Origin of the sequence: Bradyrhizobium sp. USDA 4541 (genome assembly GCF_024171085.1) — a bacterium.
Classification (GTDB): Bacteria; Pseudomonadota; Alphaproteobacteria; order Rhizobiales; family Xanthobacteraceae; genus Bradyrhizobium; species Bradyrhizobium australafricanum.
This window is the reverse complement of record NZ_JALJZF010000001.1, coordinates 680,701-735,304: the sequence shown is the minus strand read 5'-3', so window position 1 is coordinate 735,304 and position 54,604 is coordinate 680,701. Positions and strand designations below refer to the sequence as shown.

Sequence of the window (54,604 nt, the reverse complement as noted above, 5' to 3'; positions counted from 1 at the left end):
CGAACGATTTGAACAGCTCGCGCCATTGCGCGCGCAGCCGCGAGCGGGCGACTGTCGCCTGTACCCAGTCGCGGTGGCTGAGCGCGATGCCGCGCAGCCGTTCGGCCTGCAGGCTGTTGTCGCCGGCGGGCAGCGCGGCCGCTGCCGCGCAGGCGCCGGCATAGACCTCCGGCGGGAAGGTCGCGGCGAGGAACGACAGCAACATCCGCATATAGAGCCGCGAGGACGCCGCGAAATCCGGCAGCAGCGGGCTCGACCGCGATATCTTGGCGCCGGCCTTGTCGAGGTGGCTCGCGAGCTTGTCGATGCTGCCGCGAACCGCCTTGTCGGTCGGCAACACCGAATCGGTGTCGATCACGAGGATCCGGAAATCCTTCAGGCTGGCGTGGCGCGCCGCCGGCAGGTCGAGGCGATAGGCCTTGCCGGCATCGAGCGGATCGGGAGCGGCCATCACGTCGAGCAGCAGCGACAGGTCGGCCGCGCCGCGCGCCATCGGGCCGGTTACCGCAAGGTCGCGCTCATAGATGATGGGCGGTGCCGGCGGCGCGGTGTGGCCGCGCGACGGCAGCAGCGCGAAGGTCGGCTTGTGCGCATAGACGCCGCAATGAAACGCCGGCACGCGCAGCGAGCCGCCGATGTCCGAGCCGAGCGACAGCGCGCCATAGCCCGCGGCGAGCGCCGCCGACGATCCGCCGGAGGAGCCGCCCGGCGTGCGGCCGAGGTCGTAGGGATTGTTGGTGGTGCCGTAGATCTCGTTGTAGCTCTGCCAGTCGGCGAGCCCGACCGGCACGTTGGTCTTGCCGAGGATGACGCCGCCGGCGTCCTTCACGCGCTGAATCGACAGCGCGTCCTCGGTCGGGACAAAATCCTTTTGCGGCAGGAAGCCCCAGGTCGTCGGCAAGCCGGCGACGTTGAAGGATTCCTTCACCGTCATGGGGATGCCGAGCAGCGGCCTGTGCTCGCCGCGCGCGATCGCGGCATCCGCAGCGCGCGCAGCGGCGAGGCCGCGCTCGAAGTCGCGCACGCAGACCGCGTTGACCTTGCCGTCGTGGCGCTCGATGCGGCCGATCGCGTCCTGTGCGAGCTCAACTGCCGAGACCTGCTTGTTGCGCAGCGCCTTCGACAATTCGACGGCGGTCTTGAAGCTGTATTGCGATTTGGCCACGGCGTGCTCCCGGTTTGTTGTTGGCGCGATGATGGGCAGTTTGGCTGCCGCCCGCAAGCGCTGTAGCCGTGACGTTGTCGCCGTGTTTGATCGGAATTGCTCTGCTCTACCTCGCCCCGCTTGCGGGGAGAGGTCGCCGCGCGCTTGCGCGGCGGGTGAGGGGGTACAGGTACGTCGACTTGCGTCACGTGTGGATATGGCCCCTCACCCCAACCCTCCCCGTAAGAACGGGGAGAGGGAGAATCGAACCGTTGCTACGCCGCGCCGATCAGGATGCCGACCGCGAGCACGATCGCGCCGCCGAGCACGATCTGGAATACCGCCTGCAGGAACGGCGTGTCCATGTAGCGCGCGCGGATGAAGGCGATCGCCCACAATTCGAAGAACACCACGATCCCGGCGATCGCGGTCGCGATCCAGAATGCGTTCGGCCAGGCATCGGGCACCAGATAGGGAATGGTGTGGCCGAGCCCGCCGAGCGTCGTCATCAAGCCGCAGGTCAGGCCGCGCAGCCAGGGCGAGCCGCGGCCGGTCAGCGAGCCGTCGTCGGACAGCGCCTCGGCAAAGCCCATGCTGATGCCGGCGCCGATCGAGGCGGCAAGCCCGACCAGGAAGGTTTGCCAGTTGTGATGCGTTGCGAAGGCGGCGGCGAACAGCGGCGCCAGGGTCGAGACCGAGCCGTCCATCAATCCGGCGAGACCCGGCTGCACATATTGCAGCACGAACATCCGCCGCCGCGTGCGGTCTTCCTCGGCGCGCACGTCCGGCTTGAGGATCTCGCCGGTCAGCTTCACCGCGAGCTTCTCGTGGCCCTTCTCCTCCTCGGCGAGATCGCCGAGCAGCCGCCGCACGCCGACATCCTCGGCCTTCTCGGCGGCTTTGGCATAGAAGCGCTCGGCTTCCAACTCCATGGTCTCGACTTCCTTGCGGATGGTGTCGAGCGGCAGGTTCTTGGTGAGCCAGATCGGGCGGCGGCGCAGGAAGCCTTTGACGTCCTCGCGCCGGATCGGCGGCAGATGCGCCCCGAAGCGCTGCTCGTAGGTTTCCAGCAGTCGGTGGCGATGGCCGCGCTCCTCCTCGGCCATCTCCTCGAAAATCTTGGCGGTATCGGGATAGCGCCCGGCGAGATCCTCCGCGAACGTCATGTAGATGCGGCTGTCCTCCTCCTCGGAGGCGATCGCGACCGCCAGCACCTCGCGCTCGGTCAGATCGGCAAAGTTCTTCACGGCAACGCCTTGTTCACAGAGTTTAAAATTAGAATAGTTCTAAACTATAGGGTTGCACCGGTGCCGGGTCAAATCCGGATCGGCCCGGATTCGCTGTTGCAGCACCGGCAAGCCGCGCGGGTTGAGCGAAGAAAACGCCTGAGATCAACGGGATGCGACGCGACGGCCGAACGGGAATCTAGCGCTGTGCGCCGGCGTCTCGCAGGAATGTGAGCAGCAGCCGGCTCACCTCATCGGGCTGCTCCTGCTGCACCCAGTGGCCGGCACCGTCGACCAGATGACAGCCGATCATGTTGGTGCAGGCTTTCGTCTGCATCGCCTCGAACACGCCAGGCCGCTGATAGGTGCCCCAATCCTGTTTGCCCGAAATGAAGGCCGACGGCTGGTCGATCGTGCGGCCGCTCCAGGTCTGTAGCTCCGGGACGAACGCCCCCGAGGTGCCGCAGCGATACCATTGCAGCCCGCCCTGGAATCCGGTCCGCTGATATTCGGCGCTGTAATATGCGAGCTCGCTATCCGGCAGCCACGTGTTGGCGGCGATCGCCTCGCGCGACGGCATCTCCTCGGCGACGGTGGCGGCCATGTCCTTGGCGAAATCCATCACGTAATAGGTCGGCAGTTTTGCCAGTTCGCCTGCCGACCAGGATTGCAGCGGATACGGCTTGTTGTCTTTCCAGTCCGCGCTTTTGTGGTGGTAATAGGCACGCAGGAAGTCGTGCACGCCCTGCGGCGCGCGATGCATGTCGTCACTGGCCGGGCGCGTCGAATAGTACCATTGGTAGTGCTTGCGCGGCCGCGGCAGCGCGGCGAGCTCGCGATGCACGGGGTCGTCGGTCGCTGGCTTTGTCGGCGCGCTCGCGGTGTTGAACGGCAGCGACGGCGGCCCCGAAAACGGCGCGCTCATCATCACCACCGCGCGGAACACGTCGGGCCGGATCAGTGCGCACCACGCCGCAACCGACGAGCCGAAATCGTGCCCGATCACCGCATCGACGTGCTTGTAGCCGAACGCAGCGACCAGCCCGAGCGCATCGCGCACCAGATTGGGCAGGCGGAATGACGCAAGATCGCCGTCATACTCCGCACTCCACCCTGATGTGCGGCCATAGCCGCGCTGGTCCGGCGCGATCACATGATAGCCGGCGGCGGCGAGCTTCGGCATCACCTTGCGCCAGGAGAACGCCAGCTCCGGAAAGCCGTGCAGCAGCAACAGGCAGGGCCGGCCGGATGTTTCGAAGCCCGCTTCCAGCACATGCATGCGCAGGCCGTTGATCCCGTCGACATAACGCGAGCGGATGGTGGAGGGCAGCGGGATGTCGGGGAGGGCTGGCATCGGAGATCACCTGTTTGGCATCGCCGCACAACCAGCGCATTTCGCTGTATGCTGGCGGCCATTGTTTCACGATAGCAACTTTGCCCAGGGGATGCATACCGCATGCGCCACGCCGGGATTGCAGAGCTGACCGGCTCGATGTCGCGCCTCGGTCTGACGGTCGTGGCCGCAAGCTTGATGCTGGCATCGGCCGTGCGTGCCGCCGACATCAAGCAACTGACCGAAAGACTGCCGCACGCCTATATCGGCGAATTCCTGTGGGACGGTGACACGACGGTGCAGCACCTCGTCATCACCTTCGACAAGGTGCAAGCGCTGAACGAGCAGAACGCGGAAGCGCGCGGCTGCGGGTCATACGAGGTCGGCGGTCACGTAACCAAGATCGGCGTGCAGATGTTCATCCGGCTGTCCGATCTCGAGGTCGAGCTGTTTGAGCGGTCGCCCGACGACAGTGGATCGTTCGAGACCGAGGGCAGCCACCGCGGCAAGCTGTCGGAGGATTTTCAGCAGATCGATGCGCAGTGGACCACCACGGCAAATGGCAAGCACGGCCAACTGCATCTGCGCGCCGCGGCGTCTGCCGCGTGCGAACCGGCGGCGGAGTTGTAGGTCGGCGGGGTGCGCGCAAGCGGCGTCCCGCGTGCGCTCTTCATCCTCCCCCGGACCGTTTGCACTATTTCGGAATATTGGAAATCTATCTCTGAGTTGCCCGACGTGTCAAGCTGCCTTGTCGAACGCGGGCAGCCGCCAGCTCCTTTGCATGGGGTTGTTTTCGATATTTTGGCCGCGGCGCGACGACGGCCCCTCCGGGGAGCGGCGAACCGCGGTCACGGCCTGGCAGGCACCTTCGGCCAATAGCGGTCGCGCAGATGGCGCTTCACCAGTTTGCCGGTCGGCGTGCGCGGCAGCTCTTGCTCGAAGTCGATGCTCTTGGGGCATTTGATCGGCGACAAGTGCTGCCGGCAGAACGCGATCAGCTCGGCCTCGAGCTCCTTGCCGGCCCTGGTGATGTCGTGCGGCTGCACCACGGCCTTGACCTCTTCGCCCATCTCCTCGTTCGGCACGCCGAACACCGCGACGTCGGACACCGCCGGATGCGTGATCAGGACGTCCTCGGTCTCCTGCGGATAGATGTTCACGCCGCCGGAGATGATCATGTAGCTCTTGCGGTCGGTCAGATAGAGGAAGCCCTCTTCGTCGAGGTAGCCGACATCGCCGAGCGTCGACCAGCCCTTGGTGTTGTAGGCCTTCTTCGTCTTCTCCGGATCGTTGTGATAGGAGAACGCCGGCGCGTCGGCGAAAAAGACCTGACCGATCTGGCCGGTCGGCGCTTCCTCGTCGTTCTCGTCGAGGATCTTGACCTTGCCGACCACCGCGCGGCCGACCGTGCCGCGGTGGGTCAGCCATTGCTGCGAGGTCGAGACCGTGACGCCATTGCCTTCGGAGCCGGCGTAATACTCGATCAGGATCGGTCCCCACCATTCGATCATCTTGGCCTTGACGTCGACCGGGCAGGGCGCCGCGGCATGGATCGCGCCTTTCAGCGACGAGACCTTGTAGCGTGTGCGCACTTCGTCGGGCAGCTTCAGCATGCGCACGAACATGGTCGGCACCAGCTGCGACTGCGTCACCTTGTGCTTCTCGACCTGCTTCAGAAATTCCTCGGCGTCGAAATGCTCCATGATGACGGAGGTGCCTCCGAGCACGGTGGCCATCATGTTGAAGCGCAGCGGGGCCGCGTGATAGAGCGGCGCCGGCGACAGATAGATGCTGTCGGCATTCATGCCGCACATGTCGGCGGTGAGAATGCGCAGGAACGGGTTCGGCACGTCGATCCGGTTGCCCTCGAACTGCTTCTTGATGCCCTTGGGTCGGCCGGTGGTGCCGGAGGAATACAGCATGTCGTAGCCGGCGACCTCGTCGGCAACCGGCGTGGTCGGCTGCGCGCCGGCTTCCTTGTCGTAGGAGCGGAAGCCCGGCGAGGGCTCGTCCATCATGTAGAACAGCGGCTCGCCCGCTTCGCCCTTGATCAGGCCCTTCACCTTGTCGGCGCACTGCGGGGTGGTGATGAACACCTTCGCGCCGCAGTCCTTGATGATGTAGGCGATCTCTTCTTCCGTCAGATAGCGGCTGATCGCCGTGTAATAGAGACCCGAGCGCTGCGCTGCCCAGCAGATCTCCATGAATGCGAGCCGGTTTTCCATCAGCAGCGCGATGTGGTCACCGGCCTTCAGGCCGAGCGAGCGGAACAGATGCGCGCCCTGGTTCGAAAGCTCGTCGAGCTCGCGATAGGTGATGGCCTTGCCGGACGCCGCCATCTGATAGGCGATCTTGTTCGGATGGGTGCGCGCGTGGATCGACGGATGGGTCATTGTGTTTCCTCGGAGCATCAATAGTGGTCGTCCCCGCGAACGCGGGGACCCATAACCACCAATTTTTCTTGTTGGACTGAGTTGTGGCCCCAGCCGCGCCTAACCACAAACGGCTGTGGTTATGGGTCCCGGCCTACGCCGGGACGACATCATTGTTGTGGCCGCTGATGCGGACTTTTCTTACAGCCGCTCGACAATCGTCACATTGGCCATGCCGCCGCCTTCGCACATGGTCTGCAGGCCGTAGCGCTTGTTGCGCTGCTTGAGGGCATGCAGCAGCGTCGTCATCAGCTTGGTGCCGCTGCCGCCGAGCGGATGGCCGAGCGCGATCGCGCCGCCGTTGACGTTGAGCCGGGCCGGATCGGCGCCGGTGGTCTTCAGCCAAGCGGTCGGCACCGAGGCGAAGGCCTCGTTGACCTCGAAGAGATCAATGTCGTCAATCTTCATGCCGGCCTTCTGCAGCGCGCGCTGGGTTGCCGGCAGCGGCGCTTCCAGCATGATCACGGGGTCGCCGCCCATCATGGTGAGGTGATGGATGCGCGCCATCGGCTTGACGCCGAGCGCCTTCAGGCCCTTCTCGTTGACGACCATGACGCCGGAGGCGCCGTCGCAGATCTGGCTGGCGCTCGCCGCGGTGAGCTTGCCGTTCTCGGCGATCAGCTTGACGCCCTTGATGCCGTCGAGGCTGGCGTCGAAGCGGATGCCTTCGTCGATGTGATGGGTGTCGGTCGAGCCGTCGGCGCGGGTGATCTTGACCGGCACGATCTCGTCCTTGAAGTGGCCGGCTTGCGTGGCCGCGATCGCGCGCTGATGGCTGTTATAGGAGTATTCGTCGAGCTCGTCCTTCGACAGGCCGTACTTCTCGGCCATCATCTCCGCGCCGGTGAACTGGCTGAACACGATGTTGGGATACTTCGCCTCGATGCCCGGGCTCTTGTAGTGGCCGAAGCCGTTCTTGGCGGGCAGCGAGGAGGCGAGGCCCATCGGCACGCGGGTCATCGATTCCACGCCGGCGGCGATCACGCAGTCCATCGTGCCAGACATCACCGCCTGCGCCGCGAAGTGCAGCGCCTGCTGCGAGGAACCGCACTGGCGGTCGATCGAGGTCGCCGGCACGCTCTCCGGCAGCTTCGAGGCCATGACAGCGTTGCGCGCGATGTTGGTGGACTGCTCGCCGGTCTGCATCACGCAGCCCATGATCACGTCCTCGACCTGCGCGGGGTCGGCGCCGGTGCGCTCGACCAGCGCATCGAGCACGGTCGCGGCCAGATCGGCCGGATGCCAGCCGGCGAGGCGTCCTCCCTTGCGGCCGCCCGCGGTGCGAGCGGCGGCGACGATATATGCCTCGGCCATGTCTGATCTCCCTGATGTTTCCGGATTGGGCGGTCTGAAAGTTGGGCCGGATTTAAGGGGTGGCTCAGCATTTAGTCAATCAATCAATTAACTCTTGAGTGCGGCCCCGCCATGGGCTTATGTGCGGCCTCGATTTACCGTCGACCCCTGACACAGAGCGGGACCAGAGCGCAGTTGAATACCAGCGTACCGACGAAACTTCCGGCCGGCAAAAATGCCACCGCCGACAAGCTTTTGGTTGCGGCCAGTGAGCTGATGATCGAGCGCGCCTCGATCGAGGTGTCGTTGTCCGACATCGCGCAGAAGTCGGGCGTCAACGCCGCGCTGGTGAAATATCATTTCGGCAACAAGGACGGGTTGTTGCTGGCGCTGCTGGCGCGCGACGCCGCCACCGAGATATCGCAACTCGAATATCTCATCAGCCAACCGATCACGCCGTCCGCAAAATTGCGGCTGCATATCGGCGGCATCATCCGCGCCTATCACCAGTTCCCCTATATGAACCGGCTGATCCATTATCTCCTGCACGAGAGCTCGCCTGCCGCTGCGAACGAGGTGTCGAAATTCTTCGTCGCGCCGCTTTTGGATTTTCACCGCCGGCTGCTCGCAGAAGGCATCAAGGCCGGTGAATTCCGCAAGATCGATCCGGTGCTGTTCTACACCAGCCTGATCGGCGCCTGCGATCATCTGTTCTTCGGCCGCCACGCGATGTCGCGCGCGGTCGGCGTCGGTCCGGTCACCGACGAGGTCTGCCGCGATTACATCAAGCACATGGAAGCCTTGATCTTCGGCGGCGTGCTCAATCCCGATAAGGAAACGGCAGCAGTAGCCGCCGGATAACAAGGTTCGAGTCTAGAGAAGAAACGCCCAAGGAAAGGTTGTATCCATGCAGTTGAAAGACGTTGCCGTTCTCATCACCGGCGGTGGCTCCGGCCTTGGTGCCGCAACCGCGCGCGCCATGGCCGCCAAGGGCGCCAAGATCGGCGTGATCGACCAGAACAAGGAAAACGCTGAGAAAGTCGCCGCCGAGGTGAAGGGCGTCGCGCTGCATGCCGACGTCACCGACGAGGACGCGATCAAGGCTGCGATCGCCAAGGCCGAGGCCGCGCACGGCATCGCGCGCGTGCTGATGAACTGCGCCGGCATCGGCGGCTCGCAGCGCATCGTCGGCAAGGACGGCGTCTATCCGCTGGCGAAGTTCGTCCGCATCATCAACGTCAATTTGATCGGCACCTTCAACGTGCTGCGCCTGTTCGCCGAGCGGCTGGCGACCGAAGCCCCGATCGGCGAGGAGCGCGGCGTCGCGATCAACACCGCATCGGTCGCGGCCTATGAAGGCCAGATCGGCCAGATCGCCTATTCCGCCTCGAAGGGCGGCGTCGTCGGCCTCACGCTGCCGGCCGCGCGCGACCTCGCCAGCCTGAAGATCCGCGTCAACACCATCGCGCCCGGCCTGTTCCTGACGCCGCTGCTGATGGGTCTCAATGAGGAAGCGCGCAAGAGCCTCGGCGCCCAGGTGCCGCATCCGGCCCGCCTCGGCGATGCCTCGGAATACGGCAATCTCGCGGTCCACATCGTCGAGAACCCGATGCTCAACGGCGAAACCATCCGCCTCGACGGCGCCATCCGCATGGCGCCGCGCTAACGGCGAATTCCGCTGTCGTCCCGGCCTTGCGCGCAATTGCGCGCTGGAGCCGGGACCCATACTCCGCGGCGTCTGTAACAGGCAAGCTGGCAGACACCGCGCAAAACAACAAAAGCCTGTGGTTATGGGTCCCGGCTCGCGCTTCGCTTGGCCGGGACGACGGTCGGGAGGACCATGCGCGTGTCTCAGCCGCTGCTGATCGAACATCACGACGGGGTCGATTGGGTCACGCTCAATCGTCCCGAGAGCCTCAACGCACTCGACCCTTCGCTGATCGACGCGCTCAACGTCTATTTCCAGGGCCTGCAGCGCAATCGCGACACCCGCGTCGTGGTGCTGAAGGGCGCCGGTGCGAATTTCTGCGCCGGGCTCGATCTCAAGCACGCGATGGCGCGCCGTGGTGGACAGACCGAGCCGCCCGGCGTCACGGAGTCGCTGGACTCGCAGCGGCGCATCGCCGACATCGTGATGCTGATGCGGCGCGCTCCGCAGCCGATCATCGCGCTGGTGCAGGGCGCGGCCGCCGGCGGCGGCTTCGCGCTGGCGCTTGCCGCCGACATCCGCATCGCGGCGAAGAACGCGCGGATGAATTGCGCCTTCATCAAGCTCGGTCTCGGCGGCTGCGATATCGGCACCAGCTATTTCCTGCCGCGCCTCGTCGGCGTGTCGGTTGCTTCCGAATTGATCCTCACCGGGCGCTTCATCCATGCCGACCGCGCGCTTGCGGTCGGCCTGGTGTCCGAGGTGGTCGAGGCCACCGATCTTGATGCGGCGGCCAATCCTTATGTCGAGGCAATGATGACGGCCTCGCCGGTCGGTCTCCGCCTCTCGAAGGAATGCATCAACATGAGCGTCGATGCCGGCTCGATCGAGGCCGTGATCGCGATGGAAGATCGCAACCAGGTGCTGTGCAGCCGCTCGGAAGATTTCCAGGAAGGCATCAGGGCCTTTCTCGAGAAACGAAAGCCTGTCTATATCAGGCGCTGAGAACAGATCCTCAAAAGGACAAGAATTCCGGGAGACGCAAAATGGATGGAGACGCGGCGATGCTGACGAAACCTGCCTTTCGCAAGGTGGATTGGCTCGCACGTGACATCGCGGTCGAGCGGCGCGGTGACGGCACCGTCGTCCTGAAGTCGCGGATTCCGCTCCAGGCCTACGAGACGCATATTCCGGCCTATCTCGCCAAATGGGCGGCGCAGGCGCCGGAGCGGATCTGGCTCGCGCAACGCGGTGGTCCCGACCGCCAATGGCGCAAGGTCTCCTATGGCGAAGCCAAGCGCACCGTCGATGCGCTGACGCAAGGCCTGCTCGATCTCGGCGTCGGCGACGGCCGGCCCGTCGCGATCCTGTCAGGCAATTCGATCGAGCACGCGCTGATGACGCAGGCCGCGATGCAGGCGCGGCTGCCGGCCGCGCCGGTGTCGCCGGCCTATTCGCTGATGAGCCAGGATCATCTCAAGCTTAAATACCTGTTCAACCTGATCAAGCCGGCCGTCGTGATGGTGCAGGACGGCCCGACCTTCGAGAAGGCGCTGAAGGCGATCGATCTCACCGGCATCACGGTCGTCCACGTCCTGCGTCCCTGCGAGGGCATCAGGAGCGCGGCCTTTGCCGACCTCGCGGCAACGCCGGTGACGGCTGCGGTCGGCGAGTCCATCGCGAAGATCACGCCCAGGACCGTCGGCAAGCTGCTGTTCACCTCGGGCTCGACCGGCATGCCCAAGGCCGTCATCAACACCCAGGAGATGATGTGTGCCAACGCGGCGATGATGATGCAGGTGCGCCCGCGTGAAACGGAGGGACCGATCGCGACGGTGCTCGACTGGATGCCGTGGAATCACACCATGGGCGGCAACGCCGCGTTCAATCCGGTGCTGGTCGATGGCGGCACGCTCTATATCGACGACGGCCGGCCGATGCCGGGCCAGCTCGAGGAGACCATCAGGAACCTGCGCGAGGTGTCGCCGACCTATTACGCCAACGTGCCGGCCGGCTATGCGGCGCTCGCCGCCGCGATGGAGAAGGACGAGGCGCTGTGCGCGAGCTTCTTCAAGAACCTCTCGATCATGGCCTATGGCGGCGCCCGGCTGCCCGACGATCTCTATGACCGCATGCAGGCGCTGGCGGTGAAGACCACGGGCGAGCGCATCGTGTTCTACACCGGTTGGGGCTCGACCGAGACCGCGCCGACCTCGACCGGCACCTATTGGGACACCGAGCGCGTCGGCCTGATCGGCCTGCCGTTCCCTGGCGTCGAGCTGAAGATGGTGCCGTGCGGCTCGAAATATGAATTGCGGCTGCGCGGCGTCAACGTCACGCCAGGCTATTTCGGCCAGCCGGACCTCACGGCCAAGATGTTCGACGAGGAGGGCTTCTACTGCATCGGCGACGCCGGCGTGTTCGTGAACCCCGAAGACCCGCTGCAGGGCATCATCTTTGCCGGCCGGGTGGTCGAGGATTTCAAGCTGACCACCGGCACGTTCGTGCATGTCGGCTCGTTGCGCACCGATGCGATATCAGCCGCGACGCCGGTCGTGCATGACGCGCTGGTTGCGGGGCAGGACCGTGAGTTCATCGGCCTGCTGTGCTGGCCGAACCTGCACGCCTGCCGCCAGCTCGTCGGCAATGCCGATGCCAGCTACGAGGACGTGATCCGGCATCCCGAAGTGCTTGCCTGCCTGAAGAAGGGTTTGCAGGCGCACAATGCGTCCACCACCGGCAGCAGCATGCGTATCGCGCGTGCGATGCTGATGGTCGAGCCGCCGTCGATCGACGGCAACGAGCTCACCGACAAGGGCTACATCAACCAGCGCGCCGGCCTCGAACGCCGCGCCGCACTGGTCGAGAAGCTGTATGCCGGCAATCCCGGCGACGACGTGATCATCTTGAACTGATCCTACGAAAGCAAACGCGTCATTTCGGGGCGCGCGAAGCGTGAACCCGGAATCCAGAGGTTCCTTACGTCGAGATTCCGGGTTCGATGCTGCGCATCGCCCCGGAATGACAGCAAGAAAAGGTAAGCGCCATGAATTTCGATTTCTCCGACGAACAGAAGCAGATGCGCGACGAGGCGCGGAAATTCCTCAGCGAACAGTGCCCGCCGAAAGCCGTGCGCGAGGTGCTCGACGGCAAGGCGCCTTACGACAAGGCGCTGTGGAAGGGCCTCGCCGAGATGGGCTTCCTTGGCGTTGCGATCCCGGAACAGTTCGGCGGTGCGGGCGCCGGCCATCTCGAGCTCTGCGTGATCGCGGAGGAAATGGGCCGCGCGCTGGCGCCGGTGCCGTTTTCCTCCACCGTCTATCTCGCCGCCGAAGCGATCCTGATCGCAGGCAGCGACGCGCAGAAGCAGAAGTGGCTGCCGAAGATCGCCGCGGGCGAAGCCATCGGCACGCTGGCGCTGTTCGAAGGCAAGGGCAACCCGTCGCCGAAAGCGATCAAGCTCACGGCCAATGGCGGCGTGCTCAACGGCGTCAAGAAGCCGGTGCCGGATGGCGCGATCGCCGATTTCGCCGTTGTCGCCGCGCGCACCGGCTCGAGCGGACGCGAGTCCGATATTTCCCTGTTCATCGTCGATCTCAAGGCCGGCGGCGTCGAGGTCAAGTCGCTCACCAACATCGACCTGACCCGCGGCCAGGCCGAATTCACCTTCAAGGATGCGAAGGCCGAGCCGCTCGGCGCTACCGGCGAGGGCTGGAGCGTCATCTCCCAGGTGCTGGATCGCGCGGCCGTGTTGACGGCATTCGAGCAGGTCGGCGGCGCCGACCGCGCGCTGGAGATGGGCCGCGACTATGCGCTTGATCGTATTGCCTTTGGCCGTCCGATCGGCTCGTTCCAGGCGGTCAAGCACATGCTGGCCGACATGTATGTGTCGGCGACGCTGGCGCGCTCAAATTGCTACTACGGCGCTTGGGCGCTCTCGACCAATGCCGGCGAATTGCCGGAAGCCGCCGCCGCCGCGCGCATCAGCGCGACGCAGGCGTTCCAGCACTGCGCCAAAAACAACATCCAGGTTCATGGCGGCATGGGCTTCACCTGGGAGTTCGACTGCCACATGTACTACCGCCGCGCCAATGCGGTGGCGCTCGGTCTCGGCAGCCTGTCCTATTGGGAAGACGCGCTGATCGACCGCATGCGCAAGAAGAACGCGGCGTAACGATACGATTCGTCATTCCGGGGCGCGCGTAGCGCGAACCCGGAATCCAGAGGTTGGGAATCGAGATTCCGGGTTCGATGCTGCGCATCGCCCCGGAATGACGGAAAGAAAGCCACCATGAATTTCGATGACACCCCGCAGGAGGCCGCATTCCGCGCCGAGGCGAAAGCCTGGATCGCGGCCAATGCACCGAAGCAACATGAGGACGAGCTGCGCAAGGCCTCGCTCGGCCGTGTTGCGCTCAAGGGCGCCAACATTCTCGAGGTCGCGAAGGCCTGGCAGAAGAAGAAGGCCGATGCCGGCTGGGCCTGCCTGCACTGGCCGAAGGAGTATGGCGGCCGCGGCTCGTCGCCGATCGAGCGCGTGATCTGGCAGCAGGAGGAGGGCCCGTTCGGCCGCCTTAGCTCGATGTTCATCATCGGCCACGGCATGTGCGGCCCGACCATGATGGCGTTCGCCGGCGAGGAGCAGAAGCGCAAATATCTGCCGCCGCTTGCCTCCGGCGAGAAGATCTGGTGCCAACTGTTCTCCGAGCCGGCCGGCGGCTCCGACGTCGCCGGCCTGCGCACCCGCGCCGAGAAGCATGGCGACGAGTGGGTGATCAACGGCCAGAAGATCTGGACCTCGGGCGCGCATTATTCCGACTACGGCATCTTGCTCACCCGCACCGACCCGACCGTGCCCAAGCACAAGGGCCTCACCATGTTCTTCCTGGACATGAAGAGCCCGGGCGTCGAGGTCAGGCCGATCAAGCAGGCGAGCGGCGCCTCCGACTTCAACGAGGTCTATTTCACCGACGTGCGCATTCCGGACTCGCAGCGGCTCGGCAATGTCAATGACGGCTGGAACGTGTCGCTGACCACGCTGATGAACGAGCGGATGTCGATCGGCGCCGGTGTCGCCACCGGCTTTCCCGAGCTGTTCGACTTCTGCAACAGCCTGATGCTGGAGGACGGCCCCGCGATCGAGAACCGCGCGGTGCGCTCCAAGCTCGCCAACTGGGCCGTGAAGGCGAGCGGGCTGAAATACACCAGCATGCGCGCGATCTCGGCGCTGTCGAAGGGCGAGCGTCCGGGACCGGAGAATTCGATCGGCAAGCTGGTCGCCGGCTCGATGATTCAGGACGTCGCGACCTATGCGCTCGATCTGCAGGGCGCGGCCGGCGCGCTGAACGGGATTGAGGATGCCGAGGTCGCCGGCAAATTCCAGGCGATGCTGCTGCGCGCGCCGGGCACCCGCGTCGAGGGTGGCACCGACGAGATCATGCGCAACATCATCGCCGAACGCGTGCTGGGCCTGCCCGGCGACATCAGGGTCGACAAGGACGTCCCCTTCAACAAGATCCCGACCAAGGGAAGAGCTTAACCGTCGTTCCGGGGCGGCGCGAAGCGGCGAACCCGGAACTCGAGCGACATAACTTCTAGATTCCCCGATGCGCAACCGCGCATCTGAGGTTCGCGCTGCGCGCGCCCCGGAATGACAAAGAAAAGGAGCCGCCATGAATTTCGATGACACGCCGCAGGAAGCCGAGTTCCGCGCCATCGCCCGCAACTGGATCGCGGCCAATGCGCCGAAGGAGTTCGAAGAGGAGCTCTCGAAGTCGTCGCTCGGCCGTATCAGGCTCGCCAGGCACGACATGGTCGAGGTCGGCAAGGCTTGGCAGAAGAAGAAGGCCGAGGACGGCTGGGCCTGCTTGCACTGGCCGAAGGAATATGGCGGCCGCGGCGCCACCCCGATCGAGCGCGTGATCTGGCAGCAGGAAGAGGGCGTCTACGGCAAATTGACCCAGCCGTTCCAGATCGGCGAGGGCATGTGCGGCCCGACCGTGATGGCCTGGGGCAGCGAGGATGCCAAGCGCCGCTATCTGCCGAAGCTGGCCTCCGGCGAGGAGATCTGGTGCCAGCTGTTCTCCGAGCCGTCGGCCGGCTCCGACGTCGCGGGGCTGCGCACCCGCGCCGAGAAGAAAGGCGACAATTGGGTCGTCAACGGCCAGAAGATCTGGACGTCAGGCGCGCATTACTCCGACTACGGCCTCCTGATCGCGCGCACCGATCCGAATGTCCCGAAGCACAAGGGCCTCACGATGTTCTTCCTCGACATGAAGAGCCCCGGCGTCGAGGTGCGGCCGATCAAGCAGGCCAACGGCATGCAGGAGTTCAACGAGGTCTATTTCACCGACGTCGTAATCCCGGACAGCCAGCGGTTAGGGGCGGTCGGCGAGGGCTGGAGCGTGTCGCTGACCACGCTGATGAACGAGCGCATGTCGATCGGCGCGCGGCTCGCCACCGGCGTGCCCGAGATGTTCGAGTTCTGCTCCAATTTGATGCTGGAGGACGGTCTTGCGATCGACGATCCGGCGGTGCGCTCCAGACTTGCGAGCTGGGCGGTGAAGGCGAGCGGGCTGAAATACACCAGCTACCGCGCCATCTCGGCGCTGTCGAAGGGCGAGCGACCGGGCCCGGAAAACTCCATCGGCAAGCTCGTCTCCGGCCTGATGCTGCAGGATATCGCGACCTATGCGATGGACCTTGAAGGCGCGGCGGGCAGCCTCACAGGCACCGATGAGGAGCAGGCCAACGGCCAGTTCCAGCAGATGCTGCTGTCGTCGCCCTCGATGCGCATCGCCGGCGGCACCGACGAGATCCTGCGCAACATCATCGCCGAGCGCGTGCTGGGCCTGCCCGGCGACATTCGCGTCGACAAGGATGTGCCCTACAACAAGATCCCGACCAAGGGGCGGGGTGGTTAGTCGTCATTCCGGGGCGATGCGAAGCATCGAACCCGGAATCTCGAGATTCCGGGTTCACGCTTCGCATGCCCCGGAATGACGAAAAAAGAGGATATATATCATGGACGCGAAGACACCGAACCCGCGCTACGCGACCGAGGACCGTATCGGCGCGCTCGAGGAATTGCTCAACGAGCGCTACTCGGTGCGCGCGTTCCAGCCGCGCGAGGTGCCGCGCGAGGTCATCGAGCACATTGTGTCGACCGCGCAGCGCACCGCATCCTGGTGCAACAGCCAGCCTTGGCAGGTGCTGATCGTCTCCGGCGAGGCCAAGGAGCGGTTTCGCAAGGCGATCTATGCCGAGGCGTCGCGCGGCCTCGGCGAGGATTACGACTTCACGCCGCCGCGCGAATATGTCGGGGTCTATTTGGAGCGCCGCCGCGAAAGCGGTTTCCAGCTCTACAACACGCTCGGCATCGCGCGCGGCGACAAGCCGGCCTATGCAAAACAGGCGCTGGAGAACTACAATTTCTTCGGCGCGCCGCACATTGCCGTGATCCACACCAATGAGCCGCTCGGCATCTATGGTGCGATCGACTGCGGCGGCTATGTCTCGAACTTCATGCTAGCGGCGCAGGCGCTCGGGCTCGGCTCCATCCCGCAGGCGGCGATCGCGCGCCATTCCGGGCTGATCCGTCGTCATTTCAACCTGGCCGACGATCGCCGGGTTGTCTGCGGTATCTCGTTCGGCTATGCGGATCACGCGCAAAAGGTGAACAGCTACCGCACGTCGCGCGCGACCGTGGAAGACACCGTCACATTCGTCGATGTATAATTTCCTCAAGGCGGGAAGGTCGGTTCACTCCCCGCCGAGGACAAGAAAAGCTACAAAGAAACGACAAGAACAAAAATGGCGAATAACGCCTCCCTGACGCCGGCTGAGATCAGCTGGCAGCTGCACCGTCTGCCTTCACTCGATCGCGACGCGTTCATCGCCGCGCATTACCTGGGACAGGGCGTTGCCTGGAAGACCCGCTTCTTCGACGCGATCGACTGGGGCGCGGGCTCGGTGCTGCAATTCAGCTTCCTGCAACGCGGCTGGCATCGCCATTCGCGGCTCGACAATCCGATCTATGCCTATATCGACATCGAGCAACATCCGGAAACCCGCGGCCTGCGTCGCGGCCGGCGGATCGATCTTGAGGGCACGATCAAGGGCGTCGACTTCGTGACCGGGATTACGCTGACGCTGGAGCGGTTCGAGATCCTGCCGGTCAATTTTTTCGACCGCTTCGTGATCAGCTCCGACAGCCGCTACTAGCAAGCAGCGAACCGCAGACTCTGCTCCACCTCGCCCCGCGCGCGGGGAGAGGTCGGAACGCATCGTTAGATGCGTTCCGGGTGAGGGGGCTCAGCAAGCGCAGCTATCACCGTATGCGCGGAGACAGCCCCTCACCCCAACCCTCTCCCCGTAAGAACGGGGCGAGGGAGCGCACTGCTCCTGCGGCTCCATTCAACCCAATCTCATTACGCTTCAGCGTCCCGCCACCGCGCGGCGGGCTGGCGCGTCGGCATAGCGCGCGGCCATCGCGTCCGTCAGCTCGGCCATCTTCTCGCGCAACTCTAACGGCGCGACCACTTCGGCCTCGGCGCCGAGCCGCAGCAGCTCGGTCGCCGCATGCCACACCGTCTTGCCGACCGGCATGGTGGCGAGCCGCCAGCCGTCGGCGTCGGTGCCATCAGTGAGCCGCATCCGCGCCTTCACGTAAGGATGCGCAAGCGCATCGAACAGTTTCAGCCCGAGCGGCGACAGCCGCACCGTGGCCTCGTTCGGATGCAGCTCGGCCTCCAGCCGCTCGATCGAGGCGCCCCAATAGGCGGCGAGGTCGAACTCCGCCGGCCGCGCGAACGGCGTCTCCAGCACGGTGCAATCCAGCACGCGCGCGACGCGGTAGGTGCGCACATTGCCGTCGACGAGGCCGGCGAGATACCAGCTGCCGCCCTTTAGCACGAGGCCGAGCGGCGCCACGCGCCGCCGCTTCTCGGCTTTCCAGCTCTGGTAGCGGATCTCGAGCATGGTCTCGCGCAGCACGGCGCCGGCGATGGCGCGCAGATGCTCCGGCTCCTCGGTCTCGCCGAACCAGCCGGGCGCGTCGAGATGGAAGCGCTGCTGCATCCCTCGCGCGTTGGGCCGCAGGTTCTCCGGCAGCGCCGCCATCAGCTTGGTCTGCGCCGCCACCATCGCGGCATCGAGGCCGAGCGCGGCGGCGGGCCCCGGGAGACCGGCCATGAACAGCGCCTCGGCCTCGCCCTGCGACAGGCCGTTGAGCCGGACGCGATAGCCGTCGAGCAGGCGATAGCCGCCCTCGGCACCGCGGTCGGCATAGACGGGAACGCCGGCGGCGGCGAGCGCGTCGATGTCGCGGTAGATCGTGCGCACCGAAACCTCGCAGGCCTCCGCAAGCTCAGGCGCGGTGACCTGCCCCCGCGCCTGCAGGGTGGTGAGGATGGAAAACAGCCGGCTCGCGCGCATGGCTGGATCATACCTGACACAAGATGTCAGGTATAGGCGGACATAAGGAGGCCATGCCCCCGACGGCGCAAGGAGACCCGCCATGACCACCACTACCGACCGCGTCACGCTGTATTATTCGCCGCAAAGCCGCGCCACCGGCACCCGCGTGCTGCTGGAGGAACTCGGCGCGCCGTATAACCTGCACGTCCTGAACATGAAGGCCGGCGAGCAGCGCAAGGACGCCTATCTCGCCATCAATCCGCTCGGCAAGGTGCCGGCGATCCGCCATGGTGACGCGCTGGTCACCGAGCAGGTCGCGATCTTCATCTATCTCGCCGATCTGTTTCCGCAGGCCGGCCTGACGCCGGCGCTGAACGATCCGCGCCGCGGCCCGTATCTGCGCTGGATCGCCTATTACGGCGCATCGTTCGAGCCGGCCGTGATCGACCATTTCATGAAGCGCGAGCCCGCGCCGATCACGCAGTCGCCCTATGCCGATTACGACACCATGCTGGGCGCGCTGGAATCGCAGCTGGCAAAGGGGCCCTATCTGCTCGGCGAAGAGATCACGGCGGCCGACATCCTCTGGGGCATCGCGCTCTCTTGGACCATGATGTTCGGCATCGTGCCGAAAAGGGACGTGTTCGTCCGCCATGCCGAGCGCATCGCCGCGCGCCCGGCCTTCCAGCGGATATCGAAGGCCGACGACAAGATGGCGGCGCAGCATGCCGCGGCCGCCGGGGTGTGATACGGATCGGGCCGATGGCGAAAGTCCTGCACAGCACCAACTGTTTCAACACCCTGATCCGCGTCGCGGAGGACTGCCCGGCGCAGCGCGGCGAGGAGCCGCAGTTGCGCGGCGGCCAGCCGACGGTTGCCGTGCTGCAATACCGGATGATCGCGGGCGCGCCCTACAAGTACACCTCCGACGATGTGGTGTTCGCGACGTCGGCGGCCGGCCGCGTGCTCGATGCGAAAGCAGCGAAGAAGGCGCGCAGCCTCGCCCGCGAGACGTTCTTCTCGCGCGGCCAGGCCTGCATGCGCGCCTCGCCGCTCGGCAAGCGTTTCGGCTGGGGTGTCCATGCCGACGCCGAGGGCCGCATCGCGCTCTACGCCGTCGACAGCAAGCGCTACCAGGCACTCGCCGCGGATCCTGACATCGCGCAGGTCCGCGCGATGCGGTCGAAGCGGGCGTGAAGAGGCACTGCTCTCATCCTCCCCTGGAGGGGGAGCATCGGTTCGCATGCAATGCGAACCGAGGTGGGGTGATCTCTCCACTCGGGCACCGTTCGTGCTGAGAGATCACCCCACCCCGTCTCACATTCCGCTGCGCTCCATGTGACCCGACCCTCCCCCTCCAGGGGAGGGTGAAGGGAGTGTGCCGTGCGACCAATCGCTAAAACCGCGGCGCCCGCTTCTCGGCGAAGGCCTTGATGCCTTCCTTGATCTCGTCGCCGCGCATGCTGTCGCGGTGGCGGGCGTCGGCGGCGGCTTCATCCAGTGCGCCGCGGGCGAATTCGTTGATTGCGCGCTTCATGCCGGCCATCGCCTTGGGCGCGTTGCCCGCCAAAATCGTCGCGAGCTTGTCGACTTCCTCGTCGAGCAGATCGAGCGATACCATCGCGGTGAGATAGCCGATCCGCAGCATCTCCGGCGCCGATATTTTCTGCGCGGTCAGGAACAGCATCCTGGCGTTGTCGACGCCGAGCCGCGTGACGTAGCGCTGGATGCCGCTCTTGTAATAGTGCAGCCCGAGCCGCGCCGCCGGCATGAACATCTCGGCGGTATCGACGCCGATGCGGAAGTCGCAGGCGAGCGCGAGGTCGGTCGAGCCGCCATAGACCCCGCCATTGAGCCGGCAGATCGTCGGCACGCTGAGATCCTCGAGGCGGTTGACCACGACCTCGAACGCCGAACCCGCGCTCTGTTGTTCGCTGGCGCTCACCGCGCGCTCGGCGACGGAGTTGAGGTCGTAGCCGGCGGAGAATGCGCGGCCGGTTCCGGTCAGCACCAGCACGCGGATCGCGGGATCGGCCTCGATCCGGTCGAACAATGTCAGCAGCTCGCCGAGGTCCTCGGCCTGCAGGCGGTTGAGATGCTTCGGCCGGTTGAGGCGGATCGTTGCGCGTGCGCCCGCGATTTCGAGCACGGGTCCGCTGGCGGTGTCGGCCGCGTCAGCCATCTTGGTCTCCATCATTATTGATTCTCACGTTCGCGCCGCTTGGCCTCGGCGTCGATGGTCTCGGCGAGATCGGGATGCCTTGCCATCAACAGGCGGAAATCGACCAGGTCAAGCACCAACAGCCTGGTCACCTTGCTGGTCGAGACGCTGGCGCCGCGCTTGGTGTTGCCTAGCAACGCCATCTCGCCGAAGAACTCGCCTTCGCCAAGCTTCACCTTGCGCCCGGGCAGGTCGACCTCGACCTCGCCGGCGGCGACGAAATACATGCAGTCGCCATTGGTGTCCTTGCGGATGATCATGGTGCGCGGCGGCAGGTCCATGGTCCGCAGCATTTGGGTGACGTCGGCGATCGCGGCCGGGCCGAGATGCGCGAAGAACGGCACCTTGCTGACGGTCTCCCAGGTTCTCAAGAAATTGTCGCGGCGGGTTTCGGCGGCAAAACCGGTCGCCAGGATACCGGTCCACAGCCCGAACACGCCGAGGCCCGAGATCATCACCATGGCGGCGACCACGCGGCCGAGCGGGGTGATCGGCACCACGTCGCCGTAGCCGGTCGTGGTCAGCGTCACCACCGCCCACCACAGCGCCGCCGGCACGCTGCCGAAGGTTTGCGGCTGGACGTCCCGCTCCAGGAAATATTCCGCAACGGAGGCCAGGAACACCACCATCAGGAAGATCACGAGCACGCTGAGCAGCGGCCCGGATTCCACCACCAGCACGCGCCGGAGCTGGCGCAGGCCGGGAATGCCCGGCACCACCTTGAGCACCCAGAGCACGCCGAGCAGCCAGGCGGTTTTCGGCTCGACTCCGGACAGCAAGGCCACCGGCACGGCCAGCGCGCCGATCGCGTCGACCACGCCGGCGCTGGACAGCGCGTAGAACCAGAATTTGCCCTGCCGGCCCATGTGGCGCAGCCGCACCAGCCATTCGAATACGAAATAGGCAAGGCAGGCCCACAGCAGCGCATCCACCCAGCGCGGCGCCGCGTCATGGGCCGGCGCGACCGTCAGCAGCGTCATCATGGCGACACCGGCCGCGACGGCGACATAGGCCGCCGTGGTCATGTTGCGGCCGGCGGTGGCGGAAACGAAGCGCGTCAAGGCCGGAAGGACGAGCCGCTTGGACATCGGAACGGAGCTTGCCTGTCGATGAATTGCTGGAATTGAGGCCCTGCGAACGGCAGAGCCGATGTCACAACGTGCCTCTCCCGGTTGAGGCCGTCAACGCGCAGGCCATGGCGGGATGCTCGCGGCGGAAGACCCATCAGTTGGACGAAAGGCCTAACCATGTTGGCCCGATTTTGCGCCCGCGAATGTGAGAAATCGGACAAAACGTCGCTTTTTCCCCGTATATCAGGGATGCTGGTCGCCGATGCGACCTTGGCCGGAATGAAGCGACTAATAAGGCGATCTTATTCACTTCTTGAGAAATTGGTTGGTTTCCGATGGATACCTCACATCTCGCGGAGCACGCCGGCGCCGCCGGCAGTTTCTTCGCATCGATCTTCGTGGTTGCCACGCTGTCGATGCGGACCATGATCCCGTTGCGCGTCTTCGCCATCCTGACCAACATCATCCTGATCGCGACCGCCGTCCCGACCCACAATTACGCGACGCTGATCCTGCATGCCGTGCTGCTGCCGGTGAACACCTATCGGCTGCACCAGATGCTGCAACTGGTCCGCAACGTGAAGAAATCGGTCAACAGCGATCTGTCGATGGAATGGCTGAAGCCGTTCACGACGGAACGCAAATGCACCGCGGGCGAAGTCCTGTTCTACAAGGACGAGAAGGCCGACAGCATGTTCTACATTGTCAGTGGCCGCTTCCGCCTGGTCGAATCCGGCATCGAGCTGCCGGTCGGCGCCCTCGTCGGCGAGTTCGGCATGCTGTCGCCGTCGAACACGCGAACCCAGACGCTGGAGTGCGTCGAGACCGGCATGGTGCTGTCGGTGACCTATGACCAGGTCGAGCAGCTCTACGTCCAGAACCCGGCGTTCGGCTTCTACTTCCTGCGCCTCGCCAGCGCCCGCCTGTTCCAGAATATCTCGACGCTCGAGCAGCAGCTCGCGCAGCACGCCACCCCACAGGTCGCGGAGCCCAAACCTGCATGAGCCCCGTGACGAGTTCTGGAGGCGCCGCAGTGGCGGATGACGACGGTCTCCTGGCTTCGCTCCGTTACCTCTTTGCCGATATCATCGGCGATGAGGACGAGGGGCCGCCGGTGCTGCCCGACGCCTGCCCGGACCATCTCGGGCCGGCCGTCACCAAGGCCATCGATCTGTTGATCGCCTATCAGAGCACGAGCTACGCCCAGCTCTATATCGACCGGCTCAAGCGCTTCGTCGGCCGCCGCGGCGTTGACGACGCCCTGCTTGCCGAGATCGCCCGCCTGATGGCGGAGCGCATGGCCTATGAGGACGCGATCCGCATCGCGCAGCTCAAGCTTGGCGAAGTCAGTGCGGTGGGCGGCCTTGCGGCGCGCTCGGCCGACGACGTCAAGAAGTTTCGCCTTGACGAGTTGATCGACGCCCTGCCGGCGGTGGTCGCCGATCCGGTGCTCGGCGTGCTGGATCAGTTCGGCTGGCGGCGTCGCCGGGTCTCGATCCGCTTCAGCGCGAACAACCGCTTCAGCGTTCGCCGGCTCAGGATCGAAGCGGGCCTGAAGCGCTGGCGGCTGTTCTCGGGACGCTATGCCAGGGAGCGCGTCTGGGTCGAGCGCTGGCTGCACATGATCGACCGCAGCCTGACCAAGCAGCCGAGCGCCGCCCCGGCGGTCGTGCAGACCGCGACCATGATCCAGGGTTACGGCGATCCCTACCGCCAGGGCATCGCGGACTGGCACGTGATCATCGACGGGCTCGCCAAGCCGACCTTCGACGGCGTGCTCGTGCTCCCCGACCTTGCCGGCGCCATTGCGGAAGCGCGCGCTGCCACCATGCCCGATCCGCGGCAGGCAGCGCTGAAGCGCAAGATCGCGGAGATCCGCGCTCGGGCGCCGGCGGTGTCGTAAGAACCTTCGCCGTCATTGCGAGGAGCGAAGCGACGAAGCAATCCAGTTCCCCGCTTGCGGCGCTGTGGATTGCTTCGCTTCGCTCGCAATGCAGCGGGAATCTGCCGAAGCCATCTACTGCTTGATGTGCGGCGGCTCGTCGTAGCCGCGACGGCTGGAATAAAACAACAGGCCCATCAGGCCGATGCAGACCGCGGCCAGAAACGCAATGCCGATCGTAAACACCACGATGCCGTAGGTCGGCACCGGAGCATCCACGGTCAGGCCTTCATAGGCGTAGGCGCCGACGGCGGCCAAAAAGGCCAGCAGGCCGATACTGATTGCAATGCGCATGCGTAGCTGCCTCTGCTGAGGGCCGAGGGCAACAGGCACTTACGCCGGTTTTCACGCCGCGGCGGTGGCCTTGGCCAACGCCTGCCGTCCGGCTTCGGTCAGCTCGGAAAGCGTCGTCCTGCCGCTCTTGGCGCATTTGATGATGTATCGGGCAACGCGGCGGCGGGTGTCATGTTCCTCGCCGTGAGGTGCGTCTGCGCAAACGCGATCGAGCGCAACGTTCATGGCGAAGAGCGTGCGTGAGTCAAACCGTTCCTCGATCATCGCAGCTCTCCTTTGAGACTCGCGGCTACTTGCGGAACGTCAGCCATTCGCTGACTTCCATCACAGTCTCGGTCTGTCTGGCCTTCTTCATCAGCATTTCGCGTTCCCGTCCCGGCGGCAGCTTGCGTGCCGCAATGCGCGAATCTTCGGCGAATTTTTGCAAGCGGTTTTCGAACGATCCGGGAGGCCGCGACCTGTTGCGCTTCTTCTTGATCATGCCGTCTCCGAGCTGGAACCAGCAATACTAGGCTTGTTCCCCGGATGCCGTCGTTAACCCATGACATCGGTCGAATTGAAAAAACGCGCGCCGGAAATTGCGACCCAAAATCGGGACCTGAGATCGCGACCCGGGATCGCGAAGATCGCAGGAACGATCTTCGGCGCTCTGCGTAACACCCGTGCGTTCGCTGCTTTGCTCCCCGAAAGGCGGTGGACCACTCCGGTGACGGGCCTCGGCGAATTTGATCGCCGGGGCCCGCATGTCTTCAAGCAAGGCAGCCAAGGCAACAAGAAGGACATAAGCAGTGGCACATTCCAATCAGGGTATCGTCAAAGACGACAAGGGGCAGGAGCAGCCGGCCGACAAGCAGCGCGCGCAGGCCGCGCACAAGACCGACCCGCGAAAGTCGAATGCGCGCGAAGCGACGCGTGATCCGAAATTGAACGATGCCGACAAGACACCGGGATCCGGCATGACATCAGACGACCGCGGCGATCCTCCAACGGGCTGAACGGCGTTCCGCTTTTGCAGCAATCGCGGCAATGCGGCAGGAACGATGACCCGGGTTGACCGTTGGCGTCGAGGGATCAATGGAGAATCGACATGGCGATGGACGAGAAGGAGGTCGGAAACCTGATCGGCAGCGACAAGGTCGAGGGCACCGCGGTCTATGGCTCCGACGAGCGCAAGATCGGCTCGATCGAACGGGTGATGATCGACAAGAAGAGCGGGCGGGTGTCTTACGCCGTGCTCGGTTTCGGCGGCATTCTCGGTCTCGGCAACGACCATTATCCGCTGCCCTGGCAGTCGCTCAAATACGACACGAGGCTGGGCGGCTATATCACCGGCGTCACCGAGAGCCAGCTGCGCGGCGCGCCGAAATACGGCAGCGAGCGCGAGTGGAATTGGTCCGATATCGGCACCACGCGCGCGGTGAACGACTACTACGGCGTGCCGTTCGTCTGAACGTCCCTTAGACGTCCCCCTGAGCCGGGGGACCCGTATTTCACCGGTGGTACCACCGGGCGTCGAGGTGTGCGTGATGCTCGGGGATGTAACCGTCGCATCCTTGGGACGTCTGTACACTAGTGAACATACCTCAATAACTGTGCAAGGTAACATACGTAATTGAAGTCGGTCCTGCAGTTGCCCGATTAAACATGCGGGAGACCAATCGTTGGCGTCGCTAGTCCGGAAATTGGAGCAGTTTGCACGGCTTTCGCCGGTAGACCAGGTTCTTCTCAATCGCGCGTCTACCGAGCGCGTCCGCCATTTTGGTCCGCGGGTCGACATCGTCCGCGAGGGCGAGAAGCCGAAGGACGTCCATCTGATCCTGTCCGGCTGGGCCTATCGCTACAAGCAGCTCGAGGACGGCCGGCGTCAGATCGTGGCCTTCTTCTTGCCCGGCGACATTTGCGATGTGAACGTCTTCATCCTGCGCGAGATGGATCATTCGATCGGTACCGTCACCGCAGTGTCGATCGCCGACCTCTCCCGCGAATTCTTCGACAAGGTCGCAGCCGGACATCCGCGCATCGTGACCGCGTTCTGGTGGGAAACCCTGGTCAACGCGGCGATCCAGCGCGAATGGACCATGAGCCTCGGCCAGCGAACGGCGCTGGAGCGGATGGCCCATCTGCTGTGCGAGATCTGGCTCCGGCTGCGGGCCGCAGGCCTGACCCAGGGCGACAGCTGCGATTTCCCGCTGACCCAGGGCGATCTCGCCGATGCCACCGGGCTCTCCAAGGTTCACGTCAACCGAACGCTGCAGGAATTGCGCGCCGGCGGCCTGATCGTACTCAAGGGAAAGACCCTGGTCGTCCCCAATCTCGAGCGGCTGATGCACGCCGGCCTGTTCAACCCGAACTACCTGCATATGGATCACGAGGGACGGCAGCTCGACGCCGCTGCGACGCCGACGGACGCGGCGGTCGGGTAGTAAGCGCTGCGCTCCGGTGCATGTCGAGAGCGTGCCGATGTATGGTTCACCGGCCGTTCAACATACGCGGTGTCGTCCTGGGGAAAGCCAGGACCCATTACCCCAAGTCTCAATTGTTGCGCGATGCTGGGGCCGCGATCCCGTTCATCAGCGAAAGCGGTGGTAATGGGTCCTGGCTTTCGCCAGGACGACAGTGGTGCATGCGGCGCGATCGCAGGGACGACAGTTGTATCTGTGGCGTGACCAACGGCTTGGTTCACCCATTGGCCGCCTTCACCACCACGAGGTTCTCGTCCGGCGTCGCCGGGTGGCGCTTGAGGTGATCGCGGCGCAGTGCGATCTCGTCGCGGACCAATTCGTAGCCGAGCTTGAACGTGTCCATTCCGTCGCCGGAAACGGTGCCGTCGCGCAGGCCGGTCACCGCGCCGCGCAGGATCGCCTCGAGCTCATCCTGCAATTCGTCGAGATGCTCGGCGCAAGTGGCGTGCTCGACGCGCTCGCCGATGTCGAGGATCCTGCCCGCCAGCTCGCTGGCCTTCTCCGGTGCGACGCGGGTGATCTTGGTGTAGATCGCGGCGAAGATCGAGCCGATGATGCTGAGGGCGGCGGCGCCGAGATACATCACGTCGCTGTAGCGATCCATGAACGACTTGGTATCGTCGTTGATGTATTCGGCGGCGCCCTGATGGGCGACGATGAAGGCGTCCTTGTCGGTCGCCGCCGGCTCGATCTTGGAGGCAAAGCCGTCGTCGAGCGCGAGCTCCGACTTGTTCTCATAGATGATGCGCGCGAGCTCGGCGGCTGTCGTCGTGGACATCGAGGATTGCGCGACCAGCAGCCATTCCAGCCCGATGGTGTCGACCTCGTCATCGGGGATCGCCGGCGAGGACGACAGCATGCCGGTCGAGACCGTCTCCTCCGAAATCGCCGGGTATTTGCGCGCCAGCGCCTTGGCCGCGTCGATCGCATTCAGCGTGAAGCCGCCGGGGCGCTTGGCATATTGCTCGTAGGTCTTGTCCTTCACGATCTTCGAAGCATGCTCGATCGCGATCACGGCGGCAAAGCCGGAGGCGAACAGCTTGTCGAAAGGTGTGTTCGGCGGCGCCTGCTGTACCCGCTGCGCCGCGTCGGGGCTGTCCGCAATCTCAAGCGCGCTGCGGACGAAATTGACGCTGTTCTCGCCGTCGCCGACGACCGCGATCCGCTTCTTCTTGAGCTCGCTCAGCGATTTGATCTTCTTGCCGCCGGGGCTGAGCACCAGCACCACGTCATGCTCGAGGATCGCGATGGCGCGGGCACGCGGCGGCACCCTTGCGTCGGTACGCAGGATGGCAAGCGAGGCGTCGCGGCGATCGAATTGCGCCAGCGCCCTGGGCGTTGTCGGGGTTCGGCGCGATCTTCAGCCGCAGCCGCGACGAATTGTTCTTCAGCACGGTGGCGAGCTTGGCGGCGAATTTCGCCTCCGGGCCCTTGGCATCGCCGACCGCGAACACCAGCAATTCGGAATTGCGCAGCCAGAGCCGGCCGCCGATCACGGTGACCGCGCTCAGGAGCAGCGTCAGCAGGGTGAAGACGATGATCTGCGCGCGGTTGGTCTTGACGACCGGTTTGGCGACCGGAGGGCTCGGCGGCGGCAGCGGCGCAGGCGAGGGGGCTTCGGCACTCATGGCTGATTACCTGGCTCATCACCCGTCCGGGACGGCCCGTTGCCGCGACCCGATCGGCGCGGCGCTGCCCGGTGAATCCGTAAATGGCTATAAAAGAAAGAAAATTTCCTATGTTGCCGACGATATACCTCCCCGGGGGGAATGCAAACCGGCCGCCGGCCGTAACCTTAATCTCGGCCGGCCTGCGCCGCGATGCCACATGACCATTGCCACTATCGACGGTCGGAGCGAGATGTGATTTTCGAGGAGGCGCAGGTGCATTCCGGCGCCGGAGATGTCATAAATGAGACACGCTTCGGTTTGCGGAATTGTGCTGACGGCCTGACCCGGATTTCTTGCAATCACATTCATCGAAGTAAAAGGGCGTCAGCTTGTTGTTTCCCTCCATGTCATCGTCGGTGTCGGTTGGTGCCCTGGTGGGATGGATGTCGCTTCTCACCGCAAAGCACATCATCGCCGACTTCATGCTGCAGAACGCCTGGATGGCGATCGGAAAGGACCAGAAGACCGGCTGGGCGCTGCCGCTGCTGGCGCACTGCCTGGTCCATCTCGCGGTCGCGCTGGCGCTGATCCTGGTGGTGGCGCCGCGGTTCTGGTATGTCGCCTTCATCGACTTCGTGATCCACATCATCGTCGATCGGGCCAAGGGCATCTGCGCCTCGCATTTCGGCGTGACGCTGGAATCCGGCCACCCCTGGTTCTGGACCCTGATCGGGGTCGACCAGGCGCTGCACCACCTCACCGGCTTCGCGCTGTCGATCTACATGGCCGCGAACTGAGCGGCTCGCGCGCACCTTTCCTCCCGTCCTGAACCACGAATCCAGCCGGGTTGCGGCGGGCGGATGTGATTCGCGCGCAACGGGCAAGACCCTCCGGAAGCGACCGGAGGCCGTGGTTAACCTTTCGTTAGAGGATTACGCGGCATCTTCCCGATCGAGGGGGATTTGCAAATGTTTTCAAGCCGCGACGCCTTCGAGAACGATGCCTGCCCGGTGGCCGACGATCTGCTCGGCCAGATGTATCGCGCCAATCCGAACGGGCTCTCGTTGCTGGTTGCCAATGTCGCGCCCGATGTCAGGGCGAGGCTCGCGCTGTTCTGCTATCGCCGCAGCCATCTGCACGCGCTCGCGGTCGCGATCGCGTCGAGCTGCAGCGAGTGGGAGCTGGCGAATTCAGGCGGCCGTGTCGGCTCGACGCTCTACGCGCTGTCGCGCGAGCCGGCCCGCGCCGCCACCGTTTCGCATGGTGGCCGCAAGCCGATCACGCTGTCGACCAAGCCGCTGACGACCTTCGCGCCGATCGTCGATGACGAACTCGACGACGAGGACGTCAGCGACAGGGTCACGGCGTAACGTCTGGCTAGATCGGCTGCGCGCTCGCGATGAGCGGCAGCCCGTGCCGGCGCCGCGCCATCGCGCATTCCGCGTCGCCCGGCTGGCAGGTCCGGCATACTTCCGGCCGCACCGGATAGACCTCGCAGCGCGTTGCTTCTCCGACCCGGCCCGCTAGCGCCGAGCAGCGATCGCCCTCGCAGCGCATGCCTGATTGTCGCGCATTGACGAATTGCGGTGGGATCAGATCGAGCTGCGCGTCGTCCTCGATGGTGAAGCGCGGCCAGTTCTCCGAATAGCTGCAGCAGGCGCCGCAGGACTGGCAGGGGCTTGTGTCGGTCGCGTTGTCGGCCATCAGGTGTCCCTCGGCGCTTCCCAGACCAGGCTGCGCCGCCAGCGCGCCCTGAGCAGGTCGCGCCGCTCCGGATACTTCTCGTCGTGATAGACCGCCGTGACCACGCGGTCGGTGCGGAAGCTGCGGAAATCCTTGCGCAGCTCGCACCAGGCGGCGAGCAGCCGCACCGCCTCGTGATAGCCGACCGCGATCGGCCAGATCGTGCGCTCGCTATCGCGGCCATGCTCGTCGCGATAGTTCAGCGTGATCTTCTTGCCCTCATGGATCTGGCTGCGGGTCCTGACCATGTCGATGCGGTCGGGCTCCCGGTTCCAGGCCGAGCGGGCCCGGCTCGCCGGCTCCAGCACGAACGGCCGCAGCCGGTCGGGCACGGTCTCGGCGATCTTGGCCATCAGGTCCTCGGCCGCGCGCGCCAGCGCGGGATCGGCGTGGCCGACCACCCATTGCGCGCCGAGCACGCAGGCCTCGATCTCGTCGGGTGTCAGCATCAAGGGCGGCAGGTCGAATCCCTTCTCCAGGATGTAGCCCATGCCGGCCTCGCCGCGGATCGGCACCCGCTGCTCGATCAGGCTGGCGATGTCGCGATAGATCGTCCGCTTCGATGTCTCGAGCTCGGCGGCGATTGCATCGGCAGTCAAAGGCTTACGGGTGCGTCGGAGCACCTGGATGATCTGAAACAGCCGGTCGGCGCGTCTCATGGCAACTCTCTCGATCGCTCTCTTGGCACGTGTCTTGTCGAGTGTCTCGGTAGCGGTTTTGGCAGCCGTCTTGACGAGTGTCTTGACGGGTCTCGTCGTCTCTCGGTGCGCAGGCTTTTCTGGGTCCCGTCCGGCTGCTGCTGACAGCATGTTGGCAGCAGGTGGGGGCTATATCAGGACAACACCTCAAGTGAAGGGAATTTGTCCATGACGAATCTTGACGAACTCGGTTTCCGGCAGGCGCAAGGCTTTGCGCTGGAACAGCTGGTCACGGTCTACTCCACCTCCGGCGACCTGCGCTGGGCCCTGGTCGCGCTGATCGCACAGTCGATCAGCACGGTCTGGTCCTACGGGCGGGCACGGCTGGTCAAGCGCGTTCGCGGGGCGGTTCGCCGCCTCGCACCCGCCGGCCCGTTCGACAGTGAATGCCACTACTGCTGACACCATGCTGGCAGCAGGGGACGGCTAGCTTCAATTCACGACCACAGGCGATCGGGAGCTTCACATGATTACGCTTTTTGGCTTTGGCACGGGCTTCGGCTTGCCGGAAATCAGCCCCTTCGTGACCAAAACCGAGGTCCAGCTCAAGATGGCCGGGCTCGACTATCGCAAGGAGAAGGCGATGCCGCCGGCCTCTCCCAAGGGCCAGCTGCCGTTCATCGTCGACGACGGCGAGACGATCGCCGATTCGACCTTCATCCGCGCCCATATCGAGGGCAAATACGGCTTCGATTTCGACGCGCCGCTCAGCCTGCAGGCGCGCGCCCAGGCCTGGGCCTTCGAGCGCATGATCGAGCATCACGTCTACTGGGCGCTGGTCGGCGCGCGCTGGGTCGACGACACCAATTTCGCCAAGGGGCCCGCGCATTTCTTCGACGGCGCGCCCGACCATATGCGCGACAAGATGCGCGAGGACGCCCAGTTCCGCGTTGCCGAGAACTATCTGCTGAGCGGGCTTGGCCGTCACGGACCGGACGAAGACGTCGATCTCGCGATCCGCTCGCTGTTCGCGCTGTCTGTGCAACTCGGCGACAAGCCGTATCTGATGGGCGATGCGCCGTGCGGCACCGATGCCACCGCGTTCGGCGCGCTGGCGGGAATCCTCACCCCGTTCTTCGATTCGCCGCTGCGCGAGCGCACCGAGAAGTTCGACAATCTCACCGCCTATGTCGGCCGGATGATGCGGCAATACTATCCGGAATTCGCCTGGGCGCCGCTGCAGCAGCAGGCGGCCTAAAGCGCGATCGCGCTTTAGGTTTAGTTCGGGGCATGATCCTTTCGGAAAACCGCTTCGCACTTTTCCGGATCATGCCTAAGCCGGCGCGGCAGGAGCGGGCTGGCCCTTCAATGCGGCCAGCTCCGCCTCGAGCTCGGCGATGCGCTGGTCGCGCGAGGCCAGCGCTGCCGCCACATCGGCCGCGTCGAACTTTTGCGGAATGTGCTGCGGGCAGTTGGTGTCCCACGCCGTGACCTTGAACAGGATCACCTGCTCGGGCCGCGCCCGGTAGCCCTGCGGCATCAGCGTGCGGGTCAGCGCCGGATCGTCCTCCACCACCTTCGCCTCGCCCCACAGCTTGACGCGGCGGCGGTGCGCGTAATCCATGACGAAGATATAGGCCTTGGCATTCTCCGAGAGATTGCCCTGGGTGATGAACTGGCGATTGCCGCTGTAGTCGGCGAACGCGATGGTGTGCTTGTCGAGCACCTTGATAAAACCCTTCGGTCCGCCGCGATGCTGGATGTAGGGCTGGCCGTCGGCCGAGGCGGTCGCGAGATAGAAGCTGTTCACCTCGCCGAGGAAGCCGGCGAGGTTCTCGTCGATCTCGCTGCGCCAGCCGCCATGTGCCTCGACTTCGGCGTAGGTGGCGCGTGAGCCCTTGCGGGTCTGGATCGCCTTCACCGCCGGACTGAATGCGACGTCGCTCGCATAGCTGTGACCATCTGACATCGGAGCCTCCCGTGACGGGCGCCTGAGTGGTTGTCCTCGCCGCTTAAAGATGGACATTCCAAGATCGTAAGCAATCTTGTGCATTGACACTTCACTGTTGCCGATTATGCAATAGTGCCATGGACCGGATCGACGCCATGCAGGCCTTCGTCGCGGTGGCGGACCTCGAGGGGTTCGCCCCCGCCGCCCGCAAGCTCGGCCTGTCGCCGTCCGCCATCACGCGGCTGATCGCGGCGCTGGAGGAGCGGCTCGGCGCGCGGCTGCTGCAGCGGACCACGCGGCAGGTGACGCTGACGGACGCCGGCTCGCGCTATCTGGAGCGGGCGCGCCGGATCCTCGCCGATGTCGAGGAGGCCGAGGACGCGGTGGAGAACGAGCGCACCCGCCCCGGGGGGCGGCTGGTGATCTCGGCACCGTTCGGCTTCGGGCGGCTCCATGTCAGCCCGGTGGTGAGCACCTATCTGAAGCGCTATCCCGGCGTCGGCGTTGACCTGCGGCTGTCGGACCGCAGGATCAATCTGGTCGAGGACGGCGTCGACCTCGCGGTCAGGCTCGGGCACCTGCCGGATTCGACGCTGGTGGCGCGGCATGTCGGCCGGATGCGCCGCATCGTGGTGGCGTCGGCCGGCTATCTCAAGCTTCGCGGCAGGCCGAACCGGCCGGCGGACCTCACCGCCCACGACACGATCCAGTTCGGCGCCATGACCGCGACGCCGGATTGGCGCTTCATGGAGGATGGCCGCGAAGTCCGCATCACCCCTACGCCGCGCTTCACCAGCAACAGCTCGGACGCCGCCATCCAGTACGCCGAGCAGGACGGCGGACTGACCCGGGTGATGGCCTACCAGGCGGCCGAATCGCTGAAGGCGCGGCGGCTCCAGATCGTGCTCGCCGAGTTCGAGCAGCCGGCTGTGCCGATCCACGTCGTCTATCCGACGACGCGGCTGTTGTCGGCCAAGGTGCGGACCTTCATCGATCTCGTGACCGAGGTCACCGACTGGTATTTCGACTAGCTCACCGGCGGCTTCTTCGGCACCACGCGGAAGGTGCCGTTGGCGCGCGCGATGGTCACCCCGTCGGCCTTGATCAGGCTCTGCGCGAAGCAGATCGTGCTGCCGGTCTTGATCACGTCGCTCTCGATCGCGAGCCATTGCCCGACATTGGCGGAGCCTACGAAATCGACCGCGAGCGAGATCGTCACGAACGAGGTGGTCCAGCCGGTCGCCTGGCCGCAGCTATAGCCCATCGCGTTGTCGGCAAGGGCTGCGATCAGGCCGCCATGGATCAGGCCGCGGCCGTTGGTATGCGGCCTCGCCAGCCGCAGGCCGATGATGACGGCACGCTCGGTCTTCTTCTGGTAAAGCGGCTCCCAGGGCTCGGTGAGCGGGCTCTTGCGGAACAGCGGCTCGAAGCCTTGAGGGACGTCTTGGGGATTGTCGGGCACGACTTGCGTATCGGTGGTCATCTGAAGCTCGCATATGACGTTGGGTTGACGCCATTGAACGCGATGTCGATGACGGTTTCACCGCCTACAAAGTTTTAAACGGGATTTGCACGGCTGTTTGAAGCGGCCCGGCTCGTCATCACCCGCGAAAGCGGGTGATCCAGTATTCCAGAGACCGCACCGCATGAATCGAGAAGCCGCGGCGTACTGGATACCCCGCATGCGCGGGGTATGACGACGGAGATTGCGAAGAGGATGCTGCTCGACAAAAGCATCCGCGACTTATCTAGAACGGCAGCCCCACATAATTCTCCGCCAGCGAGGTCGAGGCCGCCTTCGAGCTGACGAGGTAGTCGAGCTCGGCGATCTGGATGCGCGCGGCGAATTCGCCCTCGTCGGGGAATTTGTGCAGCATCGAGGTCATCCACCAGGAGAAGCGCACCGCCTTCCAGACCCGCGCCAGCGCGCGTCCCGAATAGGCATCGATGCCGGCGGAGGATTTCTCGTCGTAGTATTCGCGCAGCGCCTGCGACAGATAATGCACGTCGCTGGCGGCAAGGTTGAGGCCCTTGGCACCGGTCGGCGGCACGATGTGCGAGGCGTCGCCCGCCAGAAACATGCGGCCGAACCGCATCGGCTCGGCGACGAAGCTGCGCAGCGGCGCGATGCTCTTTTCGATCGAGGGGCCGGTGACGATCTCGTCGGCGGCCTTCTGGTCGAGGCGCCGCTTCAATTCATCCCAGAACCGCTCGTCCGACCATTGGTCGACATGATCGTCGAGCGGGCACTGCACGTAATAGCGGCTGCGGTGGGACGAGCGCATCGTGCACAGCGCAAAGCCGCGCTCGTGGTTGTTGTAGATCAGCTCCGGCGAGACCGGCGGCGTCTCCGAGAGGATGCCGAGCCAGCCGAACGGATACACCCGTTCGTAGCTGGTGATCGCCGACGCCGGCATGCTGGCGCGGCTGATGCCGTGGAAGCCGTCGCAGCCGGCGATGAAGTCGCAGGCGATCTCGTGGGTGACGCCGTCCTTGACGTAGCTGACGCGCGGATGATCGGTATCGAAATCAAGCGGCTTGACGTCGGCCGCCGAGTAGATCGAGGTCAGGCCGGCCGCCTTGCGGGCATTCATCAGGTCGAGCGTGACCTCGGTCTGGCCGTAGATGGTCACGGTCTTGCCGGTCGAACCATGCAGGTCGATGCGGTGCCGTGCGCCGCCGAACGCCAGTTCGAGACCGTGATGGACGAGGCCCTCCTGGTGCAGCCGGGCAGCGGCGCCGACGCTCTCGAGCAGCGACACGGTGCCTTCCTCGAGCAGCCCGGCGCGAATCCGCCCCAGCACATAGTCCGGGGTCTGCCGCTCAAGAATGATGTTGTCTACGCCGAAAGTATGAAGTAGTTGCCCAAGCAACAGTCCGGCCGGACCTGCACCAATGATTGCTACTTTTGTCCGCAATACCTTGTCCTCCCGATCGGATAGGCTTTTAGCCGGTGCCCGCGCCGGCAACTTGCCAAGGCAACTATATCATATAACGATTTTGGCAAGGCGGATTTGCGCGGGACCCGCGCGTTCGCCGCAGCGCAAGATGCGGTGGCGCGGGACCGGGCGGAGGGTGCGACGAGGCGTCCGCCCGCCGGATTTCATCTTGAATATCCGCGCGAATTAGATAACATGTTAAGTAATGAGCCGGGCACGAAGCCCGTCCTGGAGAGGAGGAGACGTGATGAGGAAGACAATGTTGGCGGTGTTGATGGCCGCCGCCATCGTGCCGGCCGCGGGACCTGCCGTCGCGCAGGACAAGACCGTCAATCTCAAGGTGTCGCTATGGGTGCCGCCGGCGCATCCGCTGGTGCCCGCGACCCAGGCCTGGGCCGCCGACATCGAGAAGGCATCGGGCGGCACCATCAAGGTCACCGTGTTTCCGTCCGAGCAACTCGGCAAGGCGTTCGACCATTACGACATGGCGCGCGACGGCATCGCCGACGTCACCTATGTCAATCCTGGCTATCAGCCCGGCCGTTTCCCGATCGCGGCCGCAGGCCAGCTTCCGTTCACCTTCTCCGACGGCAAGAAGGGCACGCTGGCGCTGAACGAGTGGTATCACAAATATGCGCCGACCGAGATGAAGGACACCAAGCTGTGCTTCGCCTTCATCCACGATCCGGGCGCGCTGCACGGCAAGAAGAAGATCGTGCTGCCGAGCGACCTCTCCGGCGTCAAGGTGCGTCCCGCGCAGAGCACCATCGGCGAGATGGTGAAGATGTTCGGCGGCACCAATGTGCAGGCCTCCGCGCCGGAATCGCGCGACGCGATCGAGCGCGGCGTGGCCGACGAGATCACCTTCCCCTGGGGCTCGATCTTCCTGTTCGGCATCGACAAGGTGGTGAAGTACCACATGGACGTGCCGCTCTATTCGACGGTGTTCACCTACAACATGAACCTCGCCAAATATAATTCGATGTCGGCTGCCCAGAAGAAGGTGATCGACGATCACTGCACGCCGGAATGGGCCTCCAAGGTCACCGACCCCTGGACCGATTTCGAAGCCAATGGTCGCACCAAGATGAAGGCGCTGGAAGGCCACGAGGTCTATCCGCTGACTTCGGATCAGCTCGCCGAGTGGAAGAAGGCAGTCAAGCCGCTGCGCGACAGCTGGGCCGAGGCGGTGAAAAAGGCCGGCGGCGATGCGGCAAAGATCGATGCCGATCTGCAGGCCACGCTGAAGAAGTTCGAGGCGGGGATCTGATCCCGCTCCCCTTCACCTCTCCCCGATTGCGGGGAGAGGTCGGATCGCATCGCCAGATGCGATCCGGGTGAGGGGGTACAGGTCTCACCGCATTCACGACTCGTGGAAGCAGCCCCTCACCCCAACCCTCTCCCCGCAAGAGCGGGGGAGAGGGAGCTCATCGAAGCAACGCATGACGCAATCTGCCGAAGTTTCCCAAGACGGCGCGATCACCGGCCCACCCGAGCCGGCGCGCAAGAATTTCATGGATCGCTTCATCGATTCGATCGAATGGGTCGCGGCCTTCTTCGTTGGCGTCGTCGCGCTCAACACCTTCACCGCGGTGTTCATGCGCAAATTCTTCGCGGTGACGATCCCCGACTACTACAATTTCGGCCAGTTCCTGCTCGGCATCCTGATCTTCTGGGGAATTGCGGCGACGAGCTATCGCGGTACCCACATTACCGTGGATCTGGTCTGGGCCAATGCCTCGCCGCGCTACCAGCGCTGGATCGACATCTTCGCGACGCTGGTGCTGCTGTTCGTGGTGAGCGTGCAGACCTACACGCTGGTCGACAAGGTGATCGACACCAGGAACAGCCATATCGTCACCATGGATCTCGGCGTGCCGGTCTGGCCGTTCTTCCTGGTGTCGTGGATCGGCGACGTCTCCGCGGTGCTGCTGATCGCGATCCGCACCTACCGCCTGATCTTCCATCCGGAAGATATCCATGATGCCAAGATCAAGACCGCGGAGTAGACGGCCATGAGTCTCGACCTCAGTCCCGAGACCGTCGCCGTCATCGGCTTTGTCAGCCTGTTCGTGCTGATGCTGCTCCGTGTCCCCGTCGGCATGGCGATGGGCCTCGTCGGCATCACCGGCTTTGGCTATCTCACCGGCTTCGCGCCGGCGCTCAAGCTGGTCGGCCAGACCACGATGCGTACGGTGACGGATTATTCCTTCGGCGTGATCCCGATGTTCCTGTTGATGGGCGCCTTCGTGTCCGTCTCGGGCATCAGCCGCGAGCTGTTCCGCGCCGCCAACACCTTCGTCGGCCATTGGAAGGGCGGGCTCGGCATTGCGACGATCGCCGCCTGCGGCGGCTTTGCCGCGATCTCCGGCTCGTCGGTCGCGACCGCCGCGACCTTCTCGGCCGTCGCCTATCCCGAGATGCGTCGCTTCGGCTATCCGCAATCCTTCGCCGCCGGCGTGATCGCGGTCGGCGGCACGCTCGGAGCGATGCTGCCGCCGTCCACCGTGCTCGCGGTCTACGGCATCATCACCCAGCAGGACATCGGCAAGCTGTTCATCGCGGGCGTGGTGCCGGGCCTGCTCGCGATCCTGATGCATATGATCACGATCGGCATCATCGGCGTGACGCGGCCCGCTTTCCTGCCGGCGGGAAAGAAGGCGTCGTGGCACGAGCGCTTCGTTGCGCTGCGCGACGTCTGGTCGCCGCTGCTGCTGTTCCTGTTCGTGATCGGCGGGCTCTATGGCGGCTTCTTTGTCCCGACCGAAGCCGGCGCGGTCGGCGCGGTGGGCGCCTTCATCATCGGTATCCTCCGCGGCAAGCTGACCAGGGACGGCATCCTGCAATCGCTGCTGCAGGCGACGCGCACCGCGGCCGCCGTGTTCACGGTGCTGATCGGCGCGCTCTGCTTCGGCTATTTCCTCACCATCACCCAGACGCCGCAGCACGTCACCGAATTCCTCACCGGGCTTGGCATCGGCCCCTATGGCGTGCTGGCGCTGATCCTCCTGATGTATCTGGTGCTCGGCTGCCTGATGGACGCGATGGCGATGGTGATCCTCACCGTCCCGATCGTGTTTCCGGTGGTGACCGCGCTCGGCTTCGATCCGATCTGGTTCGGCATCATCATCGTCATGACGGTCGAGCTCGGCCTGATCCATCCGCCGGTCGGTATGAACGTGTTCGTGATCAAGAGCGTCATCAAGGACGTCAACATGTCGACGATCTTTGTCGGGGTGCTGCCGTTCGTCATCACCGACCTGATCCGGCTGGTGATCCTGATCCTGTTCCCGCTGCTTGCGACCTGGCTGCCGCAGCGCATGATTGGTTAGGCCTATGAATCCCGAGCTTGAGACCAGATACGTCTTCACCATCACCGCCCGGATCGCGGAGGTGACGTCCGCCGGCGACATCGGCACCGGCGTCCGCCGCATCATTCCGATCATCGGCGGCGAGGTGAAGGGCGAGAAGGTCAACGGCAAGGTGCTGGCGTTCGGTGCGGACTTCCAGATCATCCGGCCCAATGAGCTGATCGAGCTGGAGGCGAAATATGCGTTCGAGACCGACGACGGCGCCGTCGTCTATGTCGAGAACAAGGGCATCCGCTTCGGGCCGGTCGAGCTGTTGCAGAAGCTGAAGCGCGGCGAGCCGGTCGACCCGAAGCTGATCTATTTCCGCACCGTGCCGAAATTCGAAACCGGCGCCGAAAACTACCGCTGGCTGATGCAGCACATCTTCGTCGGCTCCGCCGCCCGCCACGCCGACCGCGTCGTGATCGACGTGCATCAGGTGCTGTAGCTTCGCACACTTGCCGTCTCACCCGCCGGGATCCGCCACACATTCGGTGTCGTCCCTGCGAAGCAGGACCCATACTCCGCGGTCTGTGCCGTGAACGGGACTCGTCGTTCCGCCGTCGCGCAGCAATAACCGTTTGTGGTTATGGGTCCCCGCTTTTCGCAGGGACGACGGGTGGAGGGAGCCGCGCGTATCAACTCCATCACCGTCACCCTGAGGAGGCCGCGCAGCGGCCGTCTCGAAGGGGCGATGGCCACCAGCCGTCCGCGCCCATATTGACTCTCCCGCTAATTGTTATAAAGCATAACTATTCTGAACGGGAAACAATAACGCCATGGGAAACGCTGCCGGCGAGGGAGACGCTTCGCTGCTCAGGATCGAGACGCGAGGGACGGTGCTGACGGTCGGGCTGAACCGTCCCGCCAAGCGCAATGCGCTGAACGACGGCATCATCCTGGCGCTGCGGGATTGCTTCTCCGCGATACCGGATGCGGTCGGCGCCGTCGTCATCCATGGCATCGGCGATCACTTCTCGTCCGGCCTCGACCTCTCCGAACTGACCGAGCGCGACGCCACCGAGGGCCTGGTGCATTCCCAGATGTGGCACCGCGTGTTCGACCGCATCCAGTATTGCCGCGTGCCTGTCATCGCCGCACTGAAGGGCGCGGTGATCGGCGGCGGACTGGAGCTGGCTTGCGCCGCGCATATCCGCGTCGCCGAGCCGTCGGCCTATTTCGCGCTGCCCGAGGGCCAGCGCGGCATCTTCGTCGGCGGCGGCGGATCGGTGCGGCTGCCGCGCCTGATCGGCGTGCCCAGGATGGCGGACATGATGCTGACCGGGCGGGTCTATTCGGCGACCGAGGGCGCCGCCTACGGCTTCTCGCAATACCTCACCGAGGCCGACGGCGCGCTGCCGAAAGCGCTGGAGCTTGCCGAGCGCGTCGCCGCCAATGCGCCGCTGACCAACTTCGCCGTGTTGCAGGCGCTGCCGATGATCGCCGAGGCCAATCCGCAGACCGGCCTGTTGATGGAATCGCTGATGGCGACGGTGGCGCAGAGCGACAAGGAAGCCAAGAAGCGCATCCGCGCGTTTCTTGATCGCAAGACCGCCAAGGTAAAGCCGACATGAGCGCCGCGCCGTCTGCGAACACTGCGAGCGCGCATCCGCTGCGCCCGATCTCGTTCGGTAATCCCGACGTTACCGTCGAGCGCCGCGACGACGGCACCATCTATCTCCGACCGAAGCTTAGCCTCGCCGATTTTCCGGTTCGCCTCACCGATCGCCTGCACCACTGGGTAAAGGCCGGGCCGAACCGCGTGTTCATGGCCGAGCGCGCCGCCGGTGGCGGCTGGCGGCAAATCACCTACGCGCAACTGCTCGAGGCTATCAGGCGCATCGCCTCCGCATTGATCGCGCGCGGATTGTCGGCCGAGCGGCCGATCGTGATCCTGTCGGGCAATTCGATCGATCATGCCCTGATGGGGCTCGGCGCGCTCTATGCCGGCGTTCCGTTCTGCCCGGTGTCGCCGGCCTATTCGCTGGTGTCGCGCGACTATGGCAAGCTCAGCTTCGTCATCAAGCTCCTGACGCCGGGCCTCATCTTTGTCGACGATGCCGACAAGTTCGCCGACGCACTGCGTGCCAATATCGGACCCGATGTCGAGATCGCCGCGAGCCGCGGCACCGTGCCCGGCCGTGAGGTGACGCGCCTTGCCGGTCTCCTGGCGACGCCGGAAGACCCGCGCCTCGATGCGACCCATGCGGCAATCGGTCCGAACACGATCGCGAAATTTCTGCTGACGTCGGGGTCGACCGGCAATCCCAAGGCCGTCATCAATACCCAGCGCATGATCTGTGCCAACCAGGTGATGCTGCGCGAGACGCTGGCGTTCCTCAAGGATGAGCCGCCTGTGATCGTCGACTGGTTGCCGTGGAATCACACCTTTGGCGGCAACCACAATGTCGGGCTGACGCTCTATAACGGCGGCTCGATGTATCTCGATGAGGGCAAGCCGATGCCCGGCGGCATCGAGGAGACGGTGCGAAACCTGCGCGAGATCTCGCCGACGGTCTATTTCAACGTGCCCAAGGGCTATGAATCGCTGCTGCCCTATCTGCGCGATGACGCCGGTCTGCGGGCAAAATTCTTCGCCCGACTGCATGCGATGTTCTTCTCGGGCGCCGCGCTGTCGCCGTTCATCTGGAACAGCCTCGATGCGCTCGCCGTGCAGGAGAAGGGCTATCGCGTGCCCATGCTGACCGGCCTCGGCGCCACCGAGACTTCGCCGTTCTTCATGTCGGTGCGCCCGGATACCAGCCGCTCCGGCCATGTCGGGCTTCCGGTGTCGGGCAATGACGCGAAGCTCGTTCCGAACAACGGCAAGCTCGAGGTCCGCGCCAAGGGCCCGAACGTGACCCCGGGCTATTGGCGGCAGCCCGAGCTGACCGCCAAGGCGTTCGACGAGGAAGGCTTTTACAAATTTGGCGACGCGCTGAAGCCCGCCGACGCTGGTGATCTCGATGCCGGGTTCGATTTCGACGGCCGCATCGCAGAGGATTTCAAGCTGGCGAGCGGCACCTGGGTCAGCGTCGGCCCGTTGCGGGCGCGCTTCGTCGGCAACTGCGCGCCGCTGGTGCGCGACGTCGTGATCGCGGGGCTCAACCGCGACGAGCTCGCCGCGATCGTGATCCTCGATCTCGATGGCTGCCGCCTGATCAATCCGCAGCTCGCCTCTGGCGATATCGCGGCCGCGGCCAATGATCCGCTGGTGCGGGCGGCCTTCAGCGAGCGCTTCGCGCGCGTGCTGGCCGGCGCCACCGGCTCGTCGAACCGGATCGCGCGCGCGATCCTGCTCGATACGCCGCTGTCGATCGATCGCGGCGAGGTCACCGACAAGGGCTCGATCAACCAGCGCGCGGTGCTGGAGCATCGCACGGACATCATCGAAGCGCTCTATGCGCCGGTGCCGCCGGCATCGGTGATCACGTCAGTCTAGTTCTCGAACAGGAGAAAGCCATGCAGTTGAAGGACCAGGCCGCCATCGTCACCGGCGGCGCATCGGGATTGGGCGCTGCGACCGCGCGCGGTCTCGCCGCGCAGGGCGCCAAGGTCGCGGTCTGCGACCTCAACGCCAAGCTCGCCGAGAGCGTCGCGGCGGAGATCGGCGGCATTCCCGTCGTCTGCGACGTCGCCGATGCTGCGGCGGCCGAGGCCGCGGTGGCCGCCGCCGCCAAGGCGCACGGCCCCGCGCGCGTGCTGGTGAACTGTGCCGGCATTGGGGTGGCAAAACGCGTGATCGGTCGCGAGGGGCCGATGGCGCTCGGCGACTTCGACAAGGTGATCAAGGTCAATCTGATCGGCTCGTTCAACATGCTGCGGCTTGCGACCGCTGACATGGCCAAGCTCGAGCCGCTCGCAACCGGCGAGCGCGGCGTCGTGATCTCAACGGCCTCGGTCGCGGCCTATGACGGCCAGATCGGGCAGGCGGCCTATTCGGCATCGAAGGGCGGCATCGTCGCGATGACGCTGCCGATCGCGCGCGAGCTCGCGCAATTCGGCATCCGCGTTCTGACCATCGCGCCCGGCCTGTTCATGACGCCCCTGCTGGCCGGCCTGCCGCAGGAAGCGCAGGATTCGCTCGCCGCCGCGATCCCGTTCCCGCGCCGGCTCGGCCAGGCCGACGAGTTCGCCTCGCTGGCGCTGCACATGATCGACAACCCCTATCTGAACGGCGAAGTGGTGCGGCTCGATGCCGCGCTCCGGATGGCGCCGCGCTGAAGCATGATCCGGAAGAGCACGAACGCCCTTCCGGATCGCTCATGCTCGATCGAGGATAAACCATGTTCGTCAATCGGCGCGACGTGCAGATCCAGTGGGGCGATTGCGACCCCGCCAACATCGTCTATTACCCGCGCTACTTCGCGATGTTCGACGACTCGACCTCGATCATGTTCGAGGCCGCCGGTTGCTCGAAGCAGGACCTCGTCCACAAATACGGCCTGGTCGGCATTCCCATGGTCGACACGCGGGCGAAATTTCACATCCCGTCGACCCATGGCGACTGGATTACCATCGAGAGCCGGATCGAGAGCATCAAGCGCTCGAGCTTCGAGGTGGTGCACCGCGTGTTCAAGGACGAGGCGTTGGCGATCGAGGCGTTCGAGACCAGGGTGCTGGTCGGCCGCCACCCGGACGATCCCGCCAAGCTGAAATCGGCGCCGTTTCCGCAGGAGATCATTGACCGCTTCATGAAGTGCTGACTCGCACCCCCTCATGACTCGACTTTCGGAGCATGATCCTCTCGGAAAACCGGTTTCCACTTTTCCGGATCATGCTCTAAAGAAGGGGCTGAATTGGCCCGCAAAACCGGTTTAAACCCAAAAAACTTAACTGCAGGGAGGAATGAATGAGGAAGGCCACTCTCGCCGCGGCGCTCGCAGCAGCCATCGCGCTGCCGGGCGCGCCCGCACTGGCGCAGACCAATGAAATCACCATCGGCATCTCGATCTCGACCACGGGGCCCGCCGCGGCGCTCGGCATTCCCGAGCGCAATGCGCTCGATTTCGTGCCGAAGGAGATCGGCGGCGTACCGCTGAAGCTGATCGTGCTCGACGACGGTGGCGATCCGACGGCCGCGACCACCAACGCGCGGCGCTTCGTCACCGAGTCCAAGGCCGACATCATCATGGGCTCCTGCACCACGCCGCCGTCGATCGCGGTGTCGACGGTCGCCAACGAGGCCGGCATCCCGCATTTCGGCCTCGCGCCGTTCCCGATCAACGAGGCGCGCATGAAGTGGTCGGTCGACCTGCCGCAGTCGATTCCGATCATGGGCAAGGTGCTCTACGAGCACATGAAGGCGCACAACATCAAGACCGTCGGCTATATCGGCTATTCGGATTCCTACGGCGATCTCTGGGTCAACGACTTCAAGGCGCAGGCCGTGCCGATGGGCCTGACCATGACCGACGAGGAGCGCTTCGCGCGTCCGGATACCTCGGTCGCCGGCCAGGTGCTGAAGCTCGTCGCCGCCAATCCCGACGCCATCTTGGTCGGTGCTTCCGGCACCGCTGCGGCGCTGCCGCAGACCGCGCTGCGCGAGCGCGGCTACAAGGGTCTGATCTACCAGACCCACGGCGCCGCCAGCATGGACTTCATCCGCATCGCCGGTGCGGCCGCGGAAGGCGTCATCATGTCGGCCGGCCCGATCATGTCGCCGGAAACCCAGCCCGACAGCGCGCTGACCAAGAAGCCCGGCCTCGCGCTGAACACGGCCTATGAAGCCAAGTACGGCGCCAACAGCCGCAGCCAGTTCGCCGGCCACTCGTACGATGCCTTCGAGGTGATGAAGCGCATCATCCCGGTGGCGCTGAAGACCGCCAAGCCCGGCACGCCGGAATTCCGCGAGGCGATCCGCAAGGCCTTCATCTCCGAGAAGGAGATCGTCGCGACCCAGGGCGTCTACAACTGGACCGAAAAGGATCGCTACGGCCTCGACGACCGTTCGCGCATCCTGCTGACGGTCAAGGACGGCAAATACGTCCCGGCGATGTGAGCTGGACGCAATCTCTGAAACGAAGAAGCCGGTCCCGATGGGGCCGGCTTTTTCTTACCCTCCCCTGGAGGGGGAGGGTCGCTTCGCATCGCAAGTAGCGATGTGAAGCGGGGTGGGGTGGTGGTCTATCGCCGTCGGTAGTGCTTCAGCGGCACAGCTTCCGCTTCGCGAGCGCCATAGAGCTCGACATAGATCCGTTCGAGCACGGCATTCAAATCCTCACTGACCTCCGAATTCCAGAACCTGACGACGCGATATCCTTCCCGCTCCAGCCACTCTTGTCGCGCACGATCGCGCTTCGCCACTTCATCGTCGTTGTGGTGTCCACCGTCCGACTCGACGATGAGTCGCTTGGCCGGGCAGAAGAAATCGACGACGTAAGGGCCAATCGGTGCCTGCCTTCGAAAATGCGTTCCGTCCGTTGGCAGCTCTCTCAGCGCGCGCCACAGGATTCGTTCATGCGGCGTCGTGTTGGCGCGCAGCTCTGCGGATTGATGTTGAGACCATTTGTGTGGCTTCACCCCACCCCGATCGCACCCGCGATGCTGCGCTTCGCGCGCGCAATCGACCCTCCCCCTCCAGGGGAGGGTGAAGTGGAGCGCAATCCTTGCGCGAATGCAAGCGCGGTCAGAAATCATTTCCCGGAAGGCGCACCTGCCTTCATCCTTCCCTGGAGGGGGAGGATCGCCGCGCATGTAATGCGCGGCGAGGTGGGGTGACGGTCTCTCCGCGATGGAGTTGCGCGTCCTAAATCGCACTCTCGCCTTCGTGCTGGAAGCCGAGATAGCTCGCGGCGACGCCCTTGTTGGCGGCGATTTCCGTCGCGGGGCCTGACAGCACGAATTCGCCGAGCTCCATGACATAGGCGCGGTCGGCGATCTGCAATGCGGCCTGGGCATTCTGCTCGACCAGGAGCACCGAGACGCCGGCTGCGCGGAGCTCGCCGACGATGCGGAAGATGTCGGCGACGATGATCGGAGCGAGGCCGAGGCTCGGCTCGTCCAGCATCAAGAGCTTCGGCGCGCCCATCAGCGCGCGGCCCATCGCCAGCATCTGCTGCTCGCCGCCGGACAGCGTGCCGGCAAGCTGCTTGCGCCGCTCCTTGAGCCGCGGAAACAGCGTGTAGACCCGCTCCAGCGAGGCGGCCGCGACGGCCTTCGCAATCCGGAAGGCGCCGAGCTCGAGATTGTCCTCGACATTCATGGTGCCGAACAATTCGCGATGCTCGGGCACCAGGCTGAGGCCGGTGGCGACGCGGTCCTCGATATCGAGCGGCGCCATGTCGACGCCGGCGAAGCTGGTGCGCCCCTTCAGCGGCAGCACGCCCATGATGGCGTTGAGCAAGGTGGTCTTGCCGGCGCCGTTGGCACCGATGATGGTGACGATCTCGTTCTGGGCGACGTCGAGCGAAACGCCGCGCACCGCCTCGACCTTGCCGTAGGAGATGTGAACGTCGGTCACCGATAGCAGCGCACTCATGCGGCGGCTCCGAGATAGGCCTTGATCACGGCGGGATTGCGCTTGATCGCGGCCGGCGTGCCCTCGGCGATCTTGGTGCCGAAATCCAGCACCACGATGCGGTCGGCGAGATCCATCACGAACCCCATGTCGTGCTCGACCAGCAGCACCGACATGCCGCCGTCGCGCAATTGCCGGAGCAGCGCGGCCAGCCGCTGCTTCTCCATGTGGCGCAGGCCGGCGGCCGGCTCATCGAGCAGCAGCAGCATCGGATCGACGCACAGCGCGCGGGCGATCTCGACAATGCGCTGCTGTCCGAGCGACAGCGAGCCCGCGAGCTGGTCGATCTGGTCCGACAGGCCGACGCGCGCGATCTGCCGCGCGGCTTCCGCCAGCAGCCTCGCCTCATCAGCGCGGTCGAGCCGCAGCATGCTGGAGATCGCGCCGGAATTGCCGCGCAGATGCGCGCCGATCGCGACATTCTCCAGCACGGTCATGTCGGGCACCAGCTTGACGTGCTGAAAAGTCCTGGAAACGCCGAGCTTGACCACCTCCTGCGGCGGAGCATTCGCGACCTCGTTGCCGAGCACTGAGATCTTGCCGCTGGTTGCGGTCAGGACGCCGGTGATCAAATTGAAGGTCGTGCTCTTGCCGGCGCCGTTCGGGCCGATCAGCGCGACGATCTCGCGGGCGTTGACGTCGAACGAGACGTCGTTGACCGCGAGCACGCCGCCGAACTGCTTGCGCGCCTTGTCGATGTGCAGAAGGATCGGAGACGTTCCTGGCGCTCGTTCGCGGTGCTCCAGTTTCACGGACGTGTCCGGGGTCTTGCGGGCGGGCTTGAACGGCAGCCGCGACATCAGCCAGGGCCAGACGCCCTGAGGCGCGAGCTGCAGCAGCAGCACCAGCATGATGCCGAACACGATGGTCTCGAGCTGGCTCTGGCCGCCGAAGATGTAGGGCAGGTAGCTCTGCAGCACCTCCTTGAGGATCACGACGATGCCGGCGCCGAGCACGCCGCCCCAGACGTAGCCCGCGCCGCCGACCACGGCGATGAACAGATACTCGATGCCGGCCTGCGCGCCGAACGGCGTTGGGTTGGCGGCGCGCTGGAAATGCGCATACAGCCAGCCGGACAGGCCGGCCAGCACCGCGGCATAGATGAACACCAACAGCTTGGCGCGGGGCGTCTGCACGCCGAACGCTTCCGCCGCAACATGGCCGCGCCGCAAGGCGCGGATCGCGCGCCCGGTGCGGGAGTCCAAGAGGTTCATGGTCAGCAGCGCGGACAGCAGCACCGCGACCCAGATCGCGTAGTAGATCGCATCCGGGCTCAGCATCTTGAACGAGCCGATCGACAGCGGCGGAATGCCGGAGATGCCGTCGTTGCGGCCGAGGAATTCGAGCTTGCTGAACAGATAGAACAGCCCGATGCCCCAGGCGATGGTGCCGAGCGGCAGATAATGGCCGGATAGCCGCACCGTGACGATGCCGAGCAGCACGGCGGCGATGCCGCTGACCAAGAGCGAAGCCGGCAGCGTCAGCCAGGGCGAGACGCCGTAGGCAGTGGTCAGCACCGCCGTGGTGTAGGCGCCGAAGCCGCAGAACGCGGCCTGGCCGAACGAGGTCAGGCCGCCGACGCCGGTGAGCAGCACGAGGCCCATCGCGACCAGCGCGGCGAGGCCGATATTGTCGAGCAGCACGATCCAGAACGGCGGGATGCCCGGGACAAGCGGAATCACCGCCATCACGAGCGCGAAGATGATGAGGGGAAGGCGCTGCGTCATCGCGCTCAATCCTTCTCTTCTTCGACCTCGGGCGCCGCGAGCGAGCGCAACACGAGCACGGGGAGGATCAGCGTGAACACGATGACTTCCTTGAAATTGCTGGCGTAGAACGACGAGAAGGCTTCGACGATGCCGACCACGATGGCGGCGACCGCGGTCAGGGGATAGCTGACCAGGCCGCCGATGATGGCGGCGATGAAGCCCTTCAGGCCGATCAGGAAACCGGTGTCGTAATAGAGCGTCGTGATCGGCACGATCAGGATGCCGGAGATCGCGCCGATGACGGAGGCGAGCAGGAACGCGATCTGGCCGGACAGCGTGGTGCGGATGCCGACCAGGCGGGCGCCGAGGCGGTTGACCGCGGTGGCGCGCAGCGCCTTGCCGGTCTTGGTGTAGCCGAAGAACAGCCACAGGGCGACGATGAAGCCGATCGTCAGGCCGTAGACCGCAAGACTCTGCCCGGTGAAGCGCAGCGGGCCGGCGGTCACTGCGGCATTCGACAGCGCAGGCGCGCGCAGGCCTTCGGCGCCGAAGAACACCAGGCCGAGGCCCTGTAGCGCCAGATGGCAGCCGACCGAGGCGATCAGCAGCACCAGCACAGAAGTGTGCGCGATCGGCTGGAACGCGATGCGGTAGAGGAACAAACCGATCGCCGCCACGATCAGGAGCGCGAGCGCGATGTTGACGGCGATCGGCGTGCCGGGACCGACCAGCGCGTAAATCAGACCGAGCAGCGCGACGGGAAAGGCGATGTTGAGCGCGACCGAGCGGATCACCAGCCGCGCATGCAGCGCGTTACGGGCGAAGAACAGGTCGAGGGCGAAGGCGACGAGGCCCATCGCGACCGCAAGCCGCGCTGTGCCGGGCACCTGGCCGGTCGCCAGCATGGCGTAGCTCAGCGCGCCGTAGGTGACGAATTCGCCCTGCGGGATCAGGATCACCCGCGTGACCGCGAACACCAGCACCAGGGCCAGCCCCAGCAGTGCGTAGATCGCGCCATTGGTGATGCCGTCCTGCAGCAGGAACAGCATGATCGTTGTGTTCAAGGCCGAGCGCTCCCCCTCAAGCGTCGGACCGCCTCAACCGGTCGTGCCGGTCAGGTCGGCCGATATCGGCTGTTGAAAGCTGCCGACATTTGATATAGTCCATAACAATTATTAGATATAATCTCAAGGTCCCCGAGTGTCGTGCGGGATTCTTGTAGCGGGATTGCGAGCCTGGAGCGATGACTGTTTCCAAGACCGCCACCGATGCCCTCCGTTCGTCGCGGGCCCTGCGCAGGGAACCGGCCGATTCTGCCGGGGACGACAGCATGCTGCAACTGGGCGAACTGTCCGGATTGCTCGGCTATTCGTTGAAGCGCGCGCAGCTCAGGGTATTCGAGGACTTCCTGCGCTGCGTCGCGCCGCTGCAGCTGACGCCGGCGCAGTTCTCGGTGCTGCTTCTGCTCGACAAGAATCCGGGCCGCAACCAGACCGAGATCGCCAACACGCTCGGGATCCTCAGGCCGAATTTCGTCGCGATGCTCGACGCGCTGGAGAGCCGCGACCTTTGCGCGCGGATGCGCTCCACCAACGACCGCCGTTCCCACATCCTCGTCCTGACCGACAAGGGCCGCGCCGTGCTGGCGCGCGCCAAGAAGCTGGTCGCCAACAAACACGAGGCGCGGCTGATCGAGGTGCTCGGTCCGGCCAACCACGCCGCGCTGCTGGAGATGCTGGCGAAGCTCGCGCAGGAGTTTTGAGAGAGCGCGACGGCCCGTCCGCTCGCAATGACGCGTTGGGTTGATACATATCCAGCATGCGGGCGCCGCCAGGCGGCGAACCATCGCGGTCTAAAGCTTGTAGCCGATGTTCCGCAGCAAATCCTTCCGCCACGCAATGTCGGCGTCGGTTTCGACACCCAGCGGCGAGGCGCCATCCACCACGCCGAGCACGCCGCGCCCGAGCTCCGTCTGCGCGACGATCACCTGTGTTGGATTGGCCGTCGAGCAATAGATGCGGCAGACCTCCGGCACTGCGCGCACCGCCGGGAGCACATTGACGGGAAAGAACCCGTCGCCGAGGAAAATCAGGAAGGTGTGACCGGCGCCGATCGCCAATGCGTTGTCGCGTGCCAGGGCGAGCGAGGCGTCGTCGTTACCGGAGCAGCGCACCAACCGCTTGCCGGAGGCCTCGCAGAAAGCCAACCCGAAGCGGATGCGCGGAACCGTGCCCACCAGCGCTTCGTGAAGGTCTTCCACGGTCTTGATGAAATGCGACTGGCCGAAGATGAAGTTGGTCTCATCCGGCTTGACGATGGGCACCACGGTGAGTTCCATGGCTTCGCTCCTGCACGCGAACTCCCCAATCCATGGTAGGCCGTCGGAGGGCGTTTGCAAGCGGCCACAGGCGCTCAAATGTGCCGGCTGTTGCTTCGGCTCACGCCGACCAGCGTCCGTACTCACGACGGCTCTCAAGGGGGACCGGAAATCGCCGGGAGGTTGCGCGCCGAAGGGCGGCAATTGTGGTATCCTCCGTCAAGCGCGATGGCCCGTATGTTGCCCGGCCCCTCGCAAATGGCCGCGAAGCGTACCGAGCGTTGCTAACGGATCTGAAGGGAGCGCTTCCGGGGGCTCGAGGAGGATCAACGCCGTGAAGCGGGACTTCGACCTCATCGTCTATGGCGCGACGGGTTACACCGGGGGTCTCATCGCCGAATATCTGGCGACATCCTATCGCGGCGACGATGCTCCGTCCTGGGCAATTGCGGGACGCTCAACCGACAAACTCCAGAAAGTGCGTGCCGACATCGGCGCACCGGACGATTTGCCGTTGGTGAAGGCGGATGCCGCCGAGCCGGCCAGCCTGCGTTCGATGTGCGAGCGCGCGACCGTGGTCGTCACCACGGTCGGGCCCTATCAGCTTCACGGTCCCGAGCTAGTGGCGGCATGCGCGGCCACCGGCACGGCCTATGTTGATCTTTGCGGCGAACCGGGCTGGATGCGGGCTATGATCGACGCCTATCACGAAGAGGCAAAACGGACCGGCGCGCGCATCGTCTTCTCCTGTGGCTTCGATTCCATCCCGTTCGATCTCGGTGTGCTCACGTTGCAGGAGAAGGCGCGCGAGAAATTCGGACGCCCGGCGCGGCGGGTGAAGGCCCGTCTGCGCAAGGTGAGGGGTGGCATGTCTGGCGGCACCGCGGCGAGCGCTCAGGCGACGCTGGCCGCCGCGGCGCGCGACCCGGCCCTGATCCGGCTGCTGACCGATCCCTTCGCGTTGACGCCGGGCTTCACTGGGCCGTCTCAGCCGTCGGGCCTCGTCCCCGAATATGACACAAGCATGCACGCGTGGCTCGTGCCGTTCCCGATGGCGCCGATCAACACCAAGAACGTGCACCGCACGAACTTCCTGTTGGGCCATCCCTACGGCAGGGACTTCGTTTATGACGAGATGATGGTGGCGCCGGGACTTGGGGACATCGCGAGCGTGACGACGGAGACGTTCGCCACGGTGGCGTCCTTGTTCGGGACCGGCGGTCTCAAACGCGGCGCAGGCCCGACCCGGGAAGCGCGCGAGAGGGGCTTCTACGACATCTTCTTTCTGGGCGAGGTGCCGGATGGCGGACGGGTCGAAGCCGTTGTCACCGGCGACCGCGATCCGGGCTATGGCTCGACAAGCAAGATGATCACCGAAAGCGCTCTCTGCGTCGTGCGTGACGTGCAGGGTGAGGGCGGCATCTGGACGCCGGGCGCGCTGATGGGGCCGGCCTTGCGCAAGCGTCTAAAGGAGCGCGCCGGCCTCACTTTCAGTGCGCGTTGAGGTCACGCACGTAGTCGGCAGGTATAGCGGCCCGTTCGGCTAAAAAAGCGACTAGAGGGCGATCATACGATCGTCCGCTACGATACTTGAACTTGGCTCCGACTCTTCTGCTTGCAAGGAAGGCAACCCTAATCCAGGGCCAAGCAATTGACGGCAGCGAAGCAGTGCCGCAAATCCGGACAGTGCGTCGAGACTGGTCCGAAGCAGCATCGGTAACTCGCTCGGCTGTTTCATTGTCGCACGGACCAGCGCGGCGAGATCGATCGTCCCGTTTGCACGCACTGCGGACAGGGCGGCGGCAGGAAGCTGCCGACCGGCCGGATCCATGATCACGCGGACGGCAGTCATAGGGAGGCCGCGCGCTGCAGCGACACTCGCCGCCACATGGGATTCGTTATCGACCGCCAGCGCGCCTGTACTCATATGCAGCGAGCGCTTCGCTTCTGGATGCATGGCGACCGTGGTCACACCAGCAATAGGGCCATAAATCGAACCGGGGATGAGTCGAAGCAAGGCTTGCGACCAGTCCCGATCAGTGAAGAGCTGAATCGTTTCCGAAACGATCGTCGATGCTACGACGCATGCGCCTGCCGGGAGGTCGGCCGAAAGGCCGCCCGCGACGCCAAAGCTGATAAGACCGTAGCAATCCTCAGCAATTGCCGACGCGAGAGACTCCGCGAGCGTGCTGCCATCGCCACTGCAGATCGCCTGCGTATGCAGGTCTGCAGCGATCCGCGCCTCAAATGCAAGTCCCGTGACTCCAATCACCGCTGCCATGAGTCCGCTCCCCGGATGCCGCGCTGGACGGCGAGTGTCCGCGCATGCGGGTCGTATCAGGAGTGTTCTGCTCCAACGCCAAATCGCAAATGACTAACGAGTTAGTTTCTGACGGATATGTTAGCTGCTTTGTTTTGGCGCCGTGATAAATGCTGCCTAGGGCCGGGATCCGTGGCGAGCGTGAGATCGTGCCGGAAGCTGCAACAGCGCACTTGACGAGCCAAATCGGCGACCTCACGAGACGCGTGCCGATGCAATGTCCGCCGCGTCTCCAAGTCATCGTGCGGAACGATTTGGAGCGTTGTCCGCGCTGGCAGTTCGCCTTCGCGAGCGAGCGCAAGGGTCATCGATACTATGAGTTGGTCGAGGATACCCTTCATCCCGAGTTCGATTACCGGTATTTCCTCATCAAGATGCGGTTGATCAGGTTTGTGCTGTACAGCCATTCTTCCTAATGGACCTGGATTTGCTGGCCGGTGCGAGGCCGCGGTTTGGCGTACTCATCGACGCCATTCGCCGGATGTGGCCAGGTTTGATGCGCGCCCGTGCGCTCATGGTCGGGTGCGTCGCAGGGGAAGGTCATCTTGACGGGGACGAGGCCTGCCATCGAGGCTGCGCGGAACTGCTGGCCTCTACGATTGCAATACATGCTCGCAGGCTCGGGGCGCGGCTGATCGTGCTCAAGGAGTTTCCGGCGCGATACCGACCAATCCTCGACTGCTTGATCGCTCACGGCTTCACCCGCATCCCTAGCCTGCCCATGACCAGGCTTTGCATCGATTACGCCAATTTCGATGACTATATGAATCATGCGCTCAACAGCGCAACCCGCAAGAAACTTCGCAAGAAGTTTGAGGCGACAGCGCGGGCCTCTCCATCCGTCGAGATGAACGTCGTCAACGACGCGACGCCGGTGATCGCGCAGATCTATCCATTGTATTTCCAAGTCTATCAGCGTTCGAAACTGCACTTCGAGAAGCTGACGGAACAATACTTCTGCGACTTGGGGCGGCGGATGGGGGACAAGGTCCGCTTCTTCCTCTGGCGTCAGAACGAGCGGATCGTCGCGTTTGCCGCATGCATGGTACATGGTGACGCGATCTATGCGGAGTACATAGATCTTGACTACGATGTCGCCTTAGACCTGCACCTCTATCATTATGTGTTTCGCGACATGGTGAGCTGGGCAATCGCCAACGGGTACAAATGGTTTCGCAGCAGCGGGCTGAACTATGATCCAAAGCTGCACCTGAGGCACTTGCTTGATCCGATCGACTTATACGTTCGGCACACCTCCGCGCCGATCAACTCAGTGTTGAAGCGCATTTTGCCGGTGCTCGAGCCGATGCGATATGACGAGACGCTTGCGAAGTTTCGTAACTATCAGGAGCTTTGGGCGCAGCCCGAGACTGGCCTTGGGTCCGTCGAGGATACGGCCTAATCCACCAAAATCACCCGCACGTCATTGACGTTGGTCAGCGTCGGGCCGGTCAGGAGCAAATCCCCGGTCTGGGCGAAGAACCCCGTCGCATCGTTGTTCTCGAGATAGGCCTTCGGATCGAGGCCGATCGATTTCATCTTCGCGAATGTCGCCTGGTCGATCACGGCGCCGGCCGGGTCGGTCGCGCTGCCAGCGCCGCCGTCGGCGCCGTCGGTATCGGCGGCCAGTGCCGAGACGTCGGGTGTATCCTTCAGCAGGCCGGCCAGCGCCAGCGCGTATTCCTGGTTGGGGCCGCCGCGGCCATCGCCGCGCACCGTCACCGTCAGCTCGCCGCCGGAGATGATCGCAACGCGCTTGCCTTCGCTGCGCGCCTTCAGCGCCAGCCGCGCATGCTCGGCCGCGATCTCGCGGGCCTCGCCTTCGAGATCGGCGCCGAGCGCGATGGTCTCGTAGCCGGCGTCCCGCGCGACCTTCACCGCGGCGTCGATCGAGGCCTTCGGCTTTGCCAGCAGTTCGAATGTCGCCCGCGCGAAGGCGGCATCGCCGGGCTTGCAGCTTTCGTTCGCGGGATCGTCGAGCGCGCGGCGGACCGCGTCGTCGATGGAGAGATTGTATTTGGCGACC

At 64.7% G+C, this 54,604-nt stretch carries 58 protein-coding genes and 1 pseudogene (2 of these 59 running past the window's edge); 35 read left to right on the top strand and 24 right to left on the bottom strand.

The genetic code is table 11. From position 1 onward, the window contains the following. From J2R80_RS03570 to J2R80_RS03560, 3 genes are all read right to left on the bottom strand, one after another. Nucleotides 1-1,165: the 5' portion of an amidase gene (locus J2R80_RS03570; protein WP_076832557.1), read on the bottom strand. Its footprint begins 308 nt before the window's first position; the window shows 1,165 of its 1,473 coding nt (coding positions 1-1,165); its start codon is at nt 1,163-1,165; its stop codon lies beyond the left edge, outside the window. A gap of 254 nt (nt 1,166-1,419) precedes the next feature. Next, nucleotides 1,420-2,391, bottom strand: coding sequence for an iron exporter MbfA (mbfA, locus tag J2R80_RS03565; RefSeq protein ID WP_057016287.1), 972 nt, complete (start codon nt 2,389-2,391; stop codon nt 1,420-1,422). A 178-nt stretch (nt 2,392-2,569) separates the two neighbouring features. After that, nucleotides 2,570-3,724, bottom strand: a complete 1,155-nt coding sequence (locus J2R80_RS03560; protein WP_076832554.1) for an alpha/beta hydrolase — start codon at nt 3,722-3,724, stop codon at nt 2,570-2,572. Between the two features lie 102 nt (nt 3,725-3,826). On the opposite strand from J2R80_RS03560, the gene J2R80_RS03555 reads away from it, so the two are divergent. Continuing rightward, nucleotides 3,827-4,333 (top strand): hypothetical protein, encoded by a 507-nt coding sequence (locus tag J2R80_RS03555; RefSeq protein ID WP_076832552.1) that lies wholly within the window; start codon nt 3,827-3,829, stop codon nt 4,331-4,333. A gap of 218 nt (nt 4,334-4,551) precedes the next feature. On the opposite strand, the gene J2R80_RS03550 is transcribed toward J2R80_RS03555, so the two are convergent. Beyond that, nucleotides 4,552-6,096 (bottom strand): acyl-CoA synthetase, encoded by a 1,545-nt coding sequence (locus J2R80_RS03550; protein WP_057016284.1) that lies wholly within the window; start codon nt 6,094-6,096, stop codon nt 4,552-4,554. A 180-nt stretch (nt 6,097-6,276) separates the two neighbouring features. Further along, a complete protein-coding gene (locus J2R80_RS03545) occupies nt 6,277-7,449 on the bottom strand; it encodes an acetyl-CoA C-acetyltransferase (protein WP_057016283.1) in 1,173 nt (390 codons plus the stop codon). Nucleotides 7,450-7,560: 111 nt separating this feature from the next. Between J2R80_RS03545 and J2R80_RS03540 the strand changes: the two genes are divergently transcribed. The 9 genes from J2R80_RS03540 to J2R80_RS03500 all read left to right on the top strand — a co-directional run bounded on the left by J2R80_RS03540 (nt 7,561) and on the right by J2R80_RS03500 (nt 17,299). After that, a complete protein-coding gene (locus J2R80_RS03540; protein WP_076832549.1) occupies nt 7,561-8,289 on the top strand; it encodes a TetR family transcriptional regulator in 729 nt (242 codons plus the stop codon). 46 nt (nt 8,290-8,335) lie between these two features. After that, nucleotides 8,336-9,094, top strand: coding sequence for an SDR family NAD(P)-dependent oxidoreductase (locus J2R80_RS03535; RefSeq protein WP_016847447.1), 759 nt, complete (start codon nt 8,336-8,338; stop codon nt 9,092-9,094). A gap of 180 nt (nt 9,095-9,274) precedes the next feature. Further along, nucleotides 9,275-10,081, top strand: a complete 807-nt coding sequence (locus tag J2R80_RS03530) for an enoyl-CoA hydratase/isomerase family protein (protein ID WP_076832872.1) — start codon at nt 9,275-9,277, stop codon at nt 10,079-10,081. 41 nt (nt 10,082-10,122) lie between these two features. Next, nucleotides 10,123-11,991 (top strand): AMP-binding protein, encoded by a 1,869-nt coding sequence (locus tag J2R80_RS03525; RefSeq protein WP_141342522.1) that lies wholly within the window; start codon nt 10,123-10,125, stop codon nt 11,989-11,991. A gap of 131 nt (nt 11,992-12,122) precedes the next feature. Then, complete coding sequence (locus J2R80_RS03520) at nt 12,123-13,250, top strand: acyl-CoA dehydrogenase family protein (RefSeq protein ID WP_076832544.1); 1,128 nt, start codon at nt 12,123-12,125, stop codon at nt 13,248-13,250. Between the two features lie 117 nt (nt 13,251-13,367). Next, the gene (locus J2R80_RS03515) at nt 13,368-14,615 is read left to right on the top strand and encodes an acyl-CoA dehydrogenase (RefSeq protein ID WP_076832542.1); all 1,248 of its coding nucleotides are present in this window, start codon (nt 13,368-13,370) and stop codon (nt 14,613-14,615) included. A 133-nt stretch (nt 14,616-14,748) separates the two neighbouring features. Next, nucleotides 14,749-15,999 (top strand): acyl-CoA dehydrogenase, encoded by a 1,251-nt coding sequence (locus J2R80_RS03510; protein WP_253637989.1) that lies wholly within the window; start codon nt 14,749-14,751, stop codon nt 15,997-15,999. A 100-nt stretch (nt 16,000-16,099) separates the two neighbouring features. Further along, nucleotides 16,100-16,813, top strand: coding sequence for a nitroreductase (locus J2R80_RS03505; protein WP_076832539.1), 714 nt, complete (start codon nt 16,100-16,102; stop codon nt 16,811-16,813). 75 nt (nt 16,814-16,888) lie between these two features. Continuing rightward, complete coding sequence (locus tag J2R80_RS03500; RefSeq protein WP_253637988.1) at nt 16,889-17,299, top strand: hypothetical protein; 411 nt, start codon at nt 16,889-16,891, stop codon at nt 17,297-17,299. Between the two features lie 213 nt (nt 17,300-17,512). Here J2R80_RS03500 and J2R80_RS03495 read toward each other — a convergent pair whose 3' ends face one another. Further along, nucleotides 17,513-18,511 (bottom strand): YafY family protein, encoded by a 999-nt coding sequence (locus J2R80_RS03495; RefSeq protein ID WP_076832533.1) that lies wholly within the window; start codon nt 18,509-18,511, stop codon nt 17,513-17,515. Between the two features lie 82 nt (nt 18,512-18,593). Between J2R80_RS03495 and J2R80_RS03490 the strand changes: the two genes are divergently transcribed. Both J2R80_RS03490 and J2R80_RS03485 read left to right on the top strand, forming a co-directional pair. Beyond that, the gene (locus J2R80_RS03490) at nt 18,594-19,241 is read left to right on the top strand and encodes a glutathione S-transferase family protein (RefSeq protein ID WP_253588185.1); all 648 of its coding nucleotides are present in this window, start codon (nt 18,594-18,596) and stop codon (nt 19,239-19,241) included. A 14-nt stretch (nt 19,242-19,255) separates the two neighbouring features. Continuing rightward, nucleotides 19,256-19,690 carry a DUF6157 family protein gene (locus J2R80_RS03485; RefSeq protein ID WP_057016273.1) on the top strand — a complete coding sequence of 145 codons (435 nt, stop codon included), beginning with the start codon at nt 19,256-19,258 and terminating at the stop codon, nt 19,688-19,690. A gap of 199 nt (nt 19,691-19,889) precedes the next feature. Here the strand turns inward: J2R80_RS03485 and J2R80_RS03480 are convergent, their stop codons facing one another. Continuing rightward, entirely contained in the window at nt 19,890-20,675 is a 786-nt protein-coding gene (locus tag J2R80_RS03480) for an enoyl-CoA hydratase/isomerase family protein (protein WP_076832869.1), read from the bottom strand. A gap of 14 nt (nt 20,676-20,689) precedes the next feature. After that, entirely contained in the window at nt 20,690-21,802 is a 1,113-nt protein-coding gene (locus J2R80_RS03475) for a cyclic nucleotide-gated ion channel (RefSeq protein WP_057016272.1), read from the bottom strand. Nucleotides 21,803-22,119: 317 nt separating this feature from the next. Here J2R80_RS03475 and J2R80_RS03470 point away from each other — a divergent pair, with 317 nt between their 5' ends. Next, a complete protein-coding gene (locus J2R80_RS03470) occupies nt 22,120-22,788 on the top strand; it encodes a Crp/Fnr family transcriptional regulator (RefSeq protein WP_016847460.1) in 669 nt (222 codons plus the stop codon). Between the two features lie 29 nt (nt 22,789-22,817). Beyond that, a complete protein-coding gene (locus J2R80_RS03465) occupies nt 22,818-23,687 on the top strand; it encodes a DUF6537 domain-containing protein (RefSeq protein ID WP_082653713.1) in 870 nt (289 codons plus the stop codon). 114 nt (nt 23,688-23,801) lie between these two features. Here the strand turns inward: J2R80_RS03465 and J2R80_RS03460 are convergent, their stop codons facing one another. From J2R80_RS03460 to J2R80_RS03450, 3 genes are read right to left on the bottom strand one after another with little or no spacing between them, the layout of a single operon-like run. After that, entirely contained in the window at nt 23,802-24,020 is a 219-nt protein-coding gene (locus J2R80_RS03460) for a hypothetical protein (RefSeq protein WP_253637987.1), read from the bottom strand. Nucleotides 24,021-24,071: 51 nt separating this feature from the next. Continuing rightward, nucleotides 24,072-24,284, bottom strand: coding sequence for a hypothetical protein (locus J2R80_RS03455; protein WP_016847463.1), 213 nt, complete (start codon nt 24,282-24,284; stop codon nt 24,072-24,074). A 25-nt stretch (nt 24,285-24,309) separates the two neighbouring features. After that, nucleotides 24,310-24,501, bottom strand: coding sequence for a hypothetical protein (locus tag J2R80_RS03450; protein ID WP_016847464.1), 192 nt, complete (start codon nt 24,499-24,501; stop codon nt 24,310-24,312). Between the two features lie 307 nt (nt 24,502-24,808). On the opposite strand from J2R80_RS03450, the gene J2R80_RS03445 reads away from it, so the two are divergent. The 3 genes from J2R80_RS03445 (at nt 24,809) to J2R80_RS03435 (ending at nt 26,443) form a co-directional block, all read left to right on the top strand. Then, nucleotides 24,809-25,015 carry a hypothetical protein gene (locus tag J2R80_RS03445; RefSeq protein WP_057016269.1) on the top strand — a complete coding sequence of 69 codons (207 nt, stop codon included), beginning with the start codon at nt 24,809-24,811 and terminating at the stop codon, nt 25,013-25,015. Between the two features lie 92 nt (nt 25,016-25,107). Continuing rightward, nucleotides 25,108-25,470, top strand: a complete 363-nt coding sequence (locus J2R80_RS03440; protein ID WP_076832528.1) for a PRC-barrel domain-containing protein — start codon at nt 25,108-25,110, stop codon at nt 25,468-25,470. Nucleotides 25,471-25,681: 211 nt separating this feature from the next. Further along, complete coding sequence (locus J2R80_RS03435; protein ID WP_076832525.1) at nt 25,682-26,443, top strand: Crp/Fnr family transcriptional regulator; 762 nt, start codon at nt 25,682-25,684, stop codon at nt 26,441-26,443. A gap of 256 nt (nt 26,444-26,699) precedes the next feature. Here J2R80_RS03435 and J2R80_RS03430 read toward each other — a convergent pair. Beyond that, nucleotides 26,700-28,110: pseudogene (locus J2R80_RS03430) on the bottom strand (TAXI family TRAP transporter solute-binding subunit). Between J2R80_RS03430 and J2R80_RS03420 the strand changes: the two are divergent. The 3 genes from J2R80_RS03420 (at nt 28,109) to J2R80_RS03410 (ending at nt 29,462) form a co-directional block, all read left to right on the top strand. Further along, the gene (locus J2R80_RS03420; protein ID WP_141342405.1) at nt 28,109-28,348 is read left to right on the top strand and encodes a hypothetical protein; all 240 of its coding nucleotides are present in this window, start codon (nt 28,109-28,111) and stop codon (nt 28,346-28,348) included. The pseudogene J2R80_RS03430 and the gene J2R80_RS03420 overlap by 2 nt on opposite strands. A gap of 187 nt (nt 28,349-28,535) precedes the next feature. Continuing rightward, nucleotides 28,536-28,889 carry a DUF3307 domain-containing protein gene (locus J2R80_RS03415; RefSeq protein WP_082653700.1) on the top strand — a complete coding sequence of 118 codons (354 nt, stop codon included), beginning with the start codon at nt 28,536-28,538 and terminating at the stop codon, nt 28,887-28,889. 171 nt (nt 28,890-29,060) lie between these two features. Next, a complete protein-coding gene (locus J2R80_RS03410) occupies nt 29,061-29,462 on the top strand; it encodes a hypothetical protein (protein WP_016847470.1) in 402 nt (133 codons plus the stop codon). Between the two features lie 7 nt (nt 29,463-29,469). On the opposite strand, the gene J2R80_RS03405 is transcribed toward J2R80_RS03410, so the two are convergent. Together J2R80_RS03405 and J2R80_RS03400 are read right to left on the bottom strand one after the other, a co-directional pair. Next, nucleotides 29,470-29,796, bottom strand: coding sequence for a YkgJ family cysteine cluster protein (locus J2R80_RS03405; RefSeq protein WP_076832520.1), 327 nt, complete (start codon nt 29,794-29,796; stop codon nt 29,470-29,472). Next, nucleotides 29,796-30,494, bottom strand: a complete 699-nt coding sequence (locus tag J2R80_RS03400; protein ID WP_028336549.1) for a YafY family protein — start codon at nt 30,492-30,494, stop codon at nt 29,796-29,798. The genes J2R80_RS03405 and J2R80_RS03400 overlap by 1 nt, the downstream gene beginning before the upstream one ends. Nucleotides 30,495-30,701: 207 nt before the next feature. On the opposite strand from J2R80_RS03400, the gene J2R80_RS03395 reads away from it, so the two are divergent. Then, complete coding sequence (locus tag J2R80_RS03395) at nt 30,702-30,935, top strand: hypothetical protein (protein ID WP_057015989.1); 234 nt, start codon at nt 30,702-30,704, stop codon at nt 30,933-30,935. Between the two features lie 64 nt (nt 30,936-30,999). Then, on the top strand, nt 31,000-31,731 hold the full coding sequence (locus J2R80_RS03390) for a glutathione S-transferase family protein (protein ID WP_057015990.1): 732 nt from the start codon (nt 31,000-31,002) through the stop codon (nt 31,729-31,731). Nucleotides 31,732-31,806: 75 nt separating this feature from the next. Here the strand turns inward: J2R80_RS03390 and J2R80_RS03385 are convergent, their stop codons facing one another. Continuing rightward, nucleotides 31,807-32,442, bottom strand: coding sequence for a pyridoxamine 5'-phosphate oxidase family protein (locus tag J2R80_RS03385; RefSeq protein ID WP_057015991.1), 636 nt, complete (start codon nt 32,440-32,442; stop codon nt 31,807-31,809). A 119-nt stretch (nt 32,443-32,561) separates the two neighbouring features. Here J2R80_RS03385 and J2R80_RS03380 point away from each other — a divergent pair, with 119 nt between their 5' ends. Continuing rightward, nucleotides 32,562-33,455, top strand: coding sequence for a LysR family transcriptional regulator (locus tag J2R80_RS03380; RefSeq protein ID WP_076832514.1), 894 nt, complete (start codon nt 32,562-32,564; stop codon nt 33,453-33,455). On the opposite strand, the gene J2R80_RS03375 is transcribed toward J2R80_RS03380, so the two are convergent. Both J2R80_RS03375 and pobA read right to left on the bottom strand, forming a co-directional pair. Continuing rightward, on the bottom strand, nt 33,452-33,907 hold the full coding sequence (locus J2R80_RS03375) for a PaaI family thioesterase (RefSeq protein WP_076832511.1): 456 nt from the start codon (nt 33,905-33,907) through the stop codon (nt 33,452-33,454). The genes J2R80_RS03380 and J2R80_RS03375 overlap by 4 nt on opposite strands. Nucleotides 33,908-34,172: 265 nt before the next feature. Beyond that, nucleotides 34,173-35,342: a 4-hydroxybenzoate 3-monooxygenase gene (gene pobA, locus J2R80_RS03370; RefSeq protein ID WP_057015994.1), complete on the bottom strand. Its 1,170-nt coding sequence runs from the start codon at nt 35,340-35,342 to the stop codon at nt 34,173-34,175. Nucleotides 35,343-35,610: 268 nt separating this feature from the next. Between pobA and J2R80_RS03365 the strand changes: the two genes are divergently transcribed. The 9 genes from J2R80_RS03365 to J2R80_RS03325 all read left to right on the top strand — a co-directional run bounded on the left by J2R80_RS03365 (nt 35,611) and on the right by J2R80_RS03325 (nt 44,714). After that, entirely contained in the window at nt 35,611-36,633 is a 1,023-nt protein-coding gene (locus J2R80_RS03365; protein WP_076832508.1) for a TRAP transporter substrate-binding protein, read from the top strand. 172 nt (nt 36,634-36,805) lie between these two features. Beyond that, nucleotides 36,806-37,372, top strand: a complete 567-nt coding sequence (locus tag J2R80_RS03360; protein WP_057015996.1) for a TRAP transporter small permease — start codon at nt 36,806-36,808, stop codon at nt 37,370-37,372. A 6-nt stretch (nt 37,373-37,378) separates the two neighbouring features. Further along, nucleotides 37,379-38,695 carry a TRAP transporter large permease gene (locus J2R80_RS03355; protein ID WP_057015997.1) on the top strand — a complete coding sequence of 439 codons (1,317 nt, stop codon included), beginning with the start codon at nt 37,379-37,381 and terminating at the stop codon, nt 38,693-38,695. 4 nt (nt 38,696-38,699) lie between these two features. Then, the gene (locus J2R80_RS03350; RefSeq protein WP_076832505.1) at nt 38,700-39,161 is read left to right on the top strand and encodes a DUF3237 domain-containing protein; all 462 of its coding nucleotides are present in this window, start codon (nt 38,700-38,702) and stop codon (nt 39,159-39,161) included. A 331-nt stretch (nt 39,162-39,492) separates the two neighbouring features. Beyond that, on the top strand, nt 39,493-40,287 hold the full coding sequence (locus tag J2R80_RS03345) for a crotonase/enoyl-CoA hydratase family protein (protein ID WP_076832502.1): 795 nt from the start codon (nt 39,493-39,495) through the stop codon (nt 40,285-40,287). Beyond that, a complete protein-coding gene (locus J2R80_RS03340; RefSeq protein WP_076832499.1) occupies nt 40,284-42,155 on the top strand; it encodes a feruloyl-CoA synthase in 1,872 nt (623 codons plus the stop codon). Before J2R80_RS03345 ends, J2R80_RS03340 begins: the two co-directional genes overlap by 4 nt. A gap of 20 nt (nt 42,156-42,175) precedes the next feature. After that, nucleotides 42,176-42,937, top strand: a complete 762-nt coding sequence (locus J2R80_RS03335) for an SDR family NAD(P)-dependent oxidoreductase (RefSeq protein WP_057016001.1) — start codon at nt 42,176-42,178, stop codon at nt 42,935-42,937. A gap of 62 nt (nt 42,938-42,999) precedes the next feature. Then, nucleotides 43,000-43,419, top strand: a complete 420-nt coding sequence (locus J2R80_RS03330) for a thioesterase family protein (RefSeq protein ID WP_057016002.1) — start codon at nt 43,000-43,002, stop codon at nt 43,417-43,419. 146 nt (nt 43,420-43,565) lie between these two features. Next, a complete protein-coding gene (locus J2R80_RS03325) occupies nt 43,566-44,714 on the top strand; it encodes an ABC transporter substrate-binding protein (protein ID WP_076832497.1) in 1,149 nt (382 codons plus the stop codon). 125 nt (nt 44,715-44,839) lie between these two features. Here the strand turns inward: J2R80_RS03325 and J2R80_RS03320 are convergent, their stop codons facing one another. The 4 genes from J2R80_RS03320 to J2R80_RS03305 all read right to left on the bottom strand — a co-directional run bounded on the left by J2R80_RS03320 (nt 44,840) and on the right by J2R80_RS03305 (nt 49,005). Continuing rightward, complete coding sequence (locus J2R80_RS03320; protein ID WP_141342403.1) at nt 44,840-45,235, bottom strand: endonuclease domain-containing protein; 396 nt, start codon at nt 45,233-45,235, stop codon at nt 44,840-44,842. Between the two features lie 226 nt (nt 45,236-45,461). Next, the gene (locus tag J2R80_RS03315) at nt 45,462-46,193 is read right to left on the bottom strand and encodes an ABC transporter ATP-binding protein (RefSeq protein ID WP_057016004.1); all 732 of its coding nucleotides are present in this window, start codon (nt 46,191-46,193) and stop codon (nt 45,462-45,464) included. After that, on the bottom strand, nt 46,190-47,959 hold the full coding sequence (locus J2R80_RS03310) for an ATP-binding cassette domain-containing protein (protein ID WP_076832494.1): 1,770 nt from the start codon (nt 47,957-47,959) through the stop codon (nt 46,190-46,192). Before J2R80_RS03310 ends, J2R80_RS03315 begins: the two co-directional genes overlap by 4 nt. Before the next feature lie 5 nt (nt 47,960-47,964). Further along, complete coding sequence (locus J2R80_RS03305; protein WP_028336532.1) at nt 47,965-49,005, bottom strand: branched-chain amino acid ABC transporter permease; 1,041 nt, start codon at nt 49,003-49,005, stop codon at nt 47,965-47,967. Nucleotides 49,006-49,184: 179 nt separating this feature from the next. Between J2R80_RS03305 and J2R80_RS03300 the strand changes: the two genes are divergently transcribed. Next, nucleotides 49,185-49,703, top strand: a complete 519-nt coding sequence (locus J2R80_RS03300; RefSeq protein ID WP_028336531.1) for a MarR family winged helix-turn-helix transcriptional regulator — start codon at nt 49,185-49,187, stop codon at nt 49,701-49,703. A 90-nt stretch (nt 49,704-49,793) separates the two neighbouring features. Here J2R80_RS03300 and J2R80_RS03295 read toward each other — a convergent pair whose 3' ends face one another. Beyond that, a complete protein-coding gene (locus tag J2R80_RS03295) occupies nt 49,794-50,279 on the bottom strand; it encodes an adenosine-specific kinase (RefSeq protein WP_076832491.1) in 486 nt (161 codons plus the stop codon). Between the two features lie 313 nt (nt 50,280-50,592). On the opposite strand from J2R80_RS03295, the gene J2R80_RS03290 reads away from it, so the two are divergent. Continuing rightward, nucleotides 50,593-51,762 (top strand): trans-acting enoyl reductase family protein, encoded by a 1,170-nt coding sequence (locus J2R80_RS03290; protein ID WP_076832488.1) that lies wholly within the window; start codon nt 50,593-50,595, stop codon nt 51,760-51,762. Nucleotides 51,763-51,813: 51 nt separating this feature from the next. Here the strand turns inward: J2R80_RS03290 and J2R80_RS03285 are convergent, their stop codons facing one another. Continuing rightward, a complete protein-coding gene (locus J2R80_RS03285; RefSeq protein WP_076832486.1) occupies nt 51,814-52,539 on the bottom strand; it encodes an adenosylhopane nucleosidase in 726 nt (241 codons plus the stop codon). Between the two features lie 454 nt (nt 52,540-52,993). On the opposite strand from J2R80_RS03285, the gene J2R80_RS03280 reads away from it, so the two are divergent. Beyond that, the gene (locus J2R80_RS03280; protein ID WP_244558950.1) at nt 52,994-53,980 is read left to right on the top strand and encodes a GNAT family N-acetyltransferase; all 987 of its coding nucleotides are present in this window, start codon (nt 52,994-52,996) and stop codon (nt 53,978-53,980) included. On the opposite strand, the gene J2R80_RS03275 is transcribed toward J2R80_RS03280, so the two are convergent. Next, nucleotides 53,977-54,604 carry the end of a glycerate kinase gene (locus J2R80_RS03275; protein ID WP_076832483.1) on the bottom strand. Its footprint extends 656 nt past the window's final position, so the window shows 628 of its 1,284 coding nt (coding positions 657-1,284); the start codon falls outside the window, past its right edge — the gene reads right to left on this strand; its stop codon occupies nt 53,977-53,979. The genes J2R80_RS03280 and J2R80_RS03275 overlap by 4 nt on opposite strands.

What these genes read in the sequence shown, in the direction of transcription:
- J2R80_RS03360 (WP_057015996.1), top strand. Translation starts at nt 36,806, where the DNA reads ATGACGCAATCTGCCGAAGTTTCCCAAGACGGCGCGATCACCGGCCCA.
- J2R80_RS03560 (WP_076832554.1), bottom strand. Translation starts at nt 3,724, where the DNA reads ATGCCAGCCCTCCCCGACATCCCGCTGCCCTCCACCATCCGCTCGCGT.
- J2R80_RS03440 (WP_076832528.1), top strand. Translation starts at nt 25,108, where the DNA reads ATGGCGATGGACGAGAAGGAGGTCGGAAACCTGATCGGCAGCGACAAG.
- J2R80_RS03550 (WP_057016284.1), bottom strand. Translation starts at nt 6,096, where the DNA reads ATGACCCATCCGTCGATCCACGCGCGCACCCATCCGAACAAGATCGCC.
- J2R80_RS03555 (WP_076832552.1), top strand. Translation starts at nt 3,827, where the DNA reads ATGCGCCACGCCGGGATTGCAGAGCTGACCGGCTCGATGTCGCGCCTC.
- J2R80_RS03380 (WP_076832514.1), top strand. Translation starts at nt 32,562, where the DNA reads ATGGACCGGATCGACGCCATGCAGGCCTTCGTCGCGGTGGCGGACCTC.
- J2R80_RS03395 (WP_057015989.1), top strand. Translation starts at nt 30,702, where the DNA reads ATGACGAATCTTGACGAACTCGGTTTCCGGCAGGCGCAAGGCTTTGCG.
- J2R80_RS03470 (WP_016847460.1), top strand. Translation starts at nt 22,120, where the DNA reads ATGGATACCTCACATCTCGCGGAGCACGCCGGCGCCGCCGGCAGTTTC.
- J2R80_RS03365 (WP_076832508.1), top strand. Translation starts at nt 35,611, where the DNA reads ATGAGGAAGACAATGTTGGCGGTGTTGATGGCCGCCGCCATCGTGCCG.
- J2R80_RS03450 (WP_016847464.1), bottom strand. Translation starts at nt 24,501, where the DNA reads ATGATCAAGAAGAAGCGCAACAGGTCGCGGCCTCCCGGATCGTTCGAA.
- J2R80_RS03295 (WP_076832491.1), bottom strand. Translation starts at nt 50,279, where the DNA reads ATGGAACTCACCGTGGTGCCCATCGTCAAGCCGGATGAGACCAACTTC.
- J2R80_RS03475 (WP_057016272.1), bottom strand. Translation starts at nt 21,802, where the DNA reads ATGTCCAAGCGGCTCGTCCTTCCGGCCTTGACGCGCTTCGTTTCCGCC.
- J2R80_RS03505 (WP_076832539.1), top strand. Translation starts at nt 16,100, where the DNA reads ATGGACGCGAAGACACCGAACCCGCGCTACGCGACCGAGGACCGTATC.
- J2R80_RS03340 (WP_076832499.1), top strand. Translation starts at nt 40,284, where the DNA reads ATGAGCGCCGCGCCGTCTGCGAACACTGCGAGCGCGCATCCGCTGCGC.
- J2R80_RS03490 (WP_253588185.1), top strand. Translation starts at nt 18,594, where the DNA reads ATGACCACCACTACCGACCGCGTCACGCTGTATTATTCGCCGCAAAGC.
- J2R80_RS03540 (WP_076832549.1), top strand. Translation starts at nt 7,561, where the DNA reads ATGGGCTTATGTGCGGCCTCGATTTACCGTCGACCCCTGACACAGAGC.
- J2R80_RS03415 (WP_082653700.1), top strand. Translation starts at nt 28,536, where the DNA reads ATGTCGCTTCTCACCGCAAAGCACATCATCGCCGACTTCATGCTGCAG.
- J2R80_RS03510 (WP_253637989.1), top strand. Translation starts at nt 14,749, where the DNA reads ATGAATTTCGATGACACGCCGCAGGAAGCCGAGTTCCGCGCCATCGCC.
- J2R80_RS03345 (WP_076832502.1), top strand. Translation starts at nt 39,493, where the DNA reads ATGGGAAACGCTGCCGGCGAGGGAGACGCTTCGCTGCTCAGGATCGAG.
- J2R80_RS03330 (WP_057016002.1), top strand. Translation starts at nt 43,000, where the DNA reads ATGTTCGTCAATCGGCGCGACGTGCAGATCCAGTGGGGCGATTGCGAC.
- J2R80_RS03400 (WP_028336549.1), bottom strand. Translation starts at nt 30,494, where the DNA reads ATGAGACGCGCCGACCGGCTGTTTCAGATCATCCAGGTGCTCCGACGC.
- J2R80_RS03405 (WP_076832520.1), bottom strand. Translation starts at nt 29,796, where the DNA reads ATGGCCGACAACGCGACCGACACAAGCCCCTGCCAGTCCTGCGGCGCC.
- J2R80_RS03520 (WP_076832544.1), top strand. Translation starts at nt 12,123, where the DNA reads ATGAATTTCGATTTCTCCGACGAACAGAAGCAGATGCGCGACGAGGCG.
- J2R80_RS03545 (WP_057016283.1), bottom strand. Translation starts at nt 7,449, where the DNA reads ATGGCCGAGGCATATATCGTCGCCGCCGCTCGCACCGCGGGCGGCCGC.
- J2R80_RS03355 (WP_057015997.1), top strand. Translation starts at nt 37,379, where the DNA reads ATGAGTCTCGACCTCAGTCCCGAGACCGTCGCCGTCATCGGCTTTGTC.
- J2R80_RS03485 (WP_057016273.1), top strand. Translation starts at nt 19,256, where the DNA reads ATGGCGAAAGTCCTGCACAGCACCAACTGTTTCAACACCCTGATCCGC.
- J2R80_RS03335 (WP_057016001.1), top strand. Translation starts at nt 42,176, where the DNA reads ATGCAGTTGAAGGACCAGGCCGCCATCGTCACCGGCGGCGCATCGGGA.
- J2R80_RS03420 (WP_141342405.1), top strand. Translation starts at nt 28,109, where the DNA reads ATGGCTGATTACCTGGCTCATCACCCGTCCGGGACGGCCCGTTGCCGC.
- J2R80_RS03410 (WP_016847470.1), top strand. Translation starts at nt 29,061, where the DNA reads ATGTTTTCAAGCCGCGACGCCTTCGAGAACGATGCCTGCCCGGTGGCC.
- J2R80_RS03280 (WP_244558950.1), top strand. Translation starts at nt 52,994, where the DNA reads ATGGACCTGGATTTGCTGGCCGGTGCGAGGCCGCGGTTTGGCGTACTC.
- J2R80_RS03315 (WP_057016004.1), bottom strand. Translation starts at nt 46,193, where the DNA reads ATGAGTGCGCTGCTATCGGTGACCGACGTTCACATCTCCTACGGCAAG.
- J2R80_RS03535 (WP_016847447.1), top strand. Translation starts at nt 8,336, where the DNA reads ATGCAGTTGAAAGACGTTGCCGTTCTCATCACCGGCGGTGGCTCCGGC.
- J2R80_RS03325 (WP_076832497.1), top strand. Translation starts at nt 43,566, where the DNA reads ATGAGGAAGGCCACTCTCGCCGCGGCGCTCGCAGCAGCCATCGCGCTG.
- J2R80_RS03390 (WP_057015990.1), top strand. Translation starts at nt 31,000, where the DNA reads ATGATTACGCTTTTTGGCTTTGGCACGGGCTTCGGCTTGCCGGAAATC.
- J2R80_RS03375 (WP_076832511.1), bottom strand. Translation starts at nt 33,907, where the DNA reads ATGACCACCGATACGCAAGTCGTGCCCGACAATCCCCAAGACGTCCCT.
- J2R80_RS03455 (WP_016847463.1), bottom strand. Translation starts at nt 24,284, where the DNA reads ATGATCGAGGAACGGTTTGACTCACGCACGCTCTTCGCCATGAACGTT.
- J2R80_RS03350 (WP_076832505.1), top strand. Translation starts at nt 38,700, where the DNA reads ATGAATCCCGAGCTTGAGACCAGATACGTCTTCACCATCACCGCCCGG.
- J2R80_RS03480 (WP_076832869.1), bottom strand. Translation starts at nt 20,675, where the DNA reads ATGGCTGACGCGGCCGACACCGCCAGCGGACCCGTGCTCGAAATCGCG.
- J2R80_RS03310 (WP_076832494.1), bottom strand. Translation starts at nt 47,959, where the DNA reads ATGACGCAGCGCCTTCCCCTCATCATCTTCGCGCTCGTGATGGCGGTG.
- J2R80_RS03385 (WP_057015991.1), bottom strand. Translation starts at nt 32,442, where the DNA reads ATGTCAGATGGTCACAGCTATGCGAGCGACGTCGCATTCAGTCCGGCG.
- J2R80_RS03495 (WP_076832533.1), bottom strand. Translation starts at nt 18,511, where the DNA reads ATGCGCGCGAGCCGGCTGTTTTCCATCCTCACCACCCTGCAGGCGCGG.
- J2R80_RS03500 (WP_253637988.1), top strand. Translation starts at nt 16,889, where the DNA reads ATGGCGAATAACGCCTCCCTGACGCCGGCTGAGATCAGCTGGCAGCTG.
- J2R80_RS03300 (WP_028336531.1), top strand. Translation starts at nt 49,185, where the DNA reads ATGACTGTTTCCAAGACCGCCACCGATGCCCTCCGTTCGTCGCGGGCC.
- J2R80_RS03525 (WP_141342522.1), top strand. Translation starts at nt 10,123, where the DNA reads ATGGATGGAGACGCGGCGATGCTGACGAAACCTGCCTTTCGCAAGGTG.
- J2R80_RS03285 (WP_076832486.1), bottom strand. Translation starts at nt 52,539, where the DNA reads ATGGCAGCGGTGATTGGAGTCACGGGACTTGCATTTGAGGCGCGGATC.
- J2R80_RS03460 (WP_253637987.1), bottom strand. Translation starts at nt 24,020, where the DNA reads ATGCGCATTGCAATCAGTATCGGCCTGCTGGCCTTTTTGGCCGCCGTC.
- J2R80_RS03515 (WP_076832542.1), top strand. Translation starts at nt 13,368, where the DNA reads ATGAATTTCGATGACACCCCGCAGGAGGCCGCATTCCGCGCCGAGGCG.